The organism is Bacillus sp. XT-4 (genome assembly GCF_050864245.1).
Taxonomy (GTDB): Bacteria; Bacillota; Bacilli; order Bacillales; family Bacillaceae; genus Bacillus; species Bacillus altitudinis.
Map to the genome: position 1 here is coordinate 178,762 of NZ_JBPAFI010000005.1, position 57,671 is coordinate 236,432.

The window sequence follows — 57,671 nt, forward strand, 5'->3', positions numbered from 1 at the left end:
TGCGCCTTTTTATAGTATGCATCGTAATATCCTGAGCTTAGAGCGAATGTGCCAAGCATGATGCGGCGTTTGACTTCGTCTCCAAAGCCTTCAGAACGGGTATTTTTATATAAATCAATCAGGTTGTCTGCATTGTCTGTACGGTAGCCATAGCGAATACCGTCAAAACGAGCAAGGTTTGCAGATGCTTCTGAAGATGAAAGCAAGTAGTAAGTCGCAAGCGCATATTTAGAATGCGGAAGAGACACTTCTTCCCATGTCGCACCAAGTCCTTCTAATACTTTCAACGCTTGAAGAACAGACTCTTTTGCTTCTTCGCCAACACCTTCGCCAAGATATTCTTTTGGCACAGCGATTTTCAAACCTTTGATGTCGCCAGTTAATGAAGAAAGAAAATCTGGGACATCGACATTTGCACTCGTTGCGTCCATTTGATCAACACCAGAAATCGCTTGAAGAACATATGCGTTGTCCTCAACATTACGCGTAATCGGCCCAATTTGATCTAATGATGAAGCAAATGCGATTAAACCGTATCTAGATACACGGCCATACGTTGGTTTAAGACCAACAACACCACAGAATGATGCCGGCTGGCGAATGGAGCCGCCTGTATCCGATCCAAGAGAGAATGGTACTTCTCCAGCTGCAACAGATGCTGCTGATCCACCACTTGACCCACCTGGAACTGTGTTTAAATTCCACGGGTTCTTCGTTGCTTTGAAGCCCGAGTTCTCCGTAGAAGATCCCATCGCAAATTCGTCCATGTTTAATTTACCGATTGTGACAGCTTCCGCTTCTCTTAAGCGGTTCACAACGGTTGCATCGTAAATAGGATCGAAGTTTTGCAAGATTTTACTTGATGCCGTTGTACGTAAATCTTTCGTCACGATGTTATCTTTGACACCGATCGGCATACCGAACAATAGACCAAGCTCGTCCTTTTCACCAACGGCCTCGTCCAATTCTTTTGCGTACGCACGTGCTTTCTCTTCGTCCAGCGCTAGGAATGCTTGTACTTTCCCGTCTACTTCATGGATTCGTTTGTAAGACTCGTCCACTAGATCAGAAACAGACAGTTCCTTTTTATGTAAAAGCTCTTTTAATTCAGAAATTTTGTGGTCAAACAGTGACATGCCTCAGGCCTCCTTTAGTCCAAAATTGATGGCACACGAATATAGCCGTCTTTATGATCAGGCGCGTTTTTAATGACTGCCTCAATGGAAAGACCTTTATTCGGAACATCTTCTCTCATGACGTTTTTCATTTTTAATACGTGTGTTGTTGGTTCAACGTTTTCCGTATCTACCTCGTTTAACTGCTCTGCAAATGAAATGATGCTATCAAGCTGTTCTGTAAACATCTCAGCTTCTTCTTCTGTAATCGCAAGCCGTGCCAAATGCGCAACATGCTTTACTTCTTCTATTGAAATTCTTGACATGCAGGTTCACCTCCAAAAATGATACGTGTTCGTGGTCATGATCATAAGTCATATACACTTTATCATATCAAATTTTACTGTTCTAAAGCAACTTTACGAGGACGCCTAGAAAGGCTTTGTCCACCAATATGTCATTGTGGTGCAGCCAGTGTCTAAAATATTCATCAAGTTGACTTTTTATTTTTCAGAAAATTTTTTCTTTTATTTAATTTAGTAAGCGCTTACATATAGACGCTTATCACGCATACACGTATTTTTTTTGTCTGATGAGGATGTTTAAGAAGGTTGATCACTTGGGAATACTCTGATAGGTTAAGTAACCATAGCAGTGAGCAGACAGTTCAATAGGCTGTTCTTTGTATATTTTGATTGAGGTGATGTCAAATTAATACGAAAAAGGTGATATGGAAACATGAGTATTGAGATTGTAATTTCTCTATCTATTTATTTTATTGGAATGCTTGCCATTGGCTGGTATGCATTCAGAAAAACAAACGACTTGAATGATTATATGTTAGGCGGACGCGGGTTAGGTCCTTATGTAACGGCTCTATCTGCTGGTGCAGCTGATATGAGTGGGTGGATGCTGATGGGGCTTCCAGGCGCTATGTATACAACTGGTCTTTCATCTGGATGGCTTGCTGTTGGTTTAATTAGTGGGGCTTACTTAAACTATCTATTCCTAGCGCCACGATTGAGATCGTATACAGAAGTTGCTGATGATGCGATTACCATTCCAGACTTTTTTGACAAACGGTTTAAAGACTCATCTACTTTATTGAAAGCCGTCTCAGCTGTCATCATTATGATTTTCTTTACGCTTTACACCTCATCAGGTATGGTATCAGGCGGACGCTTATTTGAATCAGCGTTTGGTGCTCATTATATGTTTGGTTTAATCTTAACTTCTAGTATCGTGATTTTGTACACACTATTCGGCGGCTTTTTGGCAGTTAGTTTAACTGATTTTGTTCAAGGAGCTATTATGTTTTTAGCATTAGTGCTCGTGCCGATCGTTGCCTTTACTCAATTAGGTGGACCTGTTGCCACATTCAATGATATTCAACAGATTGACCCTAAATTGCTTGATATTTTTAGAGGAACGAGCGTCATTGGCATTATTTCCTTCCTCGCTTGGGGACTCGGTTACTTTGGACAGCCGCACATTATTGTTCGCTTTATGGCGATTACGACTGTAAAAGATTTAAAGCCAGCACGTCGTATCGGTATGAGCTGGATGATTGTGTCTGTCATTGGTTCACTATCTGTCGGTTTAGTCGGCGTAGCGTATGTTCATGAAACAAGCACCACTTTGGCAGACCCAGAAACCATCTTTATTGTGTTTTCTAAAGTGTTATTCCATCCATATATTACTGGATTTTTACTTTCTGCCATTTTAGCTGCGATTATGAGTTCAATTTCTTCTCAGCTGCTTGTCACTGCAAGTGCGATGACAGAGGATTTATACCGTACGTTCTTTAGAAGAAAAGCCTCTGACAAAGAACTTGTGATGATTGGACGTATCTCTGTACTAGTCGTAGCGATTGTTGCCATTGGTCTCTCTCTAAACCCAAGTGATACGATTCTTGACCTTGTCGGTTATGCTTGGGCTGGATTTGGATCTTCATTCGGTCCCGTCATCTTGTTATGTCTATACTGGAAACGAATGAATCATCATGGCGCTTTAGCCGGAATGATTGTTGGGGCTGTTGTCGTTCTCGTTTGGATTTCAACAGGCTTAAACAACACGACTGGATTGTACGAAATGGTTCCTGGATTTATTTTAAGTGGTTTGACTGCTATTATTGTCAGCCTCTTAACAAATAAACCGTCTAAAGCTTCTAAAAAGCTATTTAGCAAAATGGAAGACCATCTCGAAGAAGAAACAAAATAACTAGACATGAGGAGTCATCTGCATTATGCGGATGACTCTCTTTATTTTTAAATAAAATGCTTTTCTTTCTCCCGTTTCTGAATAAAATAGAAGTTGTGCAGCCATATGGGCTGTGAGAAGATCATATACATGATGTGAAACGTACATGAAGTGAAAGGAGCGATACGCATGTTTTGGACAATTGAATGGGATACGGTCTTGAAATTAGCCGTTGCCACCTTAATCGGTTTGATCATCGGTCTTGAACGCGAACTTAAGAAAAAGCCGCTTGGGCTGAAAACGTGTATTGTCATTGCTGTCAGCTCCTGCGTATTAACCATCATCAGCATTGATGCAGCCTACAATTTCCCTCGAGTCTCTAAGCTTCAAATGGACCCACTCAGGTTACCGGCGCAAATTATATCTGGTGTTGGTTTTATTGGAGCAGGTGTGATTCTTCGCAAAAGCAATGACGTCATCTCAGGTCTTACGACATCTGCGATGATTTGGGGAGCAGCAGGACTTGGGGTTGCAACAGGTGCAGGTTTTTATAAAGAAGCCTTCCTCAGTCTTTTCTTTATTCTTGTCAGTGTGGAATTTTTACCTTGGCTCTTCCAGCGGATTGGACCCATTCGCTTACAGGAAAAAGAAATCCGCATCAGAATGTCACTTTCTGACCGAAACCGCATGACAGAAATTTTAAAAGAAATGAAAGCACTCAATATTCGTATTCATTCTGTACGTATTGATGATTTAAAGGAAAAAGACTATCCGATCATGGAAGTACGTGTTCGCGTACATAAAGACCGCTATACAACCGATGTGTACTTTGATATTAAAGATTTAGAAGGCGTTGTTGGTGTGAAGTGTGATACGGTTTAGGATCAAAAGCCCCTTGCTATGTGAAACAGCAAGGGGCTTTTGATTTATGTTGTTAGCTGATGAAAGTCAAAAGGCGTAATTGGGGTTTTGTCCTCAATCTCCTTTCGAAAACGCGCCAGCATGGCACTTTCGTCAGCACTTAGTGTTCGGAGATCAAATGCTTGATGTAAAAGCCCATAAATAAGCATATGACGCAGCATAAGGAAATCTGGTATTGTCGCCAGCCATGCGTCATCAAGCTCATTCTCCTGTCGATAGCCTTTGAGAAAATGGCTCATAAATTCACCCGTAAATTCAGCTTTATCCTCATACGGAATCACCGGATACCAAAGAACGTTGTATAGCAAAATGCTCATATCGTTGATAAACCAGTGATACCCACAATCATCAAAATCAAATGCAATGATTTCTCCATGATGATAATGGAAGTTCCCGTGATGTAAATCCGCATGCACCAGTCCATAGACATCCTTGGATATTCGGAGCTGGTGAAGCTTTTGCATCAGTTCATCTTTTCTCTGCAACACAACCGTTTGATCAGAAGGAATATACGTTTCAAGCTTTAATTGCTCCTCCTCATACCACTCTTGACGCTTATAGCGAGGATCTTTCACTTGATATTGTTTAGTCGTTTGATGCATACGCCCTGTATAGGCTCCTAACGCTTGAAACAACTGTCCATTCCAATCTGCTTCGGTCACTTTTCTGCCAGGCGCCTTTTCGTACACTCTCAGCAAAAAAGCGCCTCCTGCTTGATCGGGAATCGCTTCAACATCTTTTCCTCTTGCGGATAAAATCGGTTTAGCTACTGAGATTCCATGTTGAGATAAGTACCGAATCCAGTCCATTTCTCCGAAAATATATGTGCGGGAGCGGCGAATGGTATGGGTAATTTTCAATATATAACTCGCCCCTTTTTCATCCGTATATTCATACACATAATTTTCTGCATCGGCTAGAAATATGACCTGTTCTGGCTGAAAATGATAGAGTAGAGCCGCTTTCTTTAAGACCATTTGTTCATCGTATCGTGCTTTTACTTCTTTATGCATGCTGATTCTCCTTTTATCGTCTTTTTACTTATACATGACGGTAATCAGCATTTTTATGAGCATCAACATACCTGCCTTTCCTTTTGATTTCCTCACATTCTTTGACAAAAGTTGAAAGATTCCTCTAATTAGAAATAAAAAACCGCCAAAAGGCGGTTTTTATTTAGTCATATATATGGACCGTTGGTTCTTTGTCTTCTGCATTTTTTGTGATGAGGGCTTCTTGCTGATCAGAAGAGGTGATGTTGATTTCTATATTGGTGCTCTTATAGTAATCCATGACTTCACCTGTTAAGTATTGCGTGAATGCCACGACTTCTGTTTTTCCGTAGAATTGCATTGGAATTTCTACTTTCATTTTTTGCAAGTTCCCGTTTTTATAGAAACCTTTGCCTACCACACCTGTGTAATTCGGGAAGTAGTCTTCTACCTTTGTCTTGAAGCGGTCAAATCGCTCTGAATCATCTTTGTAGCTGCTCTTGGCATTATCTGAAGGGAAGAAGACATTCTCTTCTTTAATCGTATCCCAACTGCCAATATCAGCTGATCCTGCTTTTACATCAGTTTTAGCGATGAAGTTTCCTGGAACAATAGATGATTTTGGTGCTTGTTTATAAAGGGCAATCATGACTGGGACTTTTTGCAGTCCGTCCATTTGACGAAGTCGTTTAATGACTTGTTCCGCAATTTTTTCGCCCTCTGCTAAAAGTTTCTTTGAATTTTTCGATGAATCGATGGTCACCTCTTGCTGAGGATCCCCGATATTTTCGCGATAATAATAGACAGAGTTAAGCGCAAGACCGATGACAACCCCGCCAAGCTGTAAGCTATTTTTATCTTTTCTGATTAAGTAATTATGTTCTAGCATGGAAGCTAAGTAGATTGGACTATTTTCATTTTTTGACTTTGTTGAACCTGAGTTTGGAAGAGCAGGGTTTAAGCCTAAGTTCTTAAAGTCTTTGTCTTCTTTTTCAGCTTTTTTCAGATCACTGCCTGTTTTTTTACGGGCAAGCCAGCTGAGAACAGTATCTTCATCTAAATGCTGTCCTTCTTGGAACAGATAGTCGTTTGTATTGAATGATTCTGTTGCCAGGCGCATGAGTCCTGTTTCAAATTCATCAATGTCTAAGCGTGTATTGAGACGCTCTGCTGTTAGTCCTCTTGCCGCTCCTTGTTTAAACGGCAGCACCATTTTGTAATAGGAATCAGAGATGTTGTACATTGGGATGATCGCTGTTTCTTTCGTTTCATCCGTTTTTTGTGTGACCTCTTCCTCATCCTTTCCCCCAAAAGGTGCACACGCTGACAATACCAGTGTGAGCATTGTCAGCAGCAATAGCAACTTTTTCAATAGAAAACACTCCTCTTATTTCTTTAGCTCCTCGAGCATTTTGGCTTCGTCCCAAATTTCAATATTGAGTTCTTCTGCCTTTGTCAGCTTACTTCCAGCTGCTTCGCCGGCAATGACTAAGTCTGTTTTTTTACTTACGCTACCTGCTAACTTGCCGCCTAATGCTTCGATCGCTGCCTTTGCATCATTACGAGACATTTCTTCTAATTTCCCCGTCAGCACAATGGTTTTTCCTGCAAAGTAGGAATCACTTTCTTCTACTTTCACCGGTTTTGGCCCTGTGTAGGTCATATTGACCCCAAGTTCTTTTAGTTCATTTAGCAGATCTAGTATTTCTTCTTTCTCAAAGTACGTGACGACTGCATCGGCCATTTTTTCACCAATTTCATCTACTTCAAGTAATTGTTCTTTCGTTGCTTGTTTTAACTGATCGATATCCTCAAAGTGCATGGCCAACGTCTTCGCTGCTTTAGAACCAATAAATCGAATACCAAGTCCAAATAATAACCGTTCAAGAGAGTTTTCTTTCGATTGCTCGATCGAACGCAGTAAATTATCGACTGACTTTTCGCCCATTCGTTCTAGCTGAATCAACTCTTCTTTTGTTAAACGGTAAAGGTCTGATACACGAGAGACAAGCTGTTCTTTGAAAAGTTGTGTAATGACTCGCTCGCCTAGCCCATCAATATTCATCGCATTACGAGACACAAAGTGAATGAGTCCTTCACGTATTTGAGCGGGGCATTGTGGATTGATGCACCGCAGCGCAACTTCTCCTTCAATTCTGACCAGCTCACTATGACACTCTGGACATTCAGTCGGCATGTGAAACGGCTTTTCTTCTCCTGTTCGCTGATCAACAAGAACCCCTGCAACCTCTGGGATAATATCGCCCGCTTTTTTGACAATCACTTGATCAAAAAGGCGGATATCCTTCTCTTTGATCAAATCTTCATTATGAAGAGAAGCACGTTGCACTGTCGTTCCTGCCACTTTTACAGGCTCAAGAATCGCTGTTGGGGTGATGACGCCAGTACGCCCCACACTTAGTTCAATATCAATCAGCTTCGTCACGACTTCTTCGGCCGGAAATTTGTACGCAACAGCCCAGCGTGGACTTTTTGCTGTGAAGCCTAGTTCTTCTTGCTGAGCCAATGAATTGACTTTAATGACAATGCCATCGATTTCGTATGAGAAATCAGCACGCTTTGTTTTCAGTGTTTCAATGAGGTCGATCACTTCTTCAATGGTTTGGCACATCCGTCTTTCTTTGTTCGTTTTAAAGCCAAGCTCATCGAGAAGATCAAGTCCTGCGCTTTGCGTTTCAACACCAATTTCATCAAGCTCCGCTATACTGTAGACGAAGATATCAAGGTTTCGTTTCGCTGCAATTTTCGTATCGAGCTGACGAAGTGAGCCAGCAGCCGCATTACGCGGGTTCGCAAACGGCTCTTCTTCGTTTTGTAATCTTTTTTCGTTAAGGGCTTCAAAAGAAGGTTTTGGCATAAATGCCTCGCCTCTCACTTCAATCGACAGAGGCCGATTGATTTTGAGCGGGATGGAACGAATGGTTTTGAGGTTCTCGGTAATATCCTCACCTGTTGTCCCATCACCCCGCGTGGCACCCCGGACAAACACGCCATTTTCATAACGGAGAGAAACAGCGAGTCCGTCAATTTTCAGCTCGACATTGTAAGCGACGTCGTCACCGACTGCTTGACGAACCCGGCGGTCAAAATCAAGAAGGTCCTGTTCATGAAACGCATTGCCGAGACTAAGCATCGGTGTACCGTGACGTACTTTTTGGAAGGCGTCTAAAACAGCACCTCCTACTCTTTGCGAGGGTGAATCCGCTGCTTTTAAATCAGGGTATTCTTCCTCCAGAGAGATCAGCTCACGCATCCGCGCATCATATTCAGCGTCAGGAACACTTGGACGATCCAGTGTGTGATATTCGTAGTTGTATTGATTCAAAATCTGGTGTAGTTCCTCGATCCGGCGTTTCGCTGCTTCTTTATCCATCTGCTTCTTCCTTTCACTTCATCCGTTTTGTCAGTCCTATCAGTTTATTGCTTTTCGATTGGCGCAAATGCGGCAAGGAGACGCTTAATGCCTGTAGGGCTTGGGAAGGCAATATCAAGCTCTGTACTATCTCCACTACCTTTTACACTCACAACCGTGCCAACGCCCCATTTTTTATGAGCGGCTTTATCACCGACAGCCCAGCCAATGCTGCCGCCGCCTGTGTTTTGAATGGTTTGCGTTTGTGGACGTGAGACAGGCCCTCGTCTTTGCGGTCTTTCTCTCGTTTGGCCAAACGGTGTTTTCGTTTCTTTTTTCTCATTTAGGTTGTCCAATAAATCAGCTGGTATTTCTCTGATAAATCGTGATTCCAGATTCATGTTCGTCCGGCCGAATAACGTTCTCATTTTTGCACTTGATAAATAAAGCTCTTCTTCGGCCCGTGTGATCCCTACATAAGCAAGACGGCGCTCTTCTTCCATCTCTGCATCTTCCATTAATGAACGGCTGTGCGGGAAGACGCCTTCCTCCATTCCCATTAAGAACACAACGGGGAATTCCAGCCCTTTTGCTGCGTGGAGCGTCATTAAAATAACGGCATCCTGATCTTCTTCCTCAGTCTCATCCAGCTTATCAATGTCTGCGACGAGGGCGAGGTCTGTTAGGAAGGTGACAAGTGATTTATCTTCATTTTGTTCTTCAAAGTTTTTAGTGACCGATAGAAACTCGTCAATATTTTCTAAACGGCTTTGTGCTTCAATCGTTTTTTCGATCTTCAGCGCTTCACGGTAACCTGTTTTCTCTAGGATCTCTTCCGTTAATTCAGTGACAGATAAATAATCCTGCATATTTGTCATTTGATCAATGAGCTGTTTGAACTCATCAAGTGCATTGGCTGCTCTTGCACTGAGTCCAATGAAATCCACCTGACCAAGTGCTTCAAACATAGAGAGATCATTCATTTCTGCGTATGCGGCAATTTTATCAACAGAAGTCGCCCCAATTCCACGCTTTGGTACGTTGACAATGCGTGCAAAACTAATATCGTCATCTGGATTTGCCACAAGGCGTAAGTATGCCAAAATGTCCTTGATCTCTTTTCTGTCATAGAACTTCGTGCCACCGACGATGTTGTATTGAATGTTCGCCTTCATTAACGTTTCCTCTATGACACGTGACTGAGCGTTCGTTCGATAGAGGATCGCAAAATCAGATAATTTACGCTTGCCGCTCTGATGAAGCTGACGAATCTTTCCAGCGACAAATTGACCTTCACCGAATTCATTATCCGCACGGTAATAGGCAATCTTCGCTCCTTCGTCATTTTCTGTCCAAAGGTTTTTTGGCTTGCGGTTTGAATTGTTTTGAATGACCGTGTTTGCGGCATTCAGAATACGTTTAGTCGATCTGTAATTTTGCTCAAGCAAAATCACTTCACTGGACGGATAATCTTTTTCAAAGGAAAGAATGTTTGTAATATCCGCTCCACGCCAGCGGTAGATGGACTGATCCGAGTCACCGACCACACATATATTTTGAAAACGCTGCGCGAGCAATTTCACAAGCATGTACTGCGCTCTGTTCGTATCCTGATACTCATCGACATGAATGTATTGGAATTTTCGCTGATAGTGTTCTAATACTTCAGGAATTCGCTCAAACAGACGAATCGTCATCATAATAAGATCATCAAAATCGAGTGATTGGTTTTTGAGTAATCGTTTTTGATAATCTGTGTAGACATCGCTCACGACTTGATCGTAAAAGTCACCGGCTGTTTTTGCGTATTCCTCTGCGTCAATGAGTTCGTTTTTTGCACTACTGATTGAACCTAAAATGCTACGTGGATCAAACTTTTTAGGATCGATATTTCGTTCTTTTAAAATGTTCTTAATGACTGAAAGCTGGTCAGATGTGTCTAATATAGAAAAGTTGCGATTCACACCAATACGGTCAATATCGCGTCGTAAAATGCGTACACACATGCTGTGGAACGTAGAGATCCAAATGTCATCCGCACCAGGCCCTAAAATGGCTTGTACACGCTCACGCATTTCTCTTGCTGCTTTATTTGTAAAGGTAATCGCTAAAATATTCCACGGTGCCACATGCTTTTCTGCCATTAAATACGCAATTCGATGCGTGAGCACTCGTGTTTTTCCACTACCTGCTCCTGCCATCAGTAGCAGCGGCCCGTCTGTTGCTTTGACCGCTTCTTTCTGCGCGTCATTCAGCCCTTCTAATAGATGATTCGATATTTCATTCATTTCATTCACCGCCAATTCGAACTTATGTTCTATTTTAACCCGTTTCGTCTTGTTTGACTATGATGACTTTTTCACTGCGTCGACTGTCTTTAACGCTTCTTTAAAATTGTCATAAATGACGTTCCCCACGACGACAACGTCTGCATGCTGTGCAAAGTCTTTCGCCTGCTCTTCGCTTTCAATACCGCCGCCATAAAATAGAACCGTTTCATGTAGCACTGCTTTGGTTTCTTTCACAAGCTCTATGTCTCCAAGCGTCCCGCTGTATTCTAAGTAAAAGATGGGTAGTTTCATCAAGTGCTCTGCCACTCTCGCATATGCCCTTACGTCATCTATATCCAGTGCCGTATTTGCCTCTGTCAGCTTAGCCGCTTTACACTCTTCGTTTAAGATGACATATCCTTCCGGCACAATCTCTTCCATTGACATCAAATCACCGTATTCCTTCATCGCATCCTTATGCAGACCAACAATCCAATCAGGATGAGCGCTGTTTAACACAGTGGGGATAAAATACAGGTCAAAGCCAGGCACAATCATCTCATGTGTCGAGATTTCAAGGACACATGGCACAAGAAAGCGGCGCACCTTTGACATCAGTTGCAGCACGTTGTCTTCTGTCACGTTGTCACTGCCGCCAATTAAAATGGCATCCGTACCGGATTCACAAATCGCTTCAAGTTGTTCATCGGAAATCTCTTTATTTGGATCGAGTTTAAAGACATGCTTCCACTCGGTAACATCATACATGAAAAACGTTCCTCCATTCGTTTCATTCCATTTAAATATTATAACAAAATCAGACACCGCAAAAAATGGGTAACCTCCTTCAGCTAAAAGTTTCATTCTTTTGAAAATAGTCGATTTTCACTTTAGGCGAGGTGAATGGAGACTATATGAAAAGCTCCACTTCAATAGGAGCTGAGTGAGATCAATAGATGGATACTGAACTGAAATGAGAGCTACTTCATCTCATCACATGATATTATACATGAAAGGAACATTTGACTATCGACCAAGCAGGTGAATGATTTGAAAAGAACCATCACATATGATCAAACGATCGACATCGGATACATCTATCTCATCCCGCCTCGAATCGGGACAATCAAAGAAACCATTGAATTAGACGTGAATGAATGTGTGAACGTAGACATCGACAAAGAGGACCGAGTGGCTGGGCTGGAGTTATTTGCAGAAGAAGCAGAGGTGTTGAAACACACACCCGTTTATGAAGACGAGCTTTCCTTACGTTTTACGGATCAGGAAGTTCTCTCAACCTATCATTTATCGGGCATTGAATTTCTTTTCTCGACGCCTGATCACGAAGGGTTGATCGGTTTTACGATTGTCGATCCTCTTCGATATCACATCAAAAAAAAGACAAGAAAAAACCGTTTTGAATGGTCAAAACGGTTTTTTAAAGCTATTGTCTCACTTCATTAAAATAATGAACAGATGTCATGGCCCCTTCATCGACCATCTTGTTGTCTTGAATATCTAATGGATCAGGGTGTCCAGCTTTTTCAGGAACCTTTTCATCTGATCGGAACATGCTTGCCCATTTTTTGAGATGCTGTTTATTTTTCACTGCTAATAACACTGCACCACCAACCCCTAATCCTGCAAGTACATACGCATTCGGACGCTTATTCATGTATGTTCCCTCCCCTTATGATCTTATTTGTAAGTTACCCCGCCTTTTCATTTCTAAACGTCACAATCTGTTGAAGTGGTTTCTCTTTCAATGAAAAGTGGAATAACAACAGTAATGATAGAGAAAAGAGGGGATTTTCGTGACAACAACTTTCATTGTCATTGGCGCATTATTAGTGATTTTTTTCATCATACCAATCATTTTATTCATCTGGATTTGGATGCGAGATGAAAAACAGGAAGAGCATTCTGTCCTACGAAATTATCCGGTCATTGGAAAATTGCGGTTCATTTTTGAAAAAATAGGACCTGAGCTTCGTCAATATCTGTTTCTAAATGATCGAGAGGAGCTTCCTTTCTCAAGAAGAGAATACGAGCAAGCTGTCATGTCTGGGAAGTACAAAAGCCGGACAATGGGCTTTGGATCAAAACGTGATTTTGACAAGCCTGGTTACTATATTCGCAACGTCCTATTTCCAAAGCAGCGAGATGAGTTACGCATCGATCAATCTGAAAAAATCCAAACAAAAGTGTATCAGATCGATCAAGACAATTTACTGAGAAGAAGTGAACACACGAAAGAAGTCGAAGCAAAACCTTATTATCTCCATGAAGAAGATGTACAAATCATTGGTGAACATACGTGCCAAAAACCCTTCCACGTCAAAGGATTAATCGGTCAATCAGCCATGAGCTACGGCTCATTAGGCGACCGGGCGATTACGGCTCTATCCTCCGGCTTAAAAATGGCTGGCGGCACATGGATGAACACAGGTGAAGGCGGGCTTTCGCCTTACCATCTCAAAGGGGGCGCCGATATCATTTGCCAGATTGGACCTGGTTTATTTGGGGTTCGAACGGAGGATGGCGCATTTTCGTTTGAAGAGTTTAAGAAAAAAAGTGAGCATGATGAAGTAAAAGCCTTTGAACTCAAGCTAGCACAAGGAGCGAAAACACGCGGGGGACACATTGACGGTGAAAAAGTCACAGAAGAAATTGCCCAAATCCGTAAACTGCCGCCACACCAATCCATTGACAGTCCGAACCGGTTCGAGATGTTTCACTCCATTCCTGACATGCTTGATTTTATTGAACAACTGCGAAACATCGGCGGAAAACCAGTTGGAATCAAGCTAGTTGTTGGACATAAAGAAGATATCGAGGAGCTTGCTCTCTATATGAAAAAAAGCGGAAAACATCCTGATTTCATTACAGTGGATGGCGGAGAAGGTGGCACAGGTGCTTCCTTTCATGAACTGGCTGATTCCGCCGGCCTGCCCATTTTCACCGCACTGCCGATGGTCCATCAAATTTTGAAGAAATACGGGGTTCGAGATCAACTCAAGCTGTTTGCGTCTGGTAAACTTCTCTCCCCTGATAAAATCGCCATTGCCCTTTCCATGGGAGCGGATTTTGTGAATATCGCACGGGGCTTGATGTTCTCGGTTGGCTGTATTCGGGCGCAAGTATGCCACACGAATAAATGCCCTGTTGGGGTTGCCACCACAGATCCAAAGCTGCAAAAAGGTTTATCCATTGAAGAAAAGAAATACCGCGTCTGCAATTATATCCTGTCCCTTAGAGAAGGTTTGTTTAATTTATGCGCAGCAGCTGGAATTGAATCACCTATTCATTTTAACGAAAAACATATTATTTTTAGACAAGAAAACGGTCAGACAAGTGAAGTCCCTATGTTCTCAGGCACAGAGCAGTCTGTCTAGTTTAAAAAGGTGCGTTTCCGCACCTTTTTTCGTTGACATTCTTGCTCAATCACGTATAAAGAACTTAATAGATCTATGATAAGGAGAAAGAGTATGCGTGAAAAAAAGGTCCGCGGTATGAAACGAAAGACTCAACAGATCATAAAAGAAATGAACGCACATACGCAGTCGTTTCCGGCGAATGTTTCTGACTACTGGCACCTGCCTCTACCAGCGGCTTATGATTTTATGACGTCCAACAGAACACCGAAAAAGATCAAACGTCTATGCATTCAAACTCTATTGAATAGAGCGGAGCATCTCATTGATTTGAAACCAAACGACGGGGACATATATCGTGTCGTGGTCGCAGTCGATCTGCCTGGATTATGGCATTCACAAATCATTGTGTTTAAAGGGGATTCTTATGTGAAAGATTTCTTCAACAGACAAGATAAGTATCAGACATGGCTTCCCCTTTCTGATCAGAGAAATATTCAAAAAGAATGGGATTTATCTGTTGCACAAAATATGCGAACCATCGGTTTTAAGGAAGTAATCACTGATGACGATGAAGTGTCCTATGAAGGTGAACGATGGTTTATGGGGGAACTTGATGATATCAAAAAGAGCCATTTCAAATGAAATGGCTTTTTTTGTTCAACTTCAAAACGACAAATAATATTTGCAGTGAAAGCTGCTTTATTTTGTTTCGTCCGTTGCTTGTTGCTCTGCTACGCGGTCAAGTGCCATCGTATAGGCATCATTTCCGTAGTTCAAGCAGCGTTTGACACGTGAGATAGTGGCTGTACTTGCACCTGTTTCCGTTTCAATTTTGTGATACGTATTTCCCTCGCGAAGCATACGCGCTACTTCAAGACGCTGTGATAAAGATTGGATTTCATTGATGGTGCACAAATCATCAAAAAATCGATAACATTCTTCCAGGTCTTTAAGGGATAAGATGGAGTTGAATAGCTGATCTAAGCTTTTGCCCCTTAATTTATCAATTTGCATCTTTATACATCTTCTCCTTTACTATTGGCACACCGCTTCGCAGTGACTTTTCCGAGAAAGCGGTATCTTTCCTGACTCATTTTTTTCAACCTCAGCAATGAGCTTTGAACGAATCATGACAGGTTTGGTTCTACGCTGAAAATGCTATCAGGTTCTTTCGTAAGCCGAAGCTTCTTTATCGTAAACAAATTCGACAAGTTTTGTCATATTCCTTGTGCGACAATCTGACAAACTTGTTTGCCTCCGATATCTAGAACACTTCTGCTCTGTTAAGTCTTTCCCTAAAAAAACAGTATGTGTAGAAAGCTTGGCGAGACGACAAACCTGCGCCCCGCCTTGCTTAATTATTCAAAATATGTTGGTCGGCCAGCGTAACCGACAGATTCATTTTACAATTGGGCACTTCATTCGTCATGTCAAAGCCCTATGCTTTGTCACCATATCTAGCAGCGAAGAGATCTCTTGCTCACTTCTGCCCTATAACAGCGGTCAGAAATCTAGCAAATATGATACAGCTCCACTCTGTTATATTTTAACGCATTATAGACGGAAAGAGTACAGTTTTTTTCATGACATCAAATATTCCTCTTGGTGTCACTCGAATATACGGCAAGTGTGTGCTTTGGAAAAAGACAAGTGTATCAATCGGGCAGTCAAATGGATACCCTCGCTCAATGAGTAGCTCGCGTAACGTTTGCTCCTGCTGAAGAACCGTTTCAAACGGTTCAGCTGATGCACAGCCTGATAATTGCAGCGGGATTTCATGCAAAATCTTTCCGTTTTCTGTGAGCACAATTCCCCCGCCAATTTCTTTCATTCGCTTATGAGCAAGCATCATATCATCTTTATTTTTCCCAATCACTAAAATGTCACCAGTGGTTGAAAATGAGCTGACAAACCCTTGCACCTTGTTTGCAAATCCTTTTAACATTGTGTTCACGCGCCACTCGCCTTTTCGATCAATCAGACTGAAGAAGCTTTGATCATGGTCACAGGACAGCTGATTGACAGAGTTATCAATCTCCACTGTATAAGGCTCCATAATGACAGCATTTCGCATTTTGACACCGAGCGGCATTGAGAATTGCAAGTCACTCATCGTCAGGTCATAGCTTAAATCTAATGGTTCGAGCCCGCCATTTTCCCATTTTGTCTCTTGGAATTGATGCTGGTTCTCCCCCTCTAATTTAAGGATCACCCCTTTAGAAATAACCGTTTCTGGATTTGGATTCATCGGATCATCTAAGATATTCAAAGAAGCCAATCGACCAGGACCGACCACGCCTAATAAGTCATCAATTTGATAGTATTTCGCAATGTTAAAGGTCGCCATATTGTACGCATCAATAGTAGGCACGCCTTCTTCAAGGGCAATGGAAATGAGACGATTGATCATGCCTTCTTCATAAAAATGAGGTGCTGATCCATCTGTTGTATAGAAAAAGTGATCGTAGTGCCTAAAGTCACGCTCATGCAACTCTCTTAAAATGTTCACTAAATCTGGGCGGATGGAAGAATGACGCAAGGACACATGATAGCCAAGAGACAAGCGTTTGAGCACATCGTCTGCATTCATTGCTTCATGATCACTGTCCGCTCCAAACAGCTTCATTTTTGTTAGCGTTTTCTCAGAAGCCCCAGGGAAATGTCCTTCAATTCGTTTTCTCTGCTTCTTCGTTTCTTGCATGCAATATAAAATGAGATCATCACCGTCCATTAATCTTGGCCAGCTCGTTAATTCGCCGCCTTGAAGGACGTCGGGATGATCAATCCATTCTTTCCGATAGTTAATAGGAAGCATCTCATCTTCATACCTGACCTCGGTTTGAAGATCGTATCTGGACCACCAGAAATACTGAAATGGCTGCTTTTTTAATTCACATAGAGTGGAAAGCGCTTTCTTTTCATTGCTTTGCAAAAGAAGAAATAAGTTATCGCTGACCATCGTTGTTGTGCCAAATTGAGACACATATTCTGCAAGTGATTGGGGATTATAAATATGGAACGGATGCGCGTGAGGTTCAATATACCCCGGCACAATGTATTTACCTTCACAATCAATCACACGTTTAGCTGATTTATTTTGAGGAAGCTCTGCTCCGACATAAACAATTCGATCATCATGTATCCAAATATTTGCCTTCACCCATTGCTTCAAAAACGGGTTTAGCACGAGTCCATTCGTTAAAAGGAGTGTTGGAACTATTTTTGAGTCGACTACATCGATTTGTGTGCGGATGTCATTGTTTCTCCAATTAAAAGTACGTTCGGACATTCACATACTCTCCTTCATTTGTATTAGCCCTATCGTAACATAACGAACCACGTTACGCATTAATGAAACGTTACAATTTCTTGAAATCACACTTAAAATAATTTAAAAAAGGAGAATTACTTGCAATGAAACCTAATCTTGGCTTAATGGAAGCGCTCATGAGAATTGCCTGCGGAATGACGATATGTACTGTAGCTGGATCCTTATATGCTCGAAAACCATGGAGTAAAATGCTGCTTTTTGGCATCATGCTCGGCGGATTAAAATTGGGTTCTGGTATTCTTCGTTTTTGTCCAGTGACCTATATGTGTGAACAGCAGAATACACATAAAGAGAAGGCTGAGTAGACAGCCTTCTTCAGATTGTTGACAAAGGGCTTAAATGAATTTTATTTTAACTCTTTGTCTTCCTTTCAGCGTGACATGAAAACCTTTGAAGTCTAGGAAGGGCGAGCACCGGAGCGGAGCGAATGTTACATTCGTGAGCACCGGCGCACAGACCAGCGGGCGAATGCGAGGGTTTATCTGCACGCTGGAGAAGGCTGAGTAGACAGCCTTCTTTTTTTGTGTGTGAATCACTCCGCTGCTTCGCACCATTTGACCAACGTACCAGCAATGATTTCTGCTGCTTCAATGACATGTTTGATTTCAATGGATTCATTCGGGAAATGGGCAAGCTCTGTCGTTCCAGGTCCAAACACAATGATTGGGATATCCGCTGCTTGTGACAGTAATCCGCCGTCTGTCCCCCAAGGGGCGGCTTCCACCTTTGGCGGGTGCTGCATGACCTCTTCATATTGTTCCTTCAATAGACCTAAAAGCGGGTGATCAGAGTCGATTGACCCTGGAAGCCATCTAGCACCAAACCACTCCACCTCCACAGGATGTTCTTGAAACCAATCATCCTTTTCAGCGAGTCCAGTCATCCAATTTTCTAATTCCTTCTCTGCCTGCTCAACTGTCTCACCTGGCATCACACCAAGCCTGCCTTCCATTGTGACAAGATCTGCGACAGAGGACGGCCAATCACCGCCTTGAATTTTCCCAATGTTGATAGGAATTGGAATCGGGATATGCTGAAACAGCGGCTCCGTCACTCGCTGATTTCTTTCTTTTTCTAGTGCCGCTAAATGAGAAAGGACCACCGTGCTCTTTTCAATAGCAGAAACACCGTGATACCTTGTTCCGCCATGAGCTGCCCTTCCTTTAATATGCAACCTAAACCACTTTGACCCTTGCTGAATCGGAAAAATGTTCATATGACTTGGCTCTGGAATGATGGCAGCATCCGCTGTGTACCCCTTCAATATTGCTGCAAGTGTGCCTGCTCCGCCGCTTTCCTCTTCGACGACACTATGAAACACCACATCTCCTTTCAGGGGAATCTGAAGCGCATGCAGTGCCTCAAGCGCAAAGAGTAAAGAAACGTTTCCACCTTTCATATCTGTTGCCCCGCGTCCATAAAGTCTCCCGTTTATGATATGCCCGCTGTAAGGCGGATATGTCCATTGATTCTTATCTCCTGCCGGAACCACATCTACGTGCCCGTTTAATAAAATCGATTTGCCGCCACCTTTTCCTTTCAATCGCCCAGCAACGTTGGGACTCCCTTGAAAAGATCGGCGCGGGGAATAAAAATAAGGATGCTCTAGTAATTCATCGCCACCAATTTCCCAAACGTCTACATCAAAGCCAATGGCGGACAGTTTATTGGCCACGATCTGCTGAACCTCTTCTTCATTTCCTTGGGTGCTGTCACATTGCACCATTTGCTGAAGAAGCGTAATGGCTTCATCCTGATGCTCTTTCATCCAGTTTCTGATACGTGTCATTGGCTGCAAGTCGTTCATCCTTTCTACACAACAGATTTGACATCAGGCGCTAAAATTAATGGCGCTTCAGTCGCCCTGATGACATCTTCCGGCTGAAATGGCGGCATGACTTCACGTAAAATGAGCAGCTGAGACTTGACCTCAATGACCGCCATATCCGTAATAATCAAATCGACACACGCTTTAGCGGTTAATGGCAATGTACAAACCGTTTTCACTTTAGATCGACCGTGTTTATCAAGATGGCTCATCACCACGACCACTTTTTTCGCTTTTTGCGCCAGCTCAATCGCTCCGCCCATACCTGGTACTCTTTTCCCCGGTACAATCCAATTGGCAAGATCCCCTTGGCTGCTTACTTCAAGTGCACCCAAAATCGTCATATCCAGCATTCCTTTTCGGATGATGCCAAAAGCAGTCGTACTGTCCATGTACGAGCCGCCCTTTGTCAACGTAATGGGAAAACCACCGGCATTGCACAAATTCGAATCTTCTTCCCCTTGCAGAGGCGAGGCTCCTGCCCCCATAATGCCGTTTTCTGCATGCAGCCACACCTCGTAATGTGATGGAATGTAATCTGCTGCTAGGGTCGGAATGCCGATCCCAAGATTCACAATCATGCCATCTTCAATTTCTTGTGCTGCTCTTTTGGCAATGCGGTGTCTTAAATCGATGTCTCCCATGCCCATGTCCAGTTCACTCCTTTTGATTGCACGATTTGATTCACAAATACGCCTGGCGTCACGATTTCTTCTGGATCGAGCTGCCCCGCTGCCACAATTTCTTCTGCCTCCGCAATGGTCCAGTCTCCTGCCATCGCCACAATCGGGTTTGTATTCCGTGCGCTTTTATCAAAAATGAGGTTTCCCACTTCATCTGCTTTGTAGGCATTGACGATGGCAATATCCGCTGTGAGCGCAGGCTCTAACATATAATTCTTCCCATTCAGCTCAACCAATTGTTTCTCATCGAGATTCAGGCTATCCATCCCAACATCTGTCACAATGCCCGCCAGCCCCATTCCGCCTGCTCTGATTTTTTCTGCAAGAATGCCCTGCGGATAAAAATGAACGTCTAATGTACCAGCCTGCATTTTCTGTCCGGCAATGGGATTTGAGCCGATATGAGAGGCGATGATTTTTTTCACTCTTCCTTCTGTGATGAGCCTGCCCACACCAATTTGCGGGAAACCTGCATCATTTCCGATCAATGTCAGATCTTGAATATTTGCTTCCAAAATGGCATCAATCAACGATGGTGGTGAACCCACGCCGCCAAATCCGCCAAACATGATGGTCATGCCATCTTTTAATCGCGGCATCACGTCATCCAAACTCACGGTTTTGTTCATATTCGTTCCTCCTTACATAGCAGATGGGAAAAATCCTCGATTGATCACTTCTTGTTCGACTTGTGTGATGGTTTGCCCGAATAAATCAATGAGTTCATCCATTTCCTGCTGTGTGATGGAAAGCGGCGGTGCGATCATAACTGCTGCGCCTCCGACTCCATCCTCTCCAGCGCTTGCTGGATACACAAGCAGTCCATTTTGTTTTGCCGTTTCAACGACGAGATTGGTTATCTGAGCATGTGCAGGAAATGGCGTTTTGGATAAACGATCTGCGACAAACTCAATGCCAATCAGCAATCCCTTCCCTCTCACATCTCCTATGATGGAATGATTGACTTGCAAATCTTTTAAAGCATTCATCAGATATCGCCCAGAAAGATCAGCCCGGTCGGGAAGCTGATGCTTTTTCATATATCGAATGACCGCTAATGAAACGGCTGCTGAAAGCGGATTGGCACTATATGTGTGCCCTGCCATGACAGAGCCGGAGCCGCTGATAATCGGTGCCATCACACGATCCGTTGAGACAACTGCTGCGATTGGAGAATAACCTGCGCTCATGCCCTTTCCAAGAACCATGATATCTGGTACCGTGCCCCAATGTTCCATCGCAAACATTTTTCCAGTTCGTCCAAAGCCCGTCATGACTTCATCTGCGATCATTAAAATGTCGTTTTCTTCACAGACACGCTTCATCGCTTCGAAATAACCGTCTGGCGGCAGGAGCGCCGCTCCCGCTGCGCCAACAATCGGTTCGGCGATCAATGCGGCAATCCTCTCTTTTCCTATACGCTGGATGACGGTCTTAAATTCCTGAACATACCACTCGACCTGCTTGCTGTCTTCCTTTGGCAGCCATGACCGGTAGCTATAGGGCGGAGACAGCACTGGATGCTTTTCAAGCAGTGGTTCAAAGCGCTCTCTCCTTGCAATATGACCTGACATTGACAGCGCCCCTAATGTAATACCGTGGTAACTCATCCACCTTGAGATGATATGATTTTTTTCCGTCTTCCCCTGCTCCTGCCAATGCTGAATTGCCATTTTCATAGCAGTCTCCGTTGCCTCTGAACCGCTCCCTACAAAAAAAGACCAGTTCAGATCACCTGGGCAAAGTGTACTCAATTCATACGCTAGTTCTTCCGCTGGTTCATTCGTAAATTGTGACCTGTACGTAAAGCTCACCTTGTTCGCTTGCTCCGTCATCGCATCAATAATCTCTTGTATGCCATGTCCAATACTTGCCGTGACTGCCCCTGATGAGCCATCTATATATTTTTTTCCGTCCCGATCATATAAATAAATCCCCTCTCCTCTCACAGCCACAGGATATTGCTGATTTAACATCGGTTTGATTAAGTAATCCCGGGTCTCCACTTTGTCATTCCTCCCTCTCTTGTCAGCAGCTGCACTTTCTTTTTACATGAATCGCAAGAAAATTTTGTATACTTGGTATAAGATTAGCTTAATCAAGAGGGCAGTCATCCTCCATTCGCCATATGCCCGAATTTCACATGTGTTTTTTATACATGGTGTATAAGAGTGTTCAAAAGGAGGTCATGAGTCTATGGCGATTCTCGTCAAAGATGCACTCTCGCTCGATATGATGAAAGAAGCCAAACTGCTTGCTGGAGAAAATGGACTGGATCGTCTTATCCAGTGGGTGACCATTGTGGAAATTATTGAAGACACGTCTAGACTTTCCGAAGGAGAATTACTTGTTACAACTGGGTTTGGACTGACAGAAAATAAAGAAAGACGCATCCGGCTTGAAAAATTGATTCAATCTCATCGTCTTTCAGCCATTGCCATTTATAAAGGCGTGTACTTAACGGAAATTCCCGCATCACTCATTGAAGCCGCCGATAATAGCGGTATTCCGCTCATCGAGATTCCGCCCCATGTCAATTTTTCAGACATCACAAAAGCCGTTCTAGAACAAATCGTCAGCAGTCAGCTCCATCAGCTCAAATATTCTTCCGCAATTCATCAAAGACTGACCCATTTAAATGTGAGCAATAAAAATGTCACGCAAATTACAGATGAACTGGCACATCTCACAGCAGCAAATATCGTCGTACTGGATGTGTTTTTGCACCAAACAGCAGCTCATCTCGAAACAGACGAAGTGACCTATTCTCCTGCTTTTGGCTTTCTAACAGATGACGAACCGATTGAAACCTCTTCTCTGCTCAAGCAGGCAGAGGAAAAAGGCCGGCTCGTCTATGACACATATGGTGCGTTTGTTCTAGCAGCATGCCCCGTGATTGCAATGGGGGATATTTTCGGGTTCATTGTGGCGTTAAAGAAAAAAGAGACGTGGCACCATCTCGATGCCATCGCCATTGAGCATGCCGGTGCGGTGTATGCGATTGAATGGTTGAAACAAAAAGCCATTCAAGATACAGAAAACCAAATGCAGGGGCATTTATTGGATGATATGCTGCAACAGCAATACACAGAAGAAAGTTATGTCATCGAACAAGCAAGAAAGCTGCAATATGATATGAGCGAAGAACAAGTCGTCATCTACTTTCAATTTCAGCATCAGCACACACAGCTCGACCATCAAATGGTGCAGCGCCTATCCCAATTGCTCACATCCATTTTTGAACGCAGACAAATTCCTTTTTTATTAAAAGCAAGGCTTGATTCCATTTTCGTTCTGACACCCGCAGGAAAAAACACATATCAAGAAACAAATTGGTATCGTGCATCAGAAGAATGCCGCAGTACTTGGTCTTATTTTTTCCCCGTCCATCCCATTGTGATTGGCATTGGAAGAGCCTACGACCAGATCAGTCTCTTTGCTAAAAGTGCAAAAGAAGCCCAGTATGCAGCAAGGCTTCTTCCTCTTTTGAAAACAGATGACAGCATCATTCATTATCAGAAGCTCGGCCTATATGGGATGCTGCTTGAAATGAACGAAGCCGGAATGAATTTGCATGACTTTTATGTGGAGCTGTTAAGCCCGCTGCTTTATACAAAAAAACAAGGAGCTGACCTCATTCATACACTCGAAGTGTATTTGGCACACAATGAAAATATTCAAAAGTCAGCGGGGGAATTGTTTATTCACCGGCATACGTTAAGCTACCGGTTGAAACAAATTGAAACGAGAACAGGCTGCAGCCTCAAATCCACTGATGATCGGATGAAGCTGCAGCTGAGTATCATGGCGTACCGCCTATCTGGTCTGCTTGATCAGATGAGAACCATTTCATGATTCATTTGGCGTTTTGACCCATAGATTCATATCTTCAATTTTGTCAAAAATATAGCAGTTGTTTTGAAAGCGTCCGGTGTATGTATACCCGAGCTGATAAAATACTTGATTCATTCCATAGGACAGTGCACGGGCGAGAGAATAAAAGACATAAATGTGCATGGATTGAAGCTCTTGTTCGAGGGCTAGAATCAAATGATGCATGAATCCTAGTTTTCTGTATGTGGGAAGGGTTGCACAATCTGTTAATTCTGCATGACCATACGGTACATTGATTTCAGCGGATGCGGCACTTACAAGTTGACCGTCATGTTCAACGGCATAAAAAACCGTCCCTTCCTCCATTACCTTTCGGATGTAATCTGGCTCGTTCATTGGTGTGGGGTACGTTTCAAAGACCGTATCATAGAGCGCTGCTAGCTTGTGCACATCCTCTGGACCAGCTTTCCTCATCACATACTCATCCTGCCATGTGCTTTTGTCTGTTTTGATCGGCTTTTCTTGAATAGACGCAACGATTTCATCTTCCTTCAGCCAAAACGGGCTGTTCATTCGGTCTTCGGTCAGAAAAAGCGACATGCCGTATGCATCACTTCCGAGGAAATAATGAGAAAACACGCCTTCAAGCCGAAAGCCTTTTGCTAAAAAAAGCGGCATATGCTCACGCCTTACTTTTACAATAACCTTAGACGCCTTGCAGTCCCCCGCTTCCTGAAGCACGGACTGAATCACATCCTGCACCCTGCCGCTATAGTCATCCAAACGAATTCGCTCATTGAATGAATCCATACAGATCAAAGCAGAAAAACGCTCGTTTGCAAGTTTCTTCAATTGCACCATACACTCATTCCCCTCTTAGCTAATAAAAAACTTCCAAATTAAAAATGAAGAAATAGCAATGCCAGAAAAAATGGATAGGATCATATAACTAATGGCAAAGCCTTTTTTCAATTTATTCTGCTTAATGGCAGTCACCATGATGTTATTTATAGTTATGAGATATAAAACAAGCATGACGTTTGCAAAGATGATAAATGCTTTGATTTCCATGTTTCCTCCCTAAATCTATTCGTAATCCCATACTACTTCTTCATCATCTGCCCGCATCCCTCTATGAACAGAAGAAGAAAAAACACCTTTCCATCTCGTCAGATAGAAAGGTGTTTTGATTAAACGTTTTTCCCCGCAGCCTTCAGCGCACGGGCGCCAATGTCACGGCGATAGAATAAACCTGGCTGAATGATTTCTTCAACCGCTTCATACACTCTTGTTCTTGCCGCTTCGAATGTTTCGTCAAATGCGGTCACATTCGCTACACGACCGCCATTTGTGACGAATTGATCGTTTTCCTTTTTCGTTCCTGCATGGAAGGTCACGACATCAGAGACCGTTGTTTGCAAAGCACCGATTGGCGTGCCTTTTGCGTAGTCTTCCGGGTATCCTTCTGATGCAAGAACGACACTGACAGCGGCTGTGTCTTTCCACTGCAAGTCCACATCTTTTCCATCTAAAATGTCGAGGAATACTTGGACTAGATCTGATTCAAGACGAGGGAGCACTACTTGCGTTTCAGGGTCGCCAAAGCGTGCATTGAACTCAATGACTTTTGAGCCTTCTGGTGTTAGCATTAAGCCTGCATATAAAATGCCTGTAAACGAACGCTCTTCCTGCACCATCGCGCGAGCTGCTGGTTTGACGACGTCTTCCACCGCTTTTTGTACCACTTCATCAGAAATTTGTGGAACCGGTGAATAAGCACCCATCCCGCCGGTGTTTGGTCCTTTGTCATCTTCAAATGCCCGTTTATGATCCTGTGCGATCACCATCGGATACACCTTTTCTCCATTGACAAAGGCCATCAGAGAAAACTCTTCACCCGTTAAAAATTCTTCAATGACAACCGATGCACTCGCATCACCAAACTTTTCATCCTCTAAAAAGTCATGCAGGCAGTTGATCGCCTCTTCAAGCGTCATTGCCACAGTCACGCCTTTTCCTGCGGCAAGCCCATCTGCTTTAATGACAATTGGAGCACCCTTTTCTTCCACATATACCTTCGCTTCTTCAAACGATGTAAAAGTGGCGTAAGCGGCTGTCGGGATATCATAATTTTTCATTAAGTCTTTTGCAAATTCTTTTGAGCCTTCAATGATTGCGGCTTTTGCATTCGGTCCAAATACCTTTAGACCTGCTTCTTCAAATGCATCGACGACACCTGCAATTAAAGGAACCTCTGGACCGACAATTGTTAAACCGATGTTATTGTCTTTTGCAAAACGAATTAACGCCTCATGATCTCCCTCGTCGATCGGGACAAGCTTCGCAGCGTCTGTCATTCCATCATTGCCGGGTGCGACAAATACTTGGCTGACAAGTTCGCTTTGATTCACTTTCCATGCGATGGTATGCTCTCTTCCGCCTCTGCCGATAATTAATACGTTCACACTGTCATCCCCTTAATGTTTGAAATGTCTAACGCCAGTGAAGACCATGGCGATGCCGTATTCATCTGCTTTTTGGATTGATTCTTCATCACGAATGGAACCACCTGGCTGGATGATCGCTGTGACGCCTGCCTTTGCAGCAGCTTCCACTGTATCGCCCATTGGGAAAAATGCATCAGAACCTAGTGCGCTTCCTTTCGCTTTTTCACCTGCTTGCTCAATCGCAATGTTAGCCGAGCCAACACGGTTCATTTGACCAGCACCAATACCTGCTGTCATTTGATCCTTCGCTAGAACGATGGCATTTGATTTCACATGTTTGACGACTTTCCAAGCGAGCTTTAAGTCTTTCCATTCGTCTTCAGTCGGCTCTCTTTTCGTTGGAATAGAGATCGTTGCTTCCTCTAAGCCGTATGTGTCGATATCCTGAACGAGTAATCCACCATGAACACTTGTGAGCTGCTTTTCTTTTTTCCCAAGATCTGCTTCTACATCTAATGTTAGTAGACGAAGGTTCTTTTTCGCTGTTAGCACATCAAGTGCTTCTTGGCTAAACGATGGTGCGATGACGATTTCTAAGAAAATCGTATGGAGCACCTCAGCCGTTTGCTTATCTACTTCACGATTAAGCGCCACAATGCCGCCGAAAATAGATGTTTCATCTGCTTTAAATGCACGATCAAATGCTTCTGCAATCGTTTCCCCTGTCCCAACACCACATGGGTTCATATGCTTTACAGCCACAGCCGCTGGCTCCGTAAATTCACGTACAATTTGAAGAGCTGCATCTGCATCTTTGATGTTGTTGTAGGAAAGTTCTTTTCCATGTAATTGCGTTGCAGTCGCTAAAGAGCCTTTGCTTGGAAGCGCATTTTCATAGAACGTCGCCGCTTGGTGCGGATTTTCTCCATAACGAAGAGATTGTTTTTTCTCAAATGTGACTGTGAACTGTTCTGGCTCTGTTTCGCCAACAAAGTTCGTTAAATAATCCGCAATCAGGGCATCGTAAGCAGCTGTATGACGGAATACTTTTGCTGCAAGCTCACGTTTTTTCTCTAGTGATACGCCACCTTCTTTGATTTGTTGAACGACAGAATCATAATCACGCGGGTCCACAATCACAGTGACGTCCTGATGGTTTTTAGAAGCAGCACGAAGCATACCCGGTCCGCCAATATCAATGTTTTCAATCGCTTCTTCATACGTGACATCGTCTTTGGAAATGGTCTCTTTAAATGGATATAGATTCACAACGACAAGATCAATCGGCTGAATGCCGTGCTTTTCAATCTGTGCCATATGCTCATCGTTTTCTCTCACTGCTAACAGTCCACCGTGAATGTTCGGATGAAGCGTTTTGAGTCGTCCGTCCATGATTTCTGGGAAGCCAGTCACTTCAGAAATACCAATGACATCAATGCCGTTCTCTTGAAGAAGTTTGTGTGTACCACCAGTTGAAATCACTTCAACGCCAAGTTCTGTTAGTTCTTTCACAAAAGGTACAAGATTTGTTTTATCGGAAACACTGATTAATGCGCGTTTGATCGTCATGCCTTTGTCACCTCATTAAGATAATTCTAAAAGTGATTTGATCACTTTTGGATATAGTGTATGTTCTAATTCATGCATTCTTTTTTCAATGGATTCAAGGTCTTCCCCTTGTTCAATATGAATGGCTGCTTGGTCAATAATCGGGCCGGTATCCATGCCTTCGTCGACATAATGAACCGTGATGCCAGCCACTTTGACTCCTGCTTGATAGGCTTGTCCAATCGCATCGAGTCCAGGAAATGCTGGCAATAAAGAAGGGTGGATATTCACGATTTTCCCTCTAAATGCATCAAGCAATGTCGGACCGATCAGTCGCATATACCCAGCGAGGAAAATCCATTCCACTTCATGCAGCTTCAGCTGTTCAATGATGGTTTGCTCAAAAGCGGCTTTACTCGGGAAAGCCTTCGGCGTAAAAGAAAAGGACGGAATGCCCTCTTTCTCTGCCCGCTCCAGCACCTTCGCACCCGGTTTATCACAGATCACAATGGCGGCTTTTGCCGGCCACTGTTCTTCTTTTAACGTATCAATAATGGCTTGAAAATTTGTCCCGCTTCCAGAGGCGAAGATCGCAAACTTTTTCATGAGAGGCTTCCACCACCGAAAGTGACGCCTTCTCCTTTTTGAACTCGTCCGATAAGAAAGGCTTTCTCTCCGTCTTGTTCAAGTCCGCTAATCACATCGACGAGATCATCCTCTTTGACGGCTAGGACAAAGCCGATACCCATATTAAATACATTGAACATCTCTTCTGCTTTCAATTGCCCTTTTTCTTGAATAAAGGAGAAAATAGGCGGAACTGGCCATGAACCATTATCAATCTCAACACCAAGTCCTTCAGGTAGCATACGTGGTAAATTCTCAATAAAGCCACCGCCTGTCACATGTGCCATACCGTCAACTTTGCCAGCTTTCACTTGTTTAAGAACAGGCTTGACATAAATCTTCGTCGGTTCAAGCAGCTCTTCTCCAAGTGGTCTTGTAAAAGGTTCATACGTTTGGTGAAGATCTAGACCCGCATCTTCAAGCAATACTTTTCTTACAAGAGAATAGCCATTGCTATGAATTCCGCTAGAGCTGAGTCCAATCAGCAAATGCCCTTCCTTGATGTTCTCTCCTGTGACGATTTCATCTTTTTCAACGACACCTACAGAAAATCCAGCAATATCATATTCTTCTTCTGTGTAAAGACCCGGCATTTCTGCTGTCTCTCCGCCGACAAGCGCTGAGCCAGACTGCTCGCATCCGTCAGCTACACCTTTGACGATGGATTCAATTTTCAAAGGATCTGCTTTTCCAACTGCTAAGTAATCTAAGAAAAAGAGCGGCTCTGCCCCTTGTGCAAGTACATCGTTCACACACATAGCAACAGCATCTACACCGATCGTATCGTGTTGATCCATTAAAAAAGCGAGCTTTAATTTCGTACCAACACCATCTGTTCCTGAGACAAGTACGGGCTTTTTATATGGCAGTTCAGATAAATCAAACATCCCGCCAAATCCGCCTAGAGCCCCCATGACACCTGCTCTTTTTGTACGTTCTACGTGTGTTTTCATTCGTTTAACGGCTTCGTATCCTGCTTCGATGTCGACACCGGCGTTTTTATATGCTTCTGACATCCCATTCACTCCTTTTATCTGCTTGTCTTCCATGTATTTTCGGCAGAATGAAAGAGCAGCATATCAAATCACGTTGACTGCTGCTCCATTATTCGATTATTTCGTCAGGACTGTTTCCTTCACATGAGGAAGGACAGTATCTTCATAAATTTCGGTCGGGTATTTTCCAGTAAAGCATGCTAAACACTGACCGCGCTGCGGATCATCATACTTTCTGCCAATCCCGTCCATTAAACCGTCTACAGATAAAAATGCAATGGTGTCTGCACCGATTTCCTGTCTAATTTCTTCCACTGAATGAGATGACGCAATCAGCTCTTCGTGTGTAGACGTATCAATTCCATAAAAACACGGATGAGCAATTGGCGGTGAACTAATGCGTACATGCACTTCCGTCGCACCCGCTTCTCTTAGCATCGTCACAATTCGGCGGCTTGTTGTTCCACGTACGATGGAATCATCCACCATGACGACACGTTTGCCTTCGACCACCCCGCGCACAGCAGACAGCTTCATTCGCACGCCCTGCTCACGCAATGCTTGAGACGGCTGAATAAATGTCCGGCCGACATATCGGTTTTTAATTAAACCTAGCTCATATGGAATACCTGTTGCTTCGGCATAACCAATCGCTGCAGAAATACTGGAGTCTGGCACACCTGTCACGACATCTGCTTCGACATGTGCTTCTTCTGCAAGCTTCTTGCCAAGATTCTTTCTCGCACTATGCACGTTGATGCCATTGATATTGCTGTCCGGTCTTGAGAAATAAATGTATTCCATGCTGCACATGCTGCGGTTAATGTTCATCGAAAAGCGCTCAGATTTTAAGCCTTCATCATTAATGATCAACATTTCGCCAGGCTCTACATCTCGTAAATAGGTAGCACCAACGACATCAAATGCACATGTTTCAGAAGCGACAACATAAGCATCTCCAAGCATACCAAGTGAAAGTGGGCGTAATCCGTTCGGATCAAGTGCTACGATCATTTCTGTTTCCGTCATGATTAGGAAAGCATAAGCTCCTTTTAGCATGGACAGAGCATTTTTGATTTGATCCTTCAAATCCATATATCCACTACGCTTAATTAAGTGAGCGAGCACTTCGGTATCAGAAGACGTTTGAAAAATACTTCCTTGGTTCTCTAACTGCTGTTTTAATTGCGTTGCATTGACCAAGTTTCCATTATGAGCAAGGGCAAGACTGCCATTGTTTTGCGAGCGGAAGAAGAGGGGCTGCACATTCTCAAAGCCGCCTCCGCCTGCTGTCGCATACCGAACGTGTCCGATCGCACCTTTTCCCTTTAAATCCTTAAGCTCACCGTTTTGGAACACTTCCGTAATCAGTCCAAGGCCTTTGTGTGACGTCAGGTTTTCACCGTCTGTTGCAATAATTCCTGCACCTTCTTGTCCTCGGTGCTGAAGGCTATGCAATCCGTAATATGTGATTTGCGGGGCTTCTTCGTGTCCCCAAACCCCAAAGACGCCACATTCTTCGTTTAAGCCTCTGATTTCAGCAAGCATGGGATCGCTCCTTTCCATGCGCGTTCAAGCTCGTTGACTGCCGCATGAATCCATTGTTGTCCTTCTTGATTTTTGACAGTGAATACACCATCATTTGTGACCGTTCCGACTTCTTTTGCATCTTGCACAGCCGCAGCAAACGCTTCGCGGTTTTCTGGTTTCACTGTGACGACAAAACGTGACTGTGATTCACTGAATAGTGATGCTGCGCTGTTTAGATCGATCTGGATATCAGCGCCAAGACCATCTGTTCCAAATGTACTTTCAGCTAGTGCTACACCAAGACCGCCTTCAGACACATCATGTGCTGACTGAACAAGTCCGTTTTGAATTGCTGCTAATAGGGCTTCTTGACGCGCCAGTTCTACATCCAAATCAATTTCTGGTGCTTTTCCGTAGATACGGCCTTCTGTCATTTTTTGAAGCTCACTGCCTGCGAATTCTTCCTTCGTTTCACCAATGACGAAAATCACATCGCCTGCCTGTTGGAACGATTGAGTCGTAATATGAGCTGTATCTTCAATCAAACCAACCATGCCAATAACTGGCGTTGGGTAAATGGCTGTACCATTTGACTCGTTATATAAAGAGACGTTACCGCCGATGACCGGTGTGCTTAATGTACGGCAAGCTTCGCTAATGCCGTCAGCAGACTTTTCAATCTGCCAGAAGATTTCTGGTTTCTCCGGGTTACCGAAGTTCAAGTTATCTGTTACTGCAAGCGGACGAGCGCCTGAGCAGACAATGTTACGTGCAGCTTCTGCAACGGCGATCTTCCCGCCAACCTCTGGATCAAGGTAGAGATAACGTGCGTTACAATCTGTTGTCATCGCAAGAGCTTTTTTCGTCCCACGGATTCTGAGCACACCCGCATCAGAGCCAGGTGCAACGACAGTGTTTGTACGAACCATATAGTCGTATTGATCGTAAACCCATTCTTTACTCGCAATCGTTGGCTGCTTTAACAGCTGTTTCAATGTATCTGCTGCATCTGTGATCGCTGGAGCTTCCACTTTTGTTTCTAAAAACTCACGATAGTATGCAGGCTCACTTGACGGCTTGTGATAAACCGGTGCTTCTTCTGCAAGTGCATCAACTGGAAGCTCACACACTACTTCTCCTTGATGGAGTAAACGAAGCATTTTATCATCTGTCACATGACCGACTGAGACTGCTTCAAGGTCGTATTTTTCAAAAATATCAATGATTTCTTGCTCACGGCCTTTTTCAATGACCAACAGCATTCTCTCTTGGGATTCAGACAGCATCATTTCATACGCTGACATGCCTGTTTCACGCTGAGGGATCAGGTCTAGGTTCATTTCGATACCTGAACCAGCTTTACTTGCCATCTCTGCACTTGAGCTAGTTAAGCCAGCCGCTCCCATATCTTGAATGCCCACAAGCGCATCATTTTTGATGACTTCAAGGCATGCTTCAAGCAAAAGCTTTTCCATGAACGGATCGCCGACTTGAACCGCTGAACGTTTTTCTTCTGATTCATCAGAAAATTCTTCAGACGCAAATGTTGCACCGTGAATCCCGTCACGTCCCGTTTTAGCACCAACGTACATGACCGTATTGCCAACACCTTTTGCCTGCCCTTTCTTGATGTCTTCATGGTTGATTAACCCCACACACATCGCGTTAACGAGCGGATTGCCTTCATAACTTTGATCAAAATGAACTTCTCCGCCGACTGTTGGAATACCGATACAGTTTCCATAGCCTGCAATCCCTGCCACTACTTCTTCAAACAAGTACTTCACGCGCGGTGAAGTCAGTTCACCAAAACGAAGAGAGTTTAATACCGCAATTGGACGAGCCCCCATGGAGAATACATCACGGATGATTCCGCCGACACCTGTTGCCGCTCCTTGATACGGTTCAATTGCAGATGGATGGTTATGTGATTCGATTTTAAATACAACCGCTTGGTTGTCTCCAATATCAACGATTCCAGCGCCTTCCCCAGGACCTTGAAGAACATGCTCTCCTTTTGTCGGGAATTTACTTAAAACAGGCTTTGAGTTTTTATAACTGCAATGCTCTGACCACATGACAGAAAAGATACCCGTTTCCGTGTAGTTTGGCAGCCTGCCAATAATGGATTCGATTAAAGCGAATTCTTCATCACTCAATCCCATTTGCTGATACAATTTCTCTTCTTTAATTTGCTTGTGACTTGGTTCAAGCAGTAGTGACATGAGTGTCCCTCCAATTTTTCACGATAGATTGAAACAATTTAAGTCCGTCTGCGCTGCCTAGTAATGAGTCAACCGCGCGCTCAGGGTGCGGCATCATGCCGAGTACATTGCCCTGTTCATTCGTTACACCTGCAATTCGATTGACACTGCCGTTAATATCGTCACCGTAAGTGAAAGCGATTTGGCCTCGTTCAATCAGCTTCGCTAACGTGTCTTCGTCACAGTAGAAGTTACCTTCACCGTGTGCTACAGGAATCGTAATCGATTCACCTTTTTGATAACCGCTTGTAAATTGCGTTTCGTTGTTCTCTACAATGAGTTCAACTGGACGACAGATAAATTTTAGATCTTTATTCCGTCTCATTGCACCTGGCAAAATGCCAAGCTCCTGAAGAATTTGGAACCCGTTACAAACACCAAGAACAGGTTTTCCTTCCGCAGCTGCTTTTTTCACAGCCGGCATGATGTTAGAAAAACGAGCAATCGCACCGCATCTTAAGTAATCCCCATAAGAGAAACCGCCTGGTACGAGTACACCGTCAAAACCATCAAGACTCGTTTCGTCGTGCCATACATATTCAACTTGTTCACCTAACTCATCTTGAATCGCATGATACATATCGATATCACAGTTAGAGCCAGGCAAGACGATCACTGCAAACTTCACTGTGCGACAACCTCCTCCACCTCATAGCGGTAATCTTCAATCACCGTGTTGGCAAGCAATTTTTCACACATTTCTTTGACCACTGTATCTAAGTCACGATCTGATTTCTCAATGACTAGCTCCATATATTTCCCGATACGGACATCCTTTACTTCCTGATAAGACATGCTGTGCAAAGCGTGCTGCACGGCACTTCCTTGTGGATCAAGAACGCTCTCTTTTAAGCTGACAAAAATTTTCACTTTATACATGTTTATGGCCTCCAAGTCTTTTGAAAATTTCTTCGTATGCATTTGTTAAGCCGCCCAGGTTTCGTCTGAACACGTCTTTATCAAGCTTTTCGTTTGTGTCTTTGTCCCAAAGCCTGCACGTATCAGGTGAAATCTCATCAGCTAGCAAAATACGATTCTCGTGATCTATTCCGAATTCAAGCTTGAAATCAATTAAATTCACATGGCAATCTGAGAAGATTTGCTTCAATTCTTCATTCACTTGTCTTGTGATTTGTTTCATTTCCTCCACCTGTTCAGGTGTCGCTGCATGTAAAATGCGAATATGATCTTCTGTAATGAGCGGATCGCCAAGTGCATCATCTTTGTAGTAAAACTCGATCAAAGGTGTGTCCAGTTTCGTTCCCTCTGGAATCCCAAGACGTTTTGACATACTGCCTGCCACCACGTTTCGCACAACGACTTCAAGCGGTACGATGTCTACCTTTTGAATGAGCTGTTCTGTTTCAGATAGGCGTTTCACAAAGTGATTGTTGATCCCTTTCTCATGTAGCATTTGAAAAATCAAGCTAGATATTTCGTTATTCAGTCTGCCTTTGCCTTCAATTTCCGCTTTCTTTTCACCGTTAAATGCTGTAGCTGAGTCTTTATATTCGACATATAAAATATGCTCGTCATCGGTCTGATAGATTCTTTTCGCTTTGCCTTCGTAGAGAAGTTCTTGTTTCACAGTCATTCAGATTGGCCTCCTAATTTGAATGTTGGCAATTTTCAGGATTAGACGCCTGACTAGCAGGCGGCCCATTTCTTACGCAAGACCTAGACGTTCGAAAATCATATCGACATTTTTCAAGTGATAGTTGTAATCGAAGCAGTCAGCGATTTGTTCAGGTGTTAAGCGTGAAGTGATTTTCTCTTCTGCTTCTACTAATGTACGGAATGGTACTTGTTTTTCCCAAGCTTCCATCGCTTTTGGCTGAACCGTGTCATATGCTTCTTCACGTGCCATACCTGTATCAATAAGTGCAAGAAGAACACGCTGAGAGTAGATCAAGCCAAGTGTGCGGTCCATGTTGCGTTTCATATTCTCAGGGAACACCGTCAAGTTCTTCACAATATTAGAGAAACGGTTCAGCATATAGTTCAGTGCAATCGTTGCATCTGGTAAAATGATGCGTTCAGCAGATGAATGAGAAATATCACGCTCATGCCAAAGCGGTACATTTTCATAAGCAGTCAGCATATAACCACGGATGACACGGGCAATTCCCGTCATATTTTCAGAACCGATTGGGTTTCGTTTATGCGGCATCGCTGATGATCCCTTTTGTCCTTTTGCAAAGAATTCTTCTACTTCACGTGTTTCACTCTTTTGAAGACCACGAATTTCAACAGCAAATTTCTCAATGCTTGTTGCAACTAAAGCAAGGGTTGCCATGTAATCTGCATGACGGTCACGCTGCAAGGTTTGGGTTGAAATTGGTGCAGCTTTGATGCCAAGTTTCTCACATACATATTGCTCAACAAACGGGTCGATGTTCGCATATGTGCCAACAGCACCAGAGATTTTGCCGTATTCGATGCCGGCTTTTGCTTGTTTAAAACGTTCTAAGTTACGCTTCATTTCCTCGTACCAAAGACCAAGCTTTAGGCCAAATGTTGTCGGTTCAGCGTGTACACCGTGTGTACGGCCCATCATGACGGTATATTTGTGCTCTTTTGCTTTTTCTTTTAGTATGTCAACAAATCTCTCAATGTCCTTGAGCAAAATATCGTTCGCCTGTTTTAATAGATATGAAAGCGCCGTATCCACTACGTCTGTAGATGTTAACCCGTAATGAACCCACTTTCTTTCTTCTCCTAGAGATTCAGATACAGCACGCGTAAAGGCAACCACGTCGTGGCGCGTGTCTTGTTCAATCTCTAAAATACGATCAATATCAAAGCTTGCATTCTTACGCATAGTCACAACGTCTTCTTTCGGAATGACGCCAAGTTCTGCCCAAGCTTCACAAGCGAGAATTTCTACTTCAAGCCATGCATTAAATTTGTTTTCCTCTGTCCAGATTGCTGACATTTCTGGTCGTGCGTAACGTTCGATCATTTCCCGTTTCCTCCATCTCTTTCAGTCCATGTCTTTGTGATGTTTGCCATCCATTCATCATCAAGCTGTTTCATAAATGTCATATGCCCCATTTTGCGGCCGGCTTTTACTTCATGTTTGCCATATAGATAAAGCTTCGCTTCCTTTAAAAGCTCAGGATGTTCTTTTGGGATGTCCACTTCATCGCCCAGCAAATTCACCATCATACCCTCTGATAAAAGAGCTGTTCCGCCAAGCGGCAAACCGCATATGGCGCGAATGTGCTGTTCAAACTGACTCGTCTCACATAAATCCAATGTGTAATGTCCAGAGTTATGCGGGCGCGGTGCCAGTTCATTGACGAGCAGCTTCCCTTCATTTGTCAGGAACAGTTCAACAGCAAGCGTACCGACCAGCCCTAGCTTTTCAGCAAGCGTTGTTGCCAGCTCTTTTGCTTTCTCCTGAATGCTGCCATCTACCCGTGCAGGCACGATGCTTTGGAATAAAATATTGTGCTTATGAATGTTCTCAGCGACTGGGAATGTCGCAATTTCCCCATGAACAGACCGCGTCACAATCACAGACAGTTCCATTTGGAAAGGAACCCAGCTTTCTAAAATACATGTCCCATGCGTGAGAAGTGCAGCCGCTTCATGAAGCTGATCCTTCTCTTTGATCACGTACTGTCCTTTACCGTCATAACCACCTCTGCATGTTTTCAGCACAGCTGGCAAACCAAGCGCACTTACTGCATCTTTCAGCTCCTTCTCATCATGAACGATGCGATAAGGGGCGACTTCACAGCCTGCATCTACAATCCCTTTTTTCTCGGTTTCACGGTTTTGGGTTAAAAGAAGAAGTTCGCTTCCTTGCGGTAAATACGCCTCTTCCTTCAGCTGATTGAGTGCATCATAGTCAATGTTTTCAAATTCATATGTGACCACATCACTGATGTCCGCCAGCTGCCTTATTGCTTTAAGGTCACTGTATGCGGCTGTAATTTCTATATCAGCAACCTGTCCACAAGGTGAATGTGTGACGGGGTCAAGAACTGCTGCACGGTAACCCATTTGCTTTGCACTGACGGCCATGTATCTGCCAAGCTGTCCGCCGCCGATGATACCAATGGTTGCGTTTGGAAAAATGGTCTGCTTAGCCAAGCTGATCACTGCTTTCTAATACAGTTTGTTTTGTTTGCTCTCTTCTTTCTTCAAGGCGTGCTGCAACGGCTTCATCGAATGCTGAAATCATTTGTGCAGCTAAAAGGCCTGCATTTGTTGCACCGGCTTTGCCGATTGCCACTGTGGCAACAGGTACACCGCCTGGCATTTGAACAATGGATAATAAGGAATCCAGCCCGTTTAATGCTTTTGATTGTACGGGCACACCAATGACCGGCAGTGTCGTTTTTGCTGCGACCATCCCCGGTAAATGTGCTGCGCCTCCAGCACCGGCAATAATGACCTTGAGTCCTTTACCTCTTGCTTCAGTCGCATATTCAAACATCAAATCAGGTGTCCGATGTGCGGATACAACCTGTTTTTCATACGGAATGTTTAATTCCTCTAAGATATCGCACGCATGTTTCATTGTTTCCCAATCAGATGTACTTCCCATGATGACACCTACAAGCGGCTTCATTTTGTCCCCACCTTTAAGCTATTATTCGATTTTGTATCGTTTGACACGCTTCCCAAACCTAAGCAGCTTGTCAAACGCCGAACAAAAAGGCCCGGTTTGTATTGCATTGTTAGGAAGCAACACAAACCGGGCCATGGTAAGCGCTGTTCGCTTTTAAAACGCCATGTCAGTTTTGTTCACTATCCTGCATAGTCCAGTCATTTACGGTAACTGGGTAGAAACTTATGGGCCATATTCCCAAGATTATATGAGGCTCGTGTTTTGATTTCATGTTTATCTTAACAACGGATGTTCATGATGTCAACGGATTTATCGAACAATCTATGAAGTCGTCGTTTTAATGTTCGGATTTAGAGTATTTTTCCCTCAAATACGATTTTTTTCCCAATCGGAATGATCTGAATCGACCCATTTTCCTTCTTTTCCTGAAAGATCGGTTCCTCCATTCGTCGGACAGGTGAGTAGCCTTCCTCCGCCATCTGGGACAACACTTGATCAATCGTCATGTTGTCTTCCACGTAGAATTTCTTTTTCTTTGGTTTTGCGGTCATTCTTTAATTCTCCTTTTCTTCACAGCCTTCACCCAGAAGCCGCCATGAATCGTTTTGGGCTCATACGAAATGATAAACGCCTTTGAATCAAGCGTTTTAATCGTTTCATATAATTGCAGTTCATATTTTCTCGGTGTTAAAATTTGCATCGCTGACCGGTCTCCTTCAAGACCTCCTACTACCCAGTTGGTGACGCCATATCCTTTTTCTCTCAATTGTTTTGGGAGATCTAGATCGATTTCTTTTGTAATCACGTTCACAGTAATGTAGCCTAGTGCCAGCTTCTCTTCAATTTTCATCCCGACAATGATTCCAATCCCATAACCTAGCGCATACGCAATGACATTTTGTACTTGATCTAAGTTATCTAATACGATACTCAAACCAATGACATAAATCAGCATCTCGACAGTACCAGCAAAAGCGGCTGCATACCTTCTGCCTTTCATTGTTAAAATTAAACGCATAGTGGAAAAAGAGACATAAACAATGTTAATCACTAAAATAATCAAAACCATGGTGAACGCATTGGATAAAAGTTGTTGAAGCACGATTCGAACCCCCTGCACTAAAAATCAAATAAAGCACCCCATATTCTACTAGAGAACAAACCTTGATACAATCAAATTTGCGCGAGAAAAACACATATATCTTTCGACAACAAGGGGTGGTCTTTGTTACCAAGAGTTTACCCGTTTTTTCCTCTTCTCAACATGAAAAACCTCCTTTTTCAAAAGGAGGCTTTAGATGGTTGATAAAGGGCTAAAATATACTATATTTTACCCCTTTGTCTTCTTTTCAGCGTGATAGAAAACCTTTGAATTTTAAAAAGACCGAGTACACGCTGAAACGTGTTTTATCCAAACCGAACTGGAACAAGTGATGGGATCAAATACTCTCCGACAATGCCCCATAAAAGGGCAATGATGACGAGCTCAATCAACAAAAAGACCCAGCCGGCATACATCAAGTCTCCCCGTACAGCATCTTGCTCTGATTGAATGGAGCGGAAGAGCACAATGGCAATCAGCTGAAGACCAAAAAACATCATCACGGATAAAATCACCGTTACATATGGAATATTCAGCATGGCAAATACAAGCCAAAGGATAGATAAAACCAAAACCGGCACAAGCACAGCACCGAACTTCATGATCACTTCTTTCAGCGATATGTTTCCTTTCAGCATGTACTTACCGAGCACCCAAACCGTCAGCATCATCAGTGTCAACAAAATGAGTGTAAAGACCGCTACCTTTAAAAAGGCGTCACCAAAAGAATAATGAATACCAAAACCTAATAAACGGGTCTTTGACGCCTTTAATTGAACGTAGTTGCCTAAAGCAAAAAACACACTGAATAACACAATTGAAATCCAGGCGTACTTCATGCGTAAAGTGTCCGCTTGATGGATCGCACGACTCGGTGATTTTAACATCGCGAGCCCATATGAGCCGTAGCGCTTAAACGCACCTCCTACACTTCTTGCGATGCGCTGAATGGCTGAACGCTCTTCATCAGCTGGCTTAGCCGTTCTTCCTCGTTTTGCAGCACTGCGGCTGAGGCGGGACTGCCTCGTTTCTTGATCTATTGATGGCTCTTCGTTTTCGTTTTTTGTTTCGGATGTGACCTGCTCTTGATCTTTCTCTAACATCCCATATCAACTCCTATCTCAGACAATCCGCACAGGCTCAGGTGACCTGTCCGGATGACTCCTATTAAAGTAGCGGAGTCTCTCTATTCAGTCAAGATTCCTTGACGTTCATACGAATAGACGGATAAAAGAATGAAGAGGTTTTAAATGGAGAGAAAATAAGACAAAACAAAAAAGCTGATGAGTGGATCAGCTTTTCATCATCTTTCATCACTTTTCATGAACGATAGCGCGCCTGCTTTGCTTTCTGAATCCGAAGATTCTCTTGGTGTGCGGGGAAACGAGTCTTTTCTGTCGTATCGACTTGTGTAATTTGTCCATTATGAATGGTGATCACCACCGACCCGTATTCAATCCCTTTTAAGGCAGATAAAATAAAATTCAGCTTTTGTTCATCCATCGCTCATCCCCCATCCCACTAATTTTGCTTTCGCTCTTTTAAATAGAGAACCTCATTTTCCAGCTCATGAATCGTATAATGCATGAGCGCTTCATGTTTTTCTTCATGCCCCCATAATAGGAGCTGCTCAATCAATACCTGCTTTTTCCGCTCAATCACCTGCCTAAGCCAGCGTGACAAGTCATCCCCTCCCGTTATGATGAATGCAAGAAAAAAGGCACTCTGAACCCTTCTATAGAAAAAAGGAAATCAAAGCGCCTTTGGTGATCCAATCAGCGAATTATGTCTTTTTATCATAAACATATAATTCCTATAAGTCAACTATGTTTTTGAAATTTCCCTACAAAAAACAGCAGCCTCCATGAGCTGCTGTTTCAGACAAACCATTAATGATTTAAGAAAGCAAAATATAGAATAAAGATGACAAACAGTCCGTACATAATTGGATGCACTTCTTTTGCTTTTCCTTTAAAGATCATGGTGATCGGGTAGAAAATGAAACCAATCGCAATCCCTGTCGCAATACTATATGTCAGTGGCATCATAATCATGGTTAAGAAAGCCGGTACCGCAATTTCAAAACGATCCCATGCGATCTTCGCAAGAGGTGCTACCATCAGTGCACCGACAATGATTAAAGCAGGTGCCGTTACATTTGATGTCACAACAGATAATAGCGGCGAGAAGAACATCGCAAGTAAGAAGAAAATACCTGTCACGACGGCTGCAAACCCAGAGCGGGCACCCGCAGCAACACCTGAACTAGATTCAACATAAGACGTCGTCGTTGATGTACCAAGAACAGAACCGACGACGATAGAAGAAGAATCCGCCAGAAGCGCTCTTCCTGCACGAGGCAGCTCATTATTTTTCATTAAACCAGCTTGTGTCGCCACAGCCACAAGTGTACCAGCTGTATCAAAGAACCCAACGAATAGGAACGTTAAAATGACCACAAGCATTTGAATGGAGAAGATGTCTGGCAAGTGAATCAAAGCTTGACCAAAGGTTGGAGACAAACTTGGAATGCTTCCGATAATTTGAGATGGAACTGGCACAAGACCAAAGATCATTCCAGCAATGGCTGTCACAAGCATCCCAATGAAGACACCTGCATTCACTCGAAGAACCATTAAAATGACAGTCACAACGATTCCAAATACCGTCAACAATACCGGACCACTATGAATATTTCCAATCGAAACGAGCGTATTATCGTTATTTGCAATAATACCGGAGCCTTGAAGACCCACAAATGTAATGAACAAACCAATCCCTGCACCAACAGCCAGCTTCAGCTCACTCGGAATGGCATTGATGATTTTTTCACGAAAACCTGTTAAAGAAAGAGCAACGAAAATCAATCCTGAAACAAACACACCGGAAAGTGCTGCCTGCCATGAGATCCCCATACCAAGAACCACTGAGAAAGCGAAGAACGCATTCAGTCCCATACCTGGTGCAATCGCAATCGGGTACCTGGCGATCAATCCCATCAGGAAACAACCTGCCGCAGAAGCTAACGCCGTAGCTGTAAAGACAGCCCCCTGATCAATTCGTAATTTATCTGGAAAATCCGGTACTGCTACTAAAGCAAGTGTGATCGGATTGACAAACAAGATGTAAGCCATCGACAAAAATGTCGTTAAACCGCCGATGATCTCTCTGCGATAATTCGTACCTAACTCATCAAACTGAAAAAACTGTTTCAAAGCCAACTGACTCCCTTCATGTCCTTTTGCTTTAGTCTGCCCCATTCACAAGTCAAATAAAAAACGCCCCAACAGTTTTTGGGACGCTTGACTACAATGTGAATTCAGACCGTGACATCAAACAAGAACAATGCATGATTTATATCAAACGAGTGTGAATTGACGTAGTCAAGCCATTTACGGTAGCTTGGTAGAAACTTGCGGGCCATATCCCCGCCATTATACGACTTCTATCTATTTGATTTCTGTGTCTATTGTACCAACTTCATTTTTAAAACACAATACGAAAAGCGAACATTTTTCAAAGAAATGTCCGCTTCATTCGTCTTATTACACGAATTTGGAAAATCACATCTAGTTCTTTATACACCCATCACTGAATTCTGGCAAAAACCGTTTCTGCTACATCGAAAAATGCCTTCACAGCAGGAGAAGCTTGCGTGAGCGATGGACAGGCAAGCGCCACCTCACGATGATGCGATACATTCAGATGACTGATCTGCACAAGTTGTTGCGTTTTTAGGAATAATTCAGGACCTATCGTCACACCAAGTCCTTCCCCAACCATGCGGGCAATGGTCGTACAATCATGCACTTCAAATAAAATAGACGGCTTGATTTGCGCCTCTGAAAAAATATCCTCTACATGGGACTGATACATGCCAGTTGGCATAATAAACGGTTCGTCCGCTAATTCTTCCATATCTACAATTGGTTGCTGCTTAAAACGATGATTTTCGTGATAGGCGACCACCATTTTATCTTTCATAAGTGGCAATAGATCAAACGCTTCATCCGCTTTACCTTTTACAACAAACCCAACATCAATAATGCCAGAATCGAGCCACTCCAATATTTCTTCATATGTCCCCTCATAAAATTTAAATTCAATCTTTGGATGCTTTTTCTGATAGCTCACAAGCAGTTTTGGCAACAAACAAGCGGATGCACTGGCAAATGTTCCAATCCGAATCAAGCCAGATTCAATATTTTTGGTGAGCGCAATTTCCTGCTGAATTTTCTCTACTCGATTTAGCACTTCTCTTATATGCGGAAGAAGGGTTTCACCGATGTCTGTCAGCGTAATGCCCTTTTTTCGGTCACGCACGAATAAAGACACGCCCCACTCCGTCTCTAAACTTGCCACCGCATGACTCACGGCAGACTGTGTCATATTTAATGCTTCAGCTGCAGCGGTAAAACTGCCTAGCTCGACCACCTTAGCCATCGTTTCGAAACGAACAAAGCTCATGAGTAATCACTCATCCCTTTCATGAAAAACATCAATTTTACTTATGTTAGCACGGAATTTAAAATGAATACAACGTTTCAACATAAAGGAAGGGTTCAAAATGAAAAGTACATCTTATCCATTGCTCATATTTCTTTTAGCCGTCGGTTCTTTCGTCACAGGCACTTCAGAATTCGTCGTATCAGGCATACTGGACATCATTTCTGACGATCTGCACATCTCCATCCCGGTTGCGGGACAGCTCATCACCATCTATTCTCTTTTTTATGCGGTGGGTGCCCTCTTTTTAGTCATGGCCACATCGAAATTGAATCGAAAAAAGGTTCTTTTATCGGCAATTTCCATGTTTATAGCAGGGAATGTGCTCGCCTTTTTTAGCCATCACTTTATGCTGCTCATGCTCTCACGGGTCATCATGGCCATGAGTGGCGGCTTATATATTGTACTCGCAACAAATTATGCAGCGCAGCTCGCCCCGCCAGAAAAAAAGGGGAGTGCGATGGCAACGGTGATCACTGGATTTACAGTTTCACTAGTACTCGGTGTACCGATTGGAACATTTTTAGCAGGATATGTAGATTGGCATGCCATTTTTCTCATTATTGCAATAGGAACCGCTTGTCTCTTGTTTCTTCTGTATCGATTATTACCGCCTATGGAGGGACATTCCCATGTGCCATTCAAACAGCAAATGCAAATTCTTCAAGACCGTAGGGTGTTAAGCGGCTTAGCCACGACAGCCTTTTGGATTTTAGGTTACACGATGGTATTTGCTTACATTTCGCCATTATTGCGGCAAACATCCGGATTTACGCTTGAACTGACAAGCATTGCCTTGCTTGTCTTAGGCATCTCCGCTTTTATTGGCTCGCGCTTTGGTGGATACGCTGTCGATCAATGGGGACCAAACCGAACCATTTTAACCAGCATCACGGTTCAGATGCTCATGCTCTTTGCATTATCTTTTACACAATTTTCTGTAGTTGGCGTCTTCATCACGCTCGCCATTTGGGGCACCGCCACATGGACAACAACACCAGCGAAGCAATTTTATCTCATCTCCCTAAAACCCGAAACATCGGAAACCGTGCTGAGCTTTAATACAGCGATTATGAATATCGGCATGATGCTCGGCTCGTCAATGGGTGGTCTGATTATTCAATATACAAATGTAACGAATTTAAGTTGGATTGGCGGGCTAGCCAGTTTTGTTGCGTTGATGTTGATTCGGTACTCGTTCAATCTCAATCGACTGGCACATCAACAGATAAAAAGCGAACATGTGTAATCATGTTCGCTCATTTATTTATCGATTAGCTTTTGATGTTTCTTTTTTGACTGGAATGGTTACCGTTATTTCTTTTTGTGGTGCCAACATATTCAGTTCTGATAAATCAAGATAAAGCCCATATTCTTTAAATGAAAAATGGTTTAATGATAAAGTATCTAACTCCTTATCATCAAATTCAAAGGTGGATTGCATGGAAGCTGTCTTTAAATTCGTTATCTTCGCATGGTTCCCTTTCAAGTAATACCCGCTTTCATAGTCTGCTTGTGGATCCTGCCATGATTTCATCTTTTCAACATCACCTAATCCAATGAATTCACCTATATTCTCCATCACATCCTGATCTAATTCTTTTTGATCTATTCCAGTAAATTGATAATCAACAATCACAGAACGGTCTTTTTGCTCTATCTTATTGATTTTGATTCCGATGCCATGGTGTTTTGTTTTAAACTGAACAGGCAGCTTTGTCTGAAGAGGAATGATTTTGCTTTCTTCCCGTTCGATATTCACATATGTGTCAAATGTCAATTCAGTCGCCTTTGGATTGATCGGCTGATTCAAAATCGTTAAATGATCTTTTCTAGTTTTGTCAGAAGACATTTGTTTTTTTCTTAAAACGGTTCCAATCTCAAGCTGATACTCATTCCCTAAATTATCCTTCATTCCATCTATACTGACTTTATCATCTTTGGCAAAACCATTGTAATCAATGGCATATTGAATTGCAGAGCCATTCACTCCGTTTTCTACCTTTACATTTCTTATTTGATAACGTCCATTTAAAATAGACACGTCTTTTTGTCCCACTAATAAAGTGGTTTTTTGCTTGACCACAGGTAACTTGAAGCGCCAATTCCCTACAATATCCCCAATCTTCGAAATAACAATCGGTACTTGCTGACCTTGTTTGATCGTTTGTCCATTTGTATAGACTTCCGTCTGCCCAACATAGCGGCCATCTTTCATTTTTTTCAATCCTTGATTGTCGTAACTCGGTTGGAAAGTGTCATTTATATGATCGAAGTTGTTGACTATGAATGGTACAGAATCTTCCTTTGTATTCAAATTCTCCACAGTAAACGTATAAACAAGCCGCCCTGCATCATAATACACACTGCTCACTTTCACAGTAACCCCTCTTGATTCAGCCCCCTCATTGACATGCTTCACCAACTCACTCTGAAAAAGAGACATTCCTACTTTATCGTGAAACATCATATATAACTGTCCAACAAACGGCACTCGAGCCATCGCTGTATTAAGAGAAGGAAAAATGAAGCCTGATGAAAAGTAAAGGACAACAAGGGCGATAACTGAATAGATTGGCGTTCTCCAATTCCATGTGAACCAACGTCTTTTCTTTTCCGCTTTCACATCTCCCATTGCTTGACGAATTGCAGAGGTCAATTCAACTTTTGGTACATCAATCTCTTCATAAAGCTTTTTCATTTCTTTTCGTTCCATCGACACTCTCCTCCTTCTCCAATGTTTGCTTTAATAACTTTCTTGCTCGATACAAATGAGTTTTGACCGTTCCTTCGGGCACACCCATCTGTTCAGAAATCATTGAAATCGAATAATCTTGAAAATAAAATAGCTGAATCACGAGCTGATATTGCTCATCTAATACATCTAGTGCATTTTTTAAATCGAGCTTGTCTTCCAAAAAATCATGACGCTCAACGCTTTCATGATGCTGTTCAAACGGAACAACATCTTGCTGCTTTTTCTTCATCGCAAAAATCGTATGAATCAAAATCCTAGTCAGCCATGTAGAAAAATAAGCCGGTTCTTTTAATCCAGATAAATGCTTAAATGCTTTCATGACCGTCTCCTGAACAGCATCTAACGAATCCTCTTTATTTCTTGTATAGAGAAAAGCCGTTTTATATAAACGCTCTTGATACATCAGCATTAATGTCTCAAATGCCGGGACATTCCCTTTTTGTGCTTTTTTAATTAGACGCACTTGCTTCATCTCATTCACACCTCCTACACCTGTTAGAGCAAGGTTTCTCTCAAACGGTTTCAACAATCGGAAATTTCTTTTACTTAGCATATGTCGGACAAAAACAGAGAAAGTGAAGAATAGGCCGCAAAGATCGTATTGAACTTTTGATATAATGGAAGAAATATCTGCAAAAAGGAGGATATTGATTGTTTCTATTTGAAGAACCTGCTTGTGCTAGCTGCCAAAAGAAAATAGAAGGTAACGAAGAAGTGTACGTTAAGCTGATCTATCCAAAGAGACGAGGGATGACAGAAGTGAAGGCTTGGCTAAGGAATGAAGGGGTTTTTTATTGTAAGGCATGTACAGAACAAAAGACATCACATGGAGGATAAACACATGAACAAAATCACTTTTCCACAATCATTTCCAACGATACATACCGAAAGACTGATCTTAAAAAAAACAACGATCACAGATGCTGAGGATATGCACATCTATTTATCCAATGAAACTGTCTGCCGCTATATGGGCATTGATGCACATGAAACCATCGAAGACACAAAAGGAGAAATCAAGTGGTATGACAATATCTTCAAAGAACAAACAGGCATCCGCTGGGGCATTTCTTTAAAAAACAACCCCACCATCATCGGCAGCTGCGGCTTTCTCAATCTAGAAAAACAGCACCGCCGTACGGAAATTGGCTATGAATTACACCATGATCATTGGAGAAAAGGCATCATGAATGAAGCGATTACTGCGGTGTTGCGGTATGGATTTCAGGAGATGAACTTGAATCGGATTGAAGCGATCATTGATCCAGCTAATACGTCCTCTGTTCAATTATTGGAGAAGATACATTTTGTACAAGAGGGTTTATTAAGAGAGTATGAATTGGGTCAGAAGGGATTCGATGATGTGTATATGTATTCAATTTTGAAGAGAGATTATGAAAAATCCTATTAAACAGAGGAGAAACAAATGAAAACGGATATTCATTTCATCCAAAAGCCGCAACCAGAGTATGTTTCTTTTCACATTTATGAACTCAATCCAGCGATTGAAAAACTTGTCCAGCAAGTGGAGCAGTCAGCCCCCTATTTCTTAGCACAAGAACCCACGAAAGAAAGAGTGAAAAAGGTCTATTATCACGACATTTTATATATAGAAAGCGTTGATAAAAGATCGTTCTTGTATACGTCAGATGGAGTGTTTCTCTTAAAGGAAAAGTTATTTGAACTTGAAGAACGGCTTGAAGCGCACGATTATGTCAGGATTTCAAAATCGATGATTCTGAATATAGATTCTATTGCCGCTATTTCTCCTAAAACGAGTGGCCGTTTTGAAGCAAGCCTTACAAATAAAGAAAAAGTAATGATTTCACGTTTTTATATCCAAGCATTAAAAGAGAAACTTGGGTTACGAAGGAAGTGAACAGGATGAAACGTTATATCACAAATCTTTTGATCACATTTTGTATAATCTTTACTGCACTCGTATTGATTTACTGTTTCACGTTTGGAACGATGCCCATCTATATTTTACAAGCCATCATGTTCAATTCCTTTTTTTCAAGCGCCCTGACCTTCTTGCTATACCCAAAACAAACGTACAGCCATCAACGGATTCTTTTTCAACAAATTCTATATATCGTCCTTGTGATGTGTATGATTATGACCACCATCATTATTGTGAGCGGTCAAATCAGCCCCCTTTCGTTTATCGTGAATTTCCTTGTGGTCATGGCTTTATTCTTTGTGATCAAGTACCTATTGTATAAAAAAGATCAAGCAACCGCTGAGGAAATCAACGATCTTTTACAGCAGCGAAAGAAACGAACAACATCTTAATATGCATCTTAGGGCTAAATATTGACATGTTAGGAAGATTTCATTGTGACTTCTGCATGATTCCACTACTCTGACATTAGAGGGGGAATCAACAATGAAACCAATCACAATCATTCGAAAATCAGTACTTCTACTGCTGTATTCTTTAATTATTCCAACAAGTGCAGGTGTCTATATATCCATAAAACAAGTGACCGATCCAATGACCATCTATATCATCAATGGCAGTGCCATGCTAGCTGGGTGTCTTTTACTTCTATTCATTATTCAAAAAAGTCGTTTTCACTTGAAAGAAATAGGTTTTCGAAAAGGCTCTCTCGGTATGTGGATATTTCCGATCCTGATCATCGAGGCCATTCCGTTTATTGCTGGATTCAACAAGGATTTAACTGTTTCTTCCTTTCTAGCACTTTGTTTCTTCATGGTGTGTGTCGGTCTTTTTGAAGAAGGAATCTTTCGAGGCATTCTGTTTCAATATTTAAAACAAATTAACTTGAGCACTGCCATATGGGGCTCCGCCGTACTATTCGGTCTCGGTCATGCTGCGAATCTACTAAGCGGAAAAAGCCTCACCTTAACCGTCGCACAAATCCTATTCGCCTTTTTATTTGGATTCGTTGCAGCTGAAATCGTGGCACTCACGAACAGTCTGCAATGGGTGATCATATGGCATGCTGTTCATAATATCGTGGATCAGATGACAAATGGAAATACGCCTGTCGCAATGCAAATGCTTTTGCTCTCGATTCAATGTGTCATTCTGCTTGTTCTTGCGGTGGTGTTGTGGAGAAGATTAAGAATGAAAAAAGTGTTCAATAGATAATGAAAAGAGGAGGAAAGAAATGAAGGGGAACACATGGATAGAAGGCTGGTTTGAAAAGTGTGAAGAAGTTGAAATCAAGCCTTGGGAATGGGATTTTAAGCAAAGCTATATCAAAGAGCCGATCAAAGATACATCATCAATTAAGATCATGTTAGAGTATAAAATGGGTAAACTCAAAGCTAAAGTTAAACCGCGTAGTAAAGCTGATTGTGATAAAGAACCTTTTCATATTTATCAATTACTATGGGGTACAGAGAATGATCCTGAGCTTAAATCAAAACACCATTTAGATTATTATGATTTGCTCCGCGGCGAAACAATGAATTCGTTTTGGACAACTTATAAAAACAGTGTGATAAGCTCAGAAAATAAAAACGCTTTATACAATGAAATTGGCATTAACCCCAAAAACCCTCTTATAGATCAATGTCATTTATTGATTTCTAATGAGAAATTCAAAGAGTTTAAACAGATCAAAGATAATATTGCAGCGTTTGAAAAATTCGCTACTTCTTCTCATTATATTGGAAATTTCACTGTATTACCTCATTGGATGAACACTGGTCGATACAGTTTCTCTCAAGATTATTGGGATGTGACATTACAATCATTCTTTGGCTTTTTTAAACCATTAGGCTGTTGGAAACAGTTCGTCGAACGATATTTCCTTCAACCTTATGTGAACGATGATGAGGAATGGACAGTGAGTGAATTTTGGGAAGGTCATTTTGCAGGTATAGGAAATTACAATCAATTAAAACCTCAAAATGAACAAGAATTAAGTGAGTACCTACATAAAGTAAATCTCAGAATCGAAGAACGAGGCAAATGGATGATCAAAAAAGTCTGTGAAGAATTGAAGTTACAACACTTCACATTCTATGATGAACTAAAAGATAGACAAATTCGATTTTCCAACGAATTGAATTAACCATAATGAGCGAGCTCAGTGTTCGCTTTTTTATTTTCTAAAAGGGTTCCGATAAAAGAAAAATGAGATCATAAAAAGCTGATATCTTAAACGCTATATCAGCATCATGTTATCAAGCTTATTCACTCATGTAATTCACTTTCAGCATGCTGTATATTTCTACATCAACAACTCCTTTGCCAGACCATAAAACAGCTTGTCTAAGCAGTCCTTCTTTGATAAAACCATTTTTCGACAGGACTTTTTTTGATACCTCATTTGCTGGCATGACTTCCGCTTGAATTCTATTGATATCAATCTCTTCAAACAGAAATTTCACTAGTGTAGAGACAGCTTCTGTTGCGATGCCTTTTCCCCAATGTTCCTCTGCAAAGAAATAACCAATCGTCACCGCATTCACTTTTTGATTGATGTCCATTGTTTCGATGATACCAACTAGCGTATGAGGATTATCCTTTTGAAAGATTCCCCATTTCACTCTGCTTTTCTTCGTATAATCTCGTTCAAAATGTCCAATCATTTTTTTTACCGTTTGGAGATTATGTTTGGGAATGATCCCACAATACTGAAAGACTGTGTCATTGTCGTAAATTGAAAATAACTCTGGCAAATGACGTTCTTCCACCTTTTTTAACAATAGATTCTTTGACGCAACTACAGGAAAAGTTCCAAAAAGACTTTCTATTTTCATCTCTTAATCCCCCTTATTCCTCGATAGGAATATAGATTTTCATTTTGATATCGTTCAGACCATTTGAATGTAGGACATCTGTTATTTCAAAATCTGGTCCACTCGTTCTTTCATAATTAGAATTTGGGAGCCAGCTACCATAGATATATCTTCTAGTGTTTTGCACCATTTCATGAGAGCCACTCACTTTAAATTCTGCATATCTCCCCTCAGGAATCACTATTTTTACAAACCCTTCATTTAAATCTATATCTGATTCCTCCACTTCTTCCCCTACCACAAACGAAAAACGGCCATCATCATGAAAAGAAGTAGATACACCATAAGCCATATGAGGTGCTTTTCTCTTTGGAATCTGTTGATAATACTCCTTTTTTCCAAAATCCATATAAAACAAAGGAATGTCCGTGAAATATTCCTCACTTTGAAGATTCGTTTGATACTCGTAACCAATAATATAAAATTTGTTTAATTGAGTCATGACAGGTTTATTCATATTGAATTCACTGTCTAACATAGATTGGTATGCTAAAAAATCCATTTTGTTTTGTTTCTTTAACACTATTTCCTCTTTTCGAAACCTGCCTGGTGTCACCCCAAAGAATTGTAAAAAAGCACGGGCGAACGCTTCTTGAGAACCATACTGGAACGCAATCGCTATGTGTAAAATATTCTGATTTGTTTCTTTCAGTAACCTAGCAGCTTCAGAGAGCCTTCTATTTCTGATATACTCTTGCACTGAAAAACCTGTAATGGCTTGAAACAGTCGCTGAAAATGAAACGCTGAAAAGCAGGATTTCGAGGAAATATCCTTTATACTTATATTGTTTTGAAGATTCTCCTCAATAAACTCAATCGAATGCTGTATTCTCTCATAGTAATCCATTGTTTCTCCCTCCTCTACCTTTTATTTTATTACTTCCCTCCTCCTTTTTTTGATCATTTGTGCTATTTTTAAATAACCTTCCACAAAATAATCATTCAATTTCCATAGCACAAAAAGTCAAGTTTCTTAAAAATGATTTCTGTTATATTAAACTCGTAAGGTAAAGATGTGCTCGGTTGTCCTATCAAGAACATGAGAAAACGATTCAAGGACCATTAACATCTGAAAGATGAATTGCCGCTTCAAACTCTAGCAAAACACGCTAGTTATTCTAGAATTCACTTTCACCATTAAAACAGAAGTAAAATGAAGACAAGACACCCATAGAACAAAAAAAATCAATTAAAAAAGACATCCCTACCACTATCACTTTTTTGTCATCTTGGTATAATAGAAAAAATCAGAAAAATGAGAATGCGATGATAAGGAATAGTACTTGCCGAAATGTTTTCAGAAAGTTGCTGGTTGATGAGAAGCAATAACAAAAAGGCAGGGAACTCACCTTAGAGTAGCCTTAGTGAAATGAAAAAGATTGATGTAGTTAAGGTCGGCACCCCGCCGTTATACGGGAAGGATATAAGATCAAACAATCTGTATCCGAATAAGGGCATGATAATGTAAAGTTATCATGAAACAGGGGTGGTACCGCGTAAGAAGAAGTCTTTCGTCTCCAAGTTCAATCTTGGAGATGATAGGCTTTTTTTATTTCCATTTACAGGAGGAATCGATGATGTTTAACCACAAAAAATACGAAAAAAAATACTTTTTGCCACCGAACCTTACTTATGATTGGGTGAAGAAAGAAACATTAGAACGTGCTCCGATATGGTGCAGTGTGGACTTACGGGATGGAAATCAAGCATTACCTATTCCTATGAACTTAGAAGAAAAATTGGATATGTTTCAGTTACTAGTAGAGATCGGTTTTAAAGAAATTGAAATCGCATTTCCAGCTGCTAATGATACGGAGTTTAAGCTATTACAGACACTGATTGATCGTCATATGATTCCAGACGATGTCACAATTATGGTGATCACGCAAGCGAGAGAGCATATTATCCGCCGAACCTTCGAAGCCATTAAGGGGGTACCGAAAGCGATTGTTCATTTATATAATTCGACGTCAGAAGCGCAGCGCAGACAAGTATTTAAGAAAACAAAAGATGAAATTAAACAAATTGCCATTGATGGCGCTATTTTAGTAAAAGAACTGGCCGAAAAAACAGAAAGTGATATTTATTTTCAATATAGTCCTGAAAGCTTTCCAGGAACAGAAGTGGATTACGCGTTAGATATTTGTAATAGTGTTTTAGATATTTGGAAACCGACACCACATCACAAAGCGATCATCAATATTCCGACAACAGTTGAATATTCAATGCCTCATATCTTTGCAAGTCAGATTGAGTATATACACAAAAATCTGTCTTACCGAGACAGTGTGACATTGTCTGTTCACCCTCATAATGACCGCGGGTCTGGGGTGAGTGATGCAGAATTTGGTGTGCTAGCTGGTGCCGAAAGAGTCGAAGGAACATTATTTGGTATCGGTGAACGTACAGGGAACGTAGACTTGATTACTTTGGCGATGAATATGTACTCACAAGGTTATGATCCACAATTGAATTTCAATAACCTAGAAGCGATTCGTAAAAAATATGAAAAACTAACAAAAATCACTGTTCATGAGAGACAGCCATATTCTGGGGAGATGGTTTTCACCGCATTTTCTGGGTCACATCAAGATGCGATATCTAAAGGGATGAAATATAGAAAGGAACATCATGTTGATAAATGGGACGTTCCGTATATCCCAATAGATCCAGTTGACTTGGGGAGGAATTATCAAACGGATGTGATTCGAATCAATAGCCAGTCTGGAAAAGGCGGCATAGGCTATATATTAGAAACAAATTATGGCATTCAACTTCCTTATCAAATGAATGAAGCCATGGGATATGCAGCGAAGAAAGTATCTGATCAGACAAATAGGGAATTGTCTGTCGAAGAAATATATCATGTTTTTAAAGAGCAGTATGTTGATTTTCACCCTCATTTCCAGCTGCTTGATTATCAATTTCATAAAGGAGAGAAGCAAGAAGTCACCTTAACTTTGCTGAGAGATCATCAACAAATTGACATACAAGGAACTGGCACTGGAAGTTTAGATGCAATCAGTAATGCGTTAAAAGCACATTTTCATCTCGAGTATGATTTGGAAGTCTATGAACAGAATTCTTTGGGCAAGGATTCTCAAGCAAAAGCCTGTGCACAGATTGGTATTTCATATCAAGGAAAAATGCATTGGGGTGCTGGAATCGATAAAGATATTATAGAAGCAACAGTGAAGGCCCTGGTGGTTGCAGTAAATAAACTAGAGGTTTGGATGTAGATGGAAACAGATACACTTGAAAAACATGAAGCGATGCAATATTTAAGAGAGTACAACGAACAAGAAATCTTTTATCAACAATACCAACAGAAAAAGCATGACAATCAATCATTGCAATTACTTTTGAAGGATTATGATCATAACAATTTCATGCAAAAGCAAATATATATAGAAGAATTTTTGCTAAGAGGGCAGAACGAATTTGAAAAAGAGGATACCATGTGGTTAGGTCAGGAAAAAGATATAGAAGTGAGAAAGTATAGCCGTTTTATGCCTCAATTGTCGGCTATCCATGATTTCTTTGAGATGATCTATGTTCTGGAAAATGAGATGTATGTAGAAGTGGAAGATAAAAAAATCGCTTTAAAATCAGGAGATATTGCCTTTATTCCACCTGACACAATACACAAGCCACTTGTAATGGAGAATACAATCGCAATCCAAATCATGATCCGCAAAAGTACTTTTCAAAAAGTGTTTTTTAAAATGTTAAAAGGAAATCATGTCATTTCTGAGTTCTTTTTGAATGCATTGTATATAAAAGAAAATAAACATATTCTTATTTTCCATAGTCACATGGATAAAAATTTGCTAGACTGCTCTCTTCAACTATTTATAGAAAATCACAATCGATTTCCTAGTTACCAGTTGATTATGAATAATTTGTTTGAGATATTATTATGTCTCTTATTAAGATTCAAACCAAATCATATGAACGTCATTCAGGTCAAACCATATAGTGATATACGTATGATTCAAATGCTTCAATATATTCAGCAATGTTGTGAGCATATAACACTCCAAAAGATGGCAGAGAAATTCAACCTTTCACAATCTTATCTGTCTAGATATATAGCTCGTAAACTCGGCAAATCATTTCGTGAAATTCGACAAGAAATAAGATTGGAAAAAGCCTGCGAAATGCTAACCGGTAGTAATTTACAAGTGGATCATATTTCGGGAGCCGTTGGTTATCAAAATGTAGAGCATTTCATTCGTTTATTTAAGAAAAAGTATCGCCTAACACCACATCAATATCGTTTAAATAATAGATCATGTCAAATCAATACGAATAAAAAGGAGAAATCATCATGTCAATCAAGCAAGTAAAAGATTATTTTAAACAATATGAAATGGATACTCGAATTCAGGAATTTTCAGTATCTAGTGCAACCGTAGACTTGGCTGCTTCTGCATTGGGCTGCGAACCTGAAAGAATCGCAAAAACACTCTCCTTTCTAGTAAATGGACAAGCTATTTTAGTTGTGACCTCTGGCGATGCAAAGGTTGATAACAAAAAATTCAAGGAATATTTTAAAACAAAAGCGAAAATGCTGCCTACTCATGAGGTCGTTGACTTGATCGGTCATGAAATTGGCGGAGTATGTCCTTTTGCTATAAAGAATGGCGTTTCTGTTTATTTAGATATGTCACTCAAACGTTTTGAGACAGTCTATCCAGCCTGCGGGAGCAGTAACAGTGCTATTGAACTAACAATCAAACAATTAGAAAAACACTCCGGTTATACACAATGGATTGATGTGTGTAAGGGATGGAATGATGAATTCACACATTAAAACGAAAGGAAAGAATTAAAAATAAAAAAGAGCTAGAAACCCTTGATACACAAAGGTTTCTAGCTCTATTATAGCTATTCCCATTCAATCGTAGCAGGCGGCTTACTCGTAATATCATACACCACACGGTTAATATGCTTCACTTCATTCACGATACGAGTTGAGATCTTTTCAAGCACATCCCAAGGGATTCTTGCCCAGTCACTCGTCATACCGTCAATAGACGTAACAGCACGGATACCGATTGTGTAGTCGTATGTTCTTGCGTCACCCATGACACCTACGCTGCGGATGTCTGGGAGAACCGTGAAGTATTGCCAGATGTCGCGCTCAAGGCCGAAGTTGGCAATTTCTTCGCGTAGAATCGCATCCGATTCACGGACGATTTCTAGTTTTTCTTCAGAAATTTCACCTAGTACACGGATTCCTAGTCCTGGACCTGGGAATGGCTGTCTCCATACGATGTCGTCTGGAATACCTAGCTCTGATCCTAGAGCACGAACTTCATCCTTGAATAGTGTATTGAGTGGCTCAATCAATTCAAACTGCATGTCTTCTGGAAGACCGCCTACGTTGTGGTGAGATTTGATTGTTTGTGCCGTTGCTGTTCCGCTCTCAATAATGTCTGTGTAAAGTGTTCCTTGCGCTAAGTAGTCGATTCCTTTTAGCTTGTCCGCTTCGTCATCGAATACATAAATAAATTCGTTACCGATGATTTTACGTTTTTGCTCAGGATCAGACACACCTTTTAGCTTGTTTAAGAAGCGATCTTTCGCATCTACTTTAATCACGTTCATGTTGAAACCTTCGCTAAATGTTTTCATAACCCCTTCTGCTTCGCCTTTGCGAAGAAGGCCGTGGTCAACGAAAATACATGTCAGCTGATCGCCGATGGCTTTGTGAATCAATACCGCTACAACAGATGAATCCACACCGCCGCTTAGTGCGCACAATACTTGCTTGTCGCCTACTGTTTGACGGATTTTCTGCATTTCGATTTCAATGAAGTTCTCCATTGACCATTTGCCATCGCAATCACACACGCCGAAGACAAAGTTTTTCAATAGGTCATTTCCATACTCAGAGTGACGAACCTCTGGGTGGAACTGAACGCCATAGAAATTCTTCTCAGCTAAGCTCATGGCTGAGTTTGGACAATGTGCACTTGTTGCATCGACTGTAAAGCCATCTGGTACTTCAACAACGAGGTCACCATGGCTCATCCAAACGACTTGATCAGTTGGAAGGTCTTTGAATAAAGCAGGTGTTCCGTTAATATGGATATCTGCTTTTCCATATTCACGCTGGCTGGCCGCTTCTACTTTCCCGCCTAAATAGTGAGTCATGAGCTGCATGCCGTAGCAAATGCCTAGAACCGGAATGCCTAGATCAAAAATCTTTTCATCACAGCGGAAAGATCCTTCATCATATACACTGTTTGGTCCACCAGAAAGGATGATTCCTTTCGGCGCCATTTCTTTAATTTCTTCAGCAGTTAAAGTGTGCGGATGAAGCTCACTGTACACACCAAATTCACGAATACGGCGAGTGATCAGCTGATTGTACTGACTACCGAAATCGAGAACCAAAATCATTTCATTTACTAAATTTGTCATGGTGTCACCTCTATGTCCAATATAGTTTTTATAAACGCACAGAAAAAATGAGAGGAGAAAACCTCTCTCAGTGTAAATCACGCTTTTGAAGCGCCCAGACTCACATCCGAACGCTTCAATTTCATGTATTTTAGAAGGTTTTAATATTCACCTATTCTAACAACAGGAAGGTACGTGG

57 protein-coding genes, 2 riboswitches and 1 other annotated feature (1 of these 60 running past the window's edge) are annotated in these 57,671 nt (G+C 42.0%); of the genes, 17 read left to right on the plus strand and 40 right to left on the minus strand.

The window, feature by feature from the left end:
- Together gatA and gatC are read right to left on the minus strand one after the other, a co-directional pair.
- Window positions 1-1,136: the 5' portion of an Asp-tRNA(Asn)/Glu-tRNA(Gln) amidotransferase subunit GatA gene (gene gatA / locus ACRRMM_RS14865; RefSeq protein ID WP_007496857.1), read on the minus strand. The gene continues 322 nt to the left of window position 1, outside the view; 1,136 of the gene's 1,458 nt are visible here — the first part of the coding sequence; it begins with the start codon at window positions 1,134-1,136; its stop codon lies beyond the left edge, outside the window.
- A gap of 14 nt (window positions 1,137-1,150) precedes the next feature.
- Window positions 1,151-1,441, minus strand: coding sequence for an Asp-tRNA(Asn)/Glu-tRNA(Gln) amidotransferase subunit GatC (gatC, locus tag ACRRMM_RS14870; protein WP_003213898.1), 291 nt, complete (start codon window positions 1,439-1,441; stop codon window positions 1,151-1,153).
- Window positions 1,442-1,853: 412 nt separating this feature from the next.
- Between gatC and putP the strand changes: the two genes are divergently transcribed.
- Both putP and ACRRMM_RS14880 read left to right on the plus strand, forming a co-directional pair.
- Window positions 1,854-3,335, plus strand: a complete 1,482-nt coding sequence (gene putP, locus ACRRMM_RS14875; protein WP_039168534.1) for a sodium/proline symporter PutP — start codon at window positions 1,854-1,856, stop codon at window positions 3,333-3,335.
- 168 nt (window positions 3,336-3,503) lie between these two features.
- Window positions 3,504-4,196 carry an MgtC/SapB family protein gene (locus tag ACRRMM_RS14880; protein ID WP_008344247.1) on the plus strand — a complete coding sequence of 231 codons (693 nt, stop codon included), beginning with the start codon at window positions 3,504-3,506 and terminating at the stop codon, window positions 4,194-4,196.
- A 44-nt stretch (window positions 4,197-4,240) separates the two neighbouring features.
- Here ACRRMM_RS14880 and ACRRMM_RS14885 read toward each other — a convergent pair whose 3' ends face one another.
- From ACRRMM_RS14885 to ACRRMM_RS14905, 5 genes are all read right to left on the minus strand, one after another.
- Complete coding sequence (locus ACRRMM_RS14885; RefSeq protein WP_048002155.1) at window positions 4,241-5,248, minus strand: phosphotransferase enzyme family protein; 1,008 nt, start codon at window positions 5,246-5,248, stop codon at window positions 4,241-4,243.
- Window positions 5,249-5,411: 163 nt separating this feature from the next.
- On the minus strand, window positions 5,412-6,599 hold the full coding sequence (locus ACRRMM_RS14890) for a CamS family sex pheromone protein (RefSeq protein WP_008344253.1): 1,188 nt from the start codon (window positions 6,597-6,599) through the stop codon (window positions 5,412-5,414).
- A 15-nt stretch (window positions 6,600-6,614) separates the two neighbouring features.
- Entirely contained in the window at window positions 6,615-8,621 is a 2,007-nt protein-coding gene (gene ligA / locus ACRRMM_RS14895) for an NAD-dependent DNA ligase LigA (protein ID WP_007496867.1), read from the minus strand.
- A gap of 44 nt (window positions 8,622-8,665) precedes the next feature.
- The gene (pcrA, locus tag ACRRMM_RS14900) at window positions 8,666-10,888 is read right to left on the minus strand and encodes a DNA helicase PcrA (RefSeq protein WP_017359804.1); all 2,223 of its coding nucleotides are present in this window, start codon (window positions 10,886-10,888) and stop codon (window positions 8,666-8,668) included.
- Window positions 10,889-10,945: 57 nt separating this feature from the next.
- On the minus strand, window positions 10,946-11,638 hold the full coding sequence (locus tag ACRRMM_RS14905; protein ID WP_008344257.1) for a heptaprenylglyceryl phosphate synthase: 693 nt from the start codon (window positions 11,636-11,638) through the stop codon (window positions 10,946-10,948).
- Window positions 11,639-11,911: 273 nt separating this feature from the next.
- On the opposite strand from ACRRMM_RS14905, the gene ACRRMM_RS14910 reads away from it, so the two are divergent.
- Window positions 11,912-12,334, plus strand: a complete 423-nt coding sequence (locus tag ACRRMM_RS14910) for a DUF2283 domain-containing protein (protein WP_230680595.1) — start codon at window positions 11,912-11,914, stop codon at window positions 12,332-12,334.
- On the opposite strand, the gene ACRRMM_RS14915 is transcribed toward ACRRMM_RS14910, so the two are convergent.
- Window positions 12,315-12,545: a hypothetical protein gene (locus ACRRMM_RS14915; protein ID WP_017366762.1), complete on the minus strand. Its 231-nt coding sequence runs from the start codon at window positions 12,543-12,545 to the stop codon at window positions 12,315-12,317. The genes ACRRMM_RS14910 and ACRRMM_RS14915 overlap by 20 nt on opposite strands.
- 139 nt (window positions 12,546-12,684) lie before the next feature.
- Here ACRRMM_RS14915 and ACRRMM_RS14920 point away from each other — a divergent pair, with 139 nt between their 5' ends.
- Entirely contained in the window at window positions 12,685-14,265 is a 1,581-nt protein-coding gene (locus tag ACRRMM_RS14920; protein WP_048002157.1) for an FMN-binding glutamate synthase family protein, read from the plus strand.
- Window positions 14,266-14,358: 93 nt separating this feature from the next.
- Window positions 14,359-14,889 carry a DUF3916 domain-containing protein gene (locus tag ACRRMM_RS14925; RefSeq protein WP_125590647.1) on the plus strand — a complete coding sequence of 177 codons (531 nt, stop codon included), beginning with the start codon at window positions 14,359-14,361 and terminating at the stop codon, window positions 14,887-14,889.
- Window positions 14,890-14,946: 57 nt separating this feature from the next.
- Here the strand turns inward: ACRRMM_RS14925 and ACRRMM_RS14930 are convergent, their stop codons facing one another.
- On the minus strand, window positions 14,947-15,261 hold the full coding sequence (locus ACRRMM_RS14930; protein WP_007496879.1) for a YerC/YecD family TrpR-related protein: 315 nt from the start codon (window positions 15,259-15,261) through the stop codon (window positions 14,947-14,949).
- Window positions 15,262-15,793: 532 nt separating this feature from the next.
- Entirely contained in the window at window positions 15,794-17,536 is a 1,743-nt protein-coding gene (locus ACRRMM_RS14935) for an adenine deaminase C-terminal domain-containing protein (RefSeq protein ID WP_041093185.1), read from the minus strand.
- A gap of 125 nt (window positions 17,537-17,661) precedes the next feature.
- Between ACRRMM_RS14935 and ACRRMM_RS14940 the strand changes: the two genes are divergently transcribed.
- Window positions 17,662-17,883 carry a YgaP family membrane protein gene (locus ACRRMM_RS14940; RefSeq protein ID WP_008344274.1) on the plus strand — a complete coding sequence of 74 codons (222 nt, stop codon included), beginning with the start codon at window positions 17,662-17,664 and terminating at the stop codon, window positions 17,881-17,883.
- A 227-nt stretch (window positions 17,884-18,110) separates the two neighbouring features.
- Here the strand turns inward: ACRRMM_RS14940 and ACRRMM_RS14945 are convergent, their stop codons facing one another.
- From ACRRMM_RS14945 to ACRRMM_RS14960, 4 genes are read right to left on the minus strand one after another with little or no spacing between them, the layout of a single operon-like run.
- Window positions 18,111-19,376 carry a peptidase gene (locus ACRRMM_RS14945; RefSeq protein ID WP_048002159.1) on the minus strand — a complete coding sequence of 422 codons (1,266 nt, stop codon included), beginning with the start codon at window positions 19,374-19,376 and terminating at the stop codon, window positions 18,111-18,113.
- A gap of 14 nt (window positions 19,377-19,390) precedes the next feature.
- The gene (locus ACRRMM_RS14950; RefSeq protein ID WP_048002160.1) at window positions 19,391-20,056 is read right to left on the minus strand and encodes a 3-oxoacid CoA-transferase subunit B; all 666 of its coding nucleotides are present in this window, start codon (window positions 20,054-20,056) and stop codon (window positions 19,391-19,393) included.
- The gene (locus ACRRMM_RS14955; protein WP_048002161.1) at window positions 20,032-20,718 is read right to left on the minus strand and encodes a CoA transferase subunit A; all 687 of its coding nucleotides are present in this window, start codon (window positions 20,716-20,718) and stop codon (window positions 20,032-20,034) included. Before ACRRMM_RS14955 ends, ACRRMM_RS14950 begins: the two co-directional genes overlap by 25 nt.
- A gap of 12 nt (window positions 20,719-20,730) precedes the next feature.
- The gene (locus tag ACRRMM_RS14960) at window positions 20,731-22,095 is read right to left on the minus strand and encodes an aspartate aminotransferase family protein (protein ID WP_048002162.1); all 1,365 of its coding nucleotides are present in this window, start codon (window positions 22,093-22,095) and stop codon (window positions 20,731-20,733) included.
- 190 nt (window positions 22,096-22,285) lie between these two features.
- Here ACRRMM_RS14960 and ACRRMM_RS14965 point away from each other — a divergent pair, with 190 nt between their 5' ends.
- Window positions 22,286-23,944, plus strand: a complete 1,659-nt coding sequence (locus ACRRMM_RS14965) for a PucR family transcriptional regulator (protein ID WP_048002163.1) — start codon at window positions 22,286-22,288, stop codon at window positions 23,942-23,944.
- On the opposite strand, the gene ablB is transcribed toward ACRRMM_RS14965, so the two are convergent.
- From ablB to ACRRMM_RS15070, 21 genes are all read right to left on the minus strand, one after another.
- Complete coding sequence (ablB, locus tag ACRRMM_RS14970) at window positions 23,939-24,784, minus strand: putative beta-lysine N-acetyltransferase (protein WP_428828812.1); 846 nt, start codon at window positions 24,782-24,784, stop codon at window positions 23,939-23,941. The two genes, ACRRMM_RS14965 and ablB, sit on opposite strands and share 6 nt — an antisense overlap.
- Window positions 24,785-24,799: 15 nt before the next feature.
- The gene (locus ACRRMM_RS14975; protein WP_008344285.1) at window positions 24,800-24,994 is read right to left on the minus strand and encodes a hypothetical protein; all 195 of its coding nucleotides are present in this window, start codon (window positions 24,992-24,994) and stop codon (window positions 24,800-24,802) included.
- A 119-nt stretch (window positions 24,995-25,113) separates the two neighbouring features.
- Window positions 25,114-26,388 carry a phosphoribosylamine--glycine ligase gene (purD, locus tag ACRRMM_RS14980; RefSeq protein ID WP_048002164.1) on the minus strand — a complete coding sequence of 425 codons (1,275 nt, stop codon included), beginning with the start codon at window positions 26,386-26,388 and terminating at the stop codon, window positions 25,114-25,116.
- A 12-nt stretch (window positions 26,389-26,400) separates the two neighbouring features.
- Window positions 26,401-27,939, minus strand: coding sequence for a bifunctional phosphoribosylaminoimidazolecarboxamide formyltransferase/IMP cyclohydrolase (gene purH / locus ACRRMM_RS14985; protein WP_008344287.1), 1,539 nt, complete (start codon window positions 27,937-27,939; stop codon window positions 26,401-26,403).
- A 15-nt stretch (window positions 27,940-27,954) separates the two neighbouring features.
- Complete coding sequence (purN, locus tag ACRRMM_RS14990) at window positions 27,955-28,524, minus strand: phosphoribosylglycinamide formyltransferase (protein WP_008344288.1); 570 nt, start codon at window positions 28,522-28,524, stop codon at window positions 27,955-27,957.
- Window positions 28,521-29,561, minus strand: a complete 1,041-nt coding sequence (gene purM, locus ACRRMM_RS14995) for a phosphoribosylformylglycinamidine cyclo-ligase (RefSeq protein WP_017366751.1) — start codon at window positions 29,559-29,561, stop codon at window positions 28,521-28,523. The genes purN and purM overlap by 4 nt, the downstream gene beginning before the upstream one ends.
- Window positions 29,562-29,657: 96 nt before the next feature.
- A complete protein-coding gene (purF, locus tag ACRRMM_RS15000; RefSeq protein WP_017359819.1) occupies window positions 29,658-31,088 on the minus strand; it encodes an amidophosphoribosyltransferase in 1,431 nt (476 codons plus the stop codon).
- Window positions 31,064-33,295 (minus strand): phosphoribosylformylglycinamidine synthase subunit PurL, encoded by a 2,232-nt coding sequence (purL, locus tag ACRRMM_RS15005; RefSeq protein ID WP_008344291.1) that lies wholly within the window; start codon window positions 33,293-33,295, stop codon window positions 31,064-31,066. The genes purF and purL overlap by 25 nt, the downstream gene beginning before the upstream one ends.
- A complete protein-coding gene (purQ, locus tag ACRRMM_RS15010) occupies window positions 33,279-33,962 on the minus strand; it encodes a phosphoribosylformylglycinamidine synthase subunit PurQ (RefSeq protein WP_008344292.1) in 684 nt (227 codons plus the stop codon). Before purQ ends, purL begins: the two co-directional genes overlap by 17 nt.
- A complete protein-coding gene (gene purS, locus ACRRMM_RS15015; protein ID WP_003214349.1) occupies window positions 33,959-34,213 on the minus strand; it encodes a phosphoribosylformylglycinamidine synthase subunit PurS in 255 nt (84 codons plus the stop codon). Before purS ends, purQ begins: the two co-directional genes overlap by 4 nt.
- A complete protein-coding gene (gene purC / locus ACRRMM_RS15020) occupies window positions 34,206-34,928 on the minus strand; it encodes a phosphoribosylaminoimidazolesuccinocarboxamide synthase (RefSeq protein WP_007496901.1) in 723 nt (240 codons plus the stop codon). The genes purS and purC overlap by 8 nt, the downstream gene beginning before the upstream one ends.
- Window positions 34,929-35,000: 72 nt before the next feature.
- Window positions 35,001-36,296, minus strand: coding sequence for an adenylosuccinate lyase (gene purB, locus ACRRMM_RS15025; RefSeq protein WP_148780533.1), 1,296 nt, complete (start codon window positions 36,294-36,296; stop codon window positions 35,001-35,003).
- Window positions 36,293-37,435, minus strand: a complete 1,143-nt coding sequence (gene purK, locus ACRRMM_RS15030) for a 5-(carboxyamino)imidazole ribonucleotide synthase (RefSeq protein ID WP_224559841.1) — start codon at window positions 37,433-37,435, stop codon at window positions 36,293-36,295. The genes purB and purK overlap by 4 nt, the downstream gene beginning before the upstream one ends.
- On the minus strand, window positions 37,428-37,916 hold the full coding sequence (purE, locus tag ACRRMM_RS15035) for a 5-(carboxyamino)imidazole ribonucleotide mutase (protein WP_017359824.1): 489 nt from the start codon (window positions 37,914-37,916) through the stop codon (window positions 37,428-37,430). The genes purK and purE overlap by 8 nt, the downstream gene beginning before the upstream one ends.
- 169 nt (window positions 37,917-38,085) lie before the next feature.
- Window positions 38,086-38,187, minus strand: a riboswitch (purine riboswitch).
- A 79-nt stretch (window positions 38,188-38,266) separates the two neighbouring features.
- The gene (locus ACRRMM_RS15040) at window positions 38,267-38,467 is read right to left on the minus strand and encodes an NETI motif-containing protein (RefSeq protein ID WP_008344299.1); all 201 of its coding nucleotides are present in this window, start codon (window positions 38,465-38,467) and stop codon (window positions 38,267-38,269) included.
- Window positions 38,464-39,018, minus strand: a complete 555-nt coding sequence (locus ACRRMM_RS15045) for a DUF2179 domain-containing protein (RefSeq protein ID WP_008344300.1) — start codon at window positions 39,016-39,018, stop codon at window positions 38,464-38,466. Before ACRRMM_RS15045 ends, ACRRMM_RS15040 begins: the two co-directional genes overlap by 4 nt.
- Window positions 39,019-39,323: 305 nt before the next feature.
- The gene (locus tag ACRRMM_RS15050) at window positions 39,324-40,121 is read right to left on the minus strand and encodes a hypothetical protein (protein ID WP_113747736.1); all 798 of its coding nucleotides are present in this window, start codon (window positions 40,119-40,121) and stop codon (window positions 39,324-39,326) included.
- A 217-nt stretch (window positions 40,122-40,338) separates the two neighbouring features.
- Complete coding sequence (locus tag ACRRMM_RS15055; RefSeq protein WP_025206857.1) at window positions 40,339-40,521, minus strand: YezD family protein; 183 nt, start codon at window positions 40,519-40,521, stop codon at window positions 40,339-40,341.
- An 18-nt stretch (window positions 40,522-40,539) separates the two neighbouring features.
- On the minus strand, window positions 40,540-40,701 hold the full coding sequence (locus ACRRMM_RS15060) for a hypothetical protein (RefSeq protein WP_008344307.1): 162 nt from the start codon (window positions 40,699-40,701) through the stop codon (window positions 40,540-40,542).
- Between the two features lie 206 nt (window positions 40,702-40,907).
- Window positions 40,908-42,233, minus strand: coding sequence for an NCS2 family permease (locus ACRRMM_RS15065; RefSeq protein WP_024719393.1), 1,326 nt, complete (start codon window positions 42,231-42,233; stop codon window positions 40,908-40,910).
- 145 nt (window positions 42,234-42,378) lie between these two features.
- Window positions 42,379-42,480, minus strand: a riboswitch (purine riboswitch).
- A 126-nt stretch (window positions 42,481-42,606) separates the two neighbouring features.
- Window positions 42,607-43,485 carry a LysR family transcriptional regulator gene (locus ACRRMM_RS15070; RefSeq protein ID WP_058336457.1) on the minus strand — a complete coding sequence of 293 codons (879 nt, stop codon included), beginning with the start codon at window positions 43,483-43,485 and terminating at the stop codon, window positions 42,607-42,609.
- Window positions 43,486-43,585: 100 nt separating this feature from the next.
- Here ACRRMM_RS15070 and ACRRMM_RS15075 point away from each other — a divergent pair, with 100 nt between their 5' ends.
- Window positions 43,586-44,773, plus strand: a complete 1,188-nt coding sequence (locus tag ACRRMM_RS15075; protein WP_428828811.1) for an MFS transporter — start codon at window positions 43,586-43,588, stop codon at window positions 44,771-44,773.
- Between the two features lie 18 nt (window positions 44,774-44,791).
- Here the strand turns inward: ACRRMM_RS15075 and ACRRMM_RS15080 are convergent, their stop codons facing one another.
- Both ACRRMM_RS15080 and ACRRMM_RS15085 read right to left on the minus strand, forming a co-directional pair.
- A complete protein-coding gene (locus ACRRMM_RS15080) occupies window positions 44,792-46,240 on the minus strand; it encodes a DUF4179 domain-containing protein (RefSeq protein WP_428828810.1) in 1,449 nt (482 codons plus the stop codon).
- A complete protein-coding gene (locus ACRRMM_RS15085) occupies window positions 46,209-46,754 on the minus strand; it encodes a sigma-70 family RNA polymerase sigma factor (protein ID WP_035391460.1) in 546 nt (181 codons plus the stop codon). The genes ACRRMM_RS15080 and ACRRMM_RS15085 overlap by 32 nt, the downstream gene beginning before the upstream one ends.
- Before the next feature lie 179 nt (window positions 46,755-46,933).
- Here ACRRMM_RS15085 and ACRRMM_RS15090 point away from each other — a divergent pair, with 179 nt between their 5' ends.
- The 6 genes from ACRRMM_RS15090 (at window position 46,934) to ACRRMM_RS15115 (ending at window position 50,331) form a co-directional block, all read left to right on the plus strand.
- Window positions 46,934-47,119, plus strand: a complete 186-nt coding sequence (locus tag ACRRMM_RS15090; RefSeq protein WP_056705714.1) for a hypothetical protein — start codon at window positions 46,934-46,936, stop codon at window positions 47,117-47,119.
- Between the two features lie 4 nt (window positions 47,120-47,123).
- On the plus strand, window positions 47,124-47,693 hold the full coding sequence (locus ACRRMM_RS15095; protein WP_282833950.1) for a GNAT family N-acetyltransferase: 570 nt from the start codon (window positions 47,124-47,126) through the stop codon (window positions 47,691-47,693).
- Window positions 47,694-47,708: 15 nt separating this feature from the next.
- Window positions 47,709-48,161, plus strand: a complete 453-nt coding sequence (locus ACRRMM_RS15100) for a LytTR family DNA-binding domain-containing protein (RefSeq protein WP_046526934.1) — start codon at window positions 47,709-47,711, stop codon at window positions 48,159-48,161.
- A gap of 5 nt (window positions 48,162-48,166) precedes the next feature.
- Window positions 48,167-48,577 (plus strand): hypothetical protein, encoded by a 411-nt coding sequence (locus ACRRMM_RS15105; RefSeq protein ID WP_008344327.1) that lies wholly within the window; start codon window positions 48,167-48,169, stop codon window positions 48,575-48,577.
- A gap of 94 nt (window positions 48,578-48,671) precedes the next feature.
- The gene (locus ACRRMM_RS15110) at window positions 48,672-49,400 is read left to right on the plus strand and encodes a CPBP family intramembrane glutamic endopeptidase (protein ID WP_335372852.1); all 729 of its coding nucleotides are present in this window, start codon (window positions 48,672-48,674) and stop codon (window positions 49,398-49,400) included.
- Between the two features lie 19 nt (window positions 49,401-49,419).
- On the plus strand, window positions 49,420-50,331 hold the full coding sequence (locus ACRRMM_RS15115) for a hypothetical protein (protein ID WP_428828809.1): 912 nt from the start codon (window positions 49,420-49,422) through the stop codon (window positions 50,329-50,331).
- Between the two features lie 118 nt (window positions 50,332-50,449).
- On the opposite strand, the gene ACRRMM_RS15120 is transcribed toward ACRRMM_RS15115, so the two are convergent.
- Together ACRRMM_RS15120 and ACRRMM_RS15125 are read right to left on the minus strand one after the other, a co-directional pair.
- Window positions 50,450-51,022, minus strand: a complete 573-nt coding sequence (locus ACRRMM_RS15120) for a GNAT family N-acetyltransferase (RefSeq protein ID WP_335372854.1) — start codon at window positions 51,020-51,022, stop codon at window positions 50,450-50,452.
- 13 nt (window positions 51,023-51,035) lie between these two features.
- Window positions 51,036-51,908 carry an AraC family transcriptional regulator gene (locus tag ACRRMM_RS15125; RefSeq protein ID WP_335372855.1) on the minus strand — a complete coding sequence of 291 codons (873 nt, stop codon included), beginning with the start codon at window positions 51,906-51,908 and terminating at the stop codon, window positions 51,036-51,038.
- A gap of 410 nt (window positions 51,909-52,318) precedes the next feature.
- Window positions 52,319-52,583, plus strand: a binding site (T-box leader).
- Window positions 52,584-52,638: 55 nt separating this feature from the next.
- Here ACRRMM_RS15125 and ACRRMM_RS15130 point away from each other — a divergent pair.
- From ACRRMM_RS15130 to ACRRMM_RS15140, 3 genes are read left to right on the plus strand one after another with little or no spacing between them, the layout of a single operon-like run.
- A complete protein-coding gene (locus ACRRMM_RS15130) occupies window positions 52,639-54,300 on the plus strand; it encodes a 2-isopropylmalate synthase (RefSeq protein ID WP_039962699.1) in 1,662 nt (553 codons plus the stop codon).
- The gene (locus tag ACRRMM_RS15135) at window positions 54,301-55,410 is read left to right on the plus strand and encodes a helix-turn-helix domain-containing protein (RefSeq protein ID WP_428828808.1); all 1,110 of its coding nucleotides are present in this window, start codon (window positions 54,301-54,303) and stop codon (window positions 55,408-55,410) included. It abuts the gene before it with no gap.
- Window positions 55,392-55,877 (plus strand): YbaK/EbsC family protein, encoded by a 486-nt coding sequence (locus tag ACRRMM_RS15140; protein WP_428828807.1) that lies wholly within the window; start codon window positions 55,392-55,394, stop codon window positions 55,875-55,877. Before ACRRMM_RS15135 ends, ACRRMM_RS15140 begins: the two co-directional genes overlap by 19 nt.
- A gap of 74 nt (window positions 55,878-55,951) precedes the next feature.
- Here the strand turns inward: ACRRMM_RS15140 and guaA are convergent, their stop codons facing one another.
- Window positions 55,952-57,493 carry a glutamine-hydrolyzing GMP synthase gene (guaA, locus tag ACRRMM_RS15145; RefSeq protein WP_046526940.1) on the minus strand — a complete coding sequence of 514 codons (1,542 nt, stop codon included), beginning with the start codon at window positions 57,491-57,493 and terminating at the stop codon, window positions 55,952-55,954.
- Window positions 57,494-57,671 lie beyond the last annotated feature (178 nt).

What these genes read in the sequence shown, in the direction of transcription:
- gatC (WP_003213898.1), bottom strand. Translation starts at nt 1,441, where the DNA reads ATGTCAAGAATTTCAATAGAAGAAGTAAAGCATGTTGCGCATTTGGCA.
- putP (WP_039168534.1), top strand. Translation starts at nt 1,854, where the DNA reads ATGAGTATTGAGATTGTAATTTCTCTATCTATTTATTTTATTGGAATG.
- ACRRMM_RS14880 (WP_008344247.1), top strand. Translation starts at nt 3,504, where the DNA reads ATGTTTTGGACAATTGAATGGGATACGGTCTTGAAATTAGCCGTTGCC.
- ACRRMM_RS14885 (WP_048002155.1), bottom strand. Translation starts at nt 5,248, where the DNA reads ATGCATAAAGAAGTAAAAGCACGATACGATGAACAAATGGTCTTAAAG.
- ligA (WP_007496867.1), bottom strand. Translation starts at nt 8,621, where the DNA reads ATGGATAAAGAAGCAGCGAAACGCCGGATCGAGGAACTACACCAGATT.
- pcrA (WP_017359804.1), bottom strand. Translation starts at nt 10,888, where the DNA reads ATGAATGAAATATCGAATCATCTATTAGAAGGGCTGAATGACGCGCAG.
- ACRRMM_RS14905 (WP_008344257.1), bottom strand. Translation starts at nt 11,638, where the DNA reads ATGTATGATGTTACCGAGTGGAAGCATGTCTTTAAACTCGATCCAAAT.
- ACRRMM_RS14915 (WP_017366762.1), bottom strand. Translation starts at nt 12,545, where the DNA reads ATGAATAAGCGTCCGAATGCGTATGTACTTGCAGGATTAGGGGTTGGT.
- ACRRMM_RS14925 (WP_125590647.1), top strand. Translation starts at nt 14,359, where the DNA reads ATGCGTGAAAAAAAGGTCCGCGGTATGAAACGAAAGACTCAACAGATC.
- ACRRMM_RS14930 (WP_007496879.1), bottom strand. Translation starts at nt 15,261, where the DNA reads ATGCAAATTGATAAATTAAGGGGCAAAAGCTTAGATCAGCTATTCAAC.
- ACRRMM_RS14935 (WP_041093185.1), bottom strand. Translation starts at nt 17,536, where the DNA reads ATGTCCGAACGTACTTTTAATTGGAGAAACAATGACATCCGCACACAA.
- ACRRMM_RS14940 (WP_008344274.1), top strand. Translation starts at nt 17,662, where the DNA reads ATGAAACCTAATCTTGGCTTAATGGAAGCGCTCATGAGAATTGCCTGC.
- ACRRMM_RS14950 (WP_048002160.1), bottom strand. Translation starts at nt 20,056, where the DNA reads ATGGGCATGGGAGACATCGATTTAAGACACCGCATTGCCAAAAGAGCA.
- ACRRMM_RS14955 (WP_048002161.1), bottom strand. Translation starts at nt 20,718, where the DNA reads ATGAACAAAACCGTGAGTTTGGATGACGTGATGCCGCGATTAAAAGAT.
- ACRRMM_RS14965 (WP_048002163.1), top strand. Translation starts at nt 22,286, where the DNA reads ATGGCGATTCTCGTCAAAGATGCACTCTCGCTCGATATGATGAAAGAA.
- ablB (WP_428828812.1), bottom strand. Translation starts at nt 24,784, where the DNA reads ATGGTGCAATTGAAGAAACTTGCAAACGAGCGTTTTTCTGCTTTGATC.
- ACRRMM_RS14975 (WP_008344285.1), bottom strand. Translation starts at nt 24,994, where the DNA reads ATGGAAATCAAAGCATTTATCATCTTTGCAAACGTCATGCTTGTTTTA.
- purH (WP_008344287.1), bottom strand. Translation starts at nt 27,939, where the DNA reads ATGACGATCAAACGCGCATTAATCAGTGTTTCCGATAAAACAAATCTT.
- purN (WP_008344288.1), bottom strand. Translation starts at nt 28,524, where the DNA reads ATGAAAAAGTTTGCGATCTTCGCCTCTGGAAGCGGGACAAATTTTCAA.
- purM (WP_017366751.1), bottom strand. Translation starts at nt 29,561, where the DNA reads ATGTCAGAAGCATATAAAAACGCCGGTGTCGACATCGAAGCAGGATAC.
- purF (WP_017359819.1), bottom strand. Translation starts at nt 31,088, where the DNA reads ATGCTTGCTGAAATCAGAGGCTTAAACGAAGAATGTGGCGTCTTTGGG.
- purL (WP_008344291.1), bottom strand. Translation starts at nt 33,295, where the DNA reads ATGTCACTACTGCTTGAACCAAGTCACAAGCAAATTAAAGAAGAGAAA.
- purS (WP_003214349.1), bottom strand. Translation starts at nt 34,213, where the DNA reads ATGTATAAAGTGAAAATTTTTGTCAGCTTAAAAGAGAGCGTTCTTGAT.
- purC (WP_007496901.1), bottom strand. Translation starts at nt 34,928, where the DNA reads ATGACTGTGAAACAAGAACTTCTCTACGAAGGCAAAGCGAAAAGAATC.
- purB (WP_148780533.1), bottom strand. Translation starts at nt 36,296, where the DNA reads ATGATCGAACGTTACGCACGACCAGAAATGTCAGCAATCTGGACAGAG.
- purE (WP_017359824.1), bottom strand. Translation starts at nt 37,916, where the DNA reads ATGAAGCCGCTTGTAGGTGTCATCATGGGAAGTACATCTGATTGGGAA.
- ACRRMM_RS15040 (WP_008344299.1), bottom strand. Translation starts at nt 38,467, where the DNA reads ATGACCGCAAAACCAAAGAAAAAGAAATTCTACGTGGAAGACAACATG.
- ACRRMM_RS15050 (WP_113747736.1), bottom strand. Translation starts at nt 40,121, where the DNA reads ATGTTAGAGAAAGATCAAGAGCAGGTCACATCCGAAACAAAAAACGAA.
- ACRRMM_RS15055 (WP_025206857.1), bottom strand. Translation starts at nt 40,521, where the DNA reads ATGGATGAACAAAAGCTGAATTTTATTTTATCTGCCTTAAAAGGGATT.
- ACRRMM_RS15070 (WP_058336457.1), bottom strand. Translation starts at nt 43,485, where the DNA reads ATGAGCTTTGTTCGTTTCGAAACGATGGCTAAGGTGGTCGAGCTAGGC.
- ACRRMM_RS15075 (WP_428828811.1), top strand. Translation starts at nt 43,586, where the DNA reads ATGAAAAGTACATCTTATCCATTGCTCATATTTCTTTTAGCCGTCGGT.
- ACRRMM_RS15080 (WP_428828810.1), bottom strand. Translation starts at nt 46,240, where the DNA reads ATGGAACGAAAAGAAATGAAAAAGCTTTATGAAGAGATTGATGTACCA.
- ACRRMM_RS15085 (WP_035391460.1), bottom strand. Translation starts at nt 46,754, where the DNA reads ATGAAGCAAGTGCGTCTAATTAAAAAAGCACAAAAAGGGAATGTCCCG.
- ACRRMM_RS15095 (WP_282833950.1), top strand. Translation starts at nt 47,124, where the DNA reads ATGAACAAAATCACTTTTCCACAATCATTTCCAACGATACATACCGAA.
- ACRRMM_RS15100 (WP_046526934.1), top strand. Translation starts at nt 47,709, where the DNA reads ATGAAAACGGATATTCATTTCATCCAAAAGCCGCAACCAGAGTATGTT.
- ACRRMM_RS15105 (WP_008344327.1), top strand. Translation starts at nt 48,167, where the DNA reads ATGAAACGTTATATCACAAATCTTTTGATCACATTTTGTATAATCTTT.
- ACRRMM_RS15110 (WP_335372852.1), top strand. Translation starts at nt 48,672, where the DNA reads ATGAAACCAATCACAATCATTCGAAAATCAGTACTTCTACTGCTGTAT.
- ACRRMM_RS15115 (WP_428828809.1), top strand. Translation starts at nt 49,420, where the DNA reads ATGAAGGGGAACACATGGATAGAAGGCTGGTTTGAAAAGTGTGAAGAA.
- ACRRMM_RS15120 (WP_335372854.1), bottom strand. Translation starts at nt 51,022, where the DNA reads ATGAAAATAGAAAGTCTTTTTGGAACTTTTCCTGTAGTTGCGTCAAAG.
- ACRRMM_RS15125 (WP_335372855.1), bottom strand. Translation starts at nt 51,908, where the DNA reads ATGGATTACTATGAGAGAATACAGCATTCGATTGAGTTTATTGAGGAG.
- ACRRMM_RS15130 (WP_039962699.1), top strand. Translation starts at nt 52,639, where the DNA reads ATGTTTAACCACAAAAAATACGAAAAAAAATACTTTTTGCCACCGAAC.
- ACRRMM_RS15135 (WP_428828808.1), top strand. Translation starts at nt 54,301, where the DNA reads ATGGAAACAGATACACTTGAAAAACATGAAGCGATGCAATATTTAAGA.
- ACRRMM_RS15140 (WP_428828807.1), top strand. Translation starts at nt 55,392, where the DNA reads ATGTCAATCAAGCAAGTAAAAGATTATTTTAAACAATATGAAATGGAT.
- guaA (WP_046526940.1), bottom strand. Translation starts at nt 57,493, where the DNA reads ATGACAAATTTAGTAAATGAAATGATTTTGGTTCTCGATTTCGGTAGT.